The 54,832-nt window shown below is 72.4% G+C and carries 57 protein-coding genes and 2 pseudogenes (1 of these 59 cut by a window edge); 27 read left to right on the top strand and 32 right to left on the bottom strand.

Annotation, left to right across the window (positions count from 1 at the left end; translation table 11 throughout):
* Positions 1–527: DUF4142 domain-containing protein (locus ACFWBD_RS28835; protein ID WP_385673036.1), on the bottom strand; the 527-nt coding region annotated here is incomplete at its 3' end.
* Between the two features lie 291 nt (positions 528–818).
* Here ACFWBD_RS28835 and ACFWBD_RS28840 point away from each other — a divergent pair.
* Positions 819–1,652, top strand: a complete 834-nt coding sequence (locus tag ACFWBD_RS28840) for an MOSC domain-containing protein (protein ID WP_385672821.1) — start codon at positions 819–821, stop codon at positions 1,650–1,652.
* On the opposite strand, the gene ACFWBD_RS28845 is transcribed toward ACFWBD_RS28840, so the two are convergent.
* Together ACFWBD_RS28845 and ACFWBD_RS28850 are read right to left on the bottom strand one after the other, a co-directional pair.
* Positions 1,544–2,131 carry a carboxylesterase family protein gene (locus tag ACFWBD_RS28845; RefSeq protein ID WP_385672823.1) on the bottom strand — a complete coding sequence of 196 codons (588 nt, stop codon included), beginning with the start codon at positions 2,129–2,131 and terminating at the stop codon, positions 1,544–1,546. The genes ACFWBD_RS28840 and ACFWBD_RS28845 overlap by 109 nt on opposite strands.
* Before the next feature lie 256 nt (positions 2,132–2,387).
* Positions 2,388–3,203, bottom strand: coding sequence for an alpha/beta fold hydrolase (locus ACFWBD_RS28850; protein WP_385672826.1), 816 nt, complete (start codon positions 3,201–3,203; stop codon positions 2,388–2,390).
* Between the two features lie 72 nt (positions 3,204–3,275).
* On the opposite strand from ACFWBD_RS28850, the gene ACFWBD_RS28855 reads away from it, so the two are divergent.
* Positions 3,276–3,767, top strand: a complete 492-nt coding sequence (locus tag ACFWBD_RS28855) for a MarR family winged helix-turn-helix transcriptional regulator (protein WP_385672829.1) — start codon at positions 3,276–3,278, stop codon at positions 3,765–3,767.
* A gap of 47 nt (positions 3,768–3,814) precedes the next feature.
* On the opposite strand, the gene ACFWBD_RS28860 is transcribed toward ACFWBD_RS28855, so the two are convergent.
* The 3 genes from ACFWBD_RS28860 to ACFWBD_RS28870 are packed head-to-tail and all read right to left on the bottom strand — an operon-like array spanning position 3,815 to position 5,106.
* On the bottom strand, positions 3,815–4,060 hold the full coding sequence (locus ACFWBD_RS28860) for a hypothetical protein (protein WP_385672832.1): 246 nt from the start codon (positions 4,058–4,060) through the stop codon (positions 3,815–3,817).
* Between the two features lie 9 nt (positions 4,061–4,069).
* On the bottom strand, positions 4,070–4,300 hold the full coding sequence (locus ACFWBD_RS28865; protein ID WP_385672835.1) for a DUF397 domain-containing protein: 231 nt from the start codon (positions 4,298–4,300) through the stop codon (positions 4,070–4,072).
* Positions 4,301–4,308: 8 nt separating this feature from the next.
* Positions 4,309–5,106, bottom strand: coding sequence for a helix-turn-helix domain-containing protein (locus tag ACFWBD_RS28870; protein WP_385672838.1), 798 nt, complete (start codon positions 5,104–5,106; stop codon positions 4,309–4,311).
* Positions 5,107–5,344: 238 nt separating this feature from the next.
* Here ACFWBD_RS28870 and ACFWBD_RS28875 point away from each other — a divergent pair, with 238 nt between their 5' ends.
* From ACFWBD_RS28875 to ACFWBD_RS28885, 3 genes are all read left to right on the top strand, one after another.
* On the top strand, positions 5,345–5,746 hold the full coding sequence (locus tag ACFWBD_RS28875) for an ATP-binding protein (RefSeq protein WP_385672841.1): 402 nt from the start codon (positions 5,345–5,347) through the stop codon (positions 5,744–5,746).
* Between the two features lie 33 nt (positions 5,747–5,779).
* On the top strand, positions 5,780–6,694 hold the full coding sequence (locus ACFWBD_RS28880) for a hypothetical protein (protein WP_385672844.1): 915 nt from the start codon (positions 5,780–5,782) through the stop codon (positions 6,692–6,694).
* A gap of 121 nt (positions 6,695–6,815) precedes the next feature.
* Positions 6,816–7,520 carry a DUF6445 family protein gene (locus ACFWBD_RS28885; RefSeq protein WP_385672847.1) on the top strand — a complete coding sequence of 235 codons (705 nt, stop codon included), beginning with the start codon at positions 6,816–6,818 and terminating at the stop codon, positions 7,518–7,520.
* Between the two features lie 25 nt (positions 7,521–7,545).
* On the opposite strand, the gene ACFWBD_RS28890 is transcribed toward ACFWBD_RS28885, so the two are convergent.
* The gene (locus tag ACFWBD_RS28890; protein ID WP_385672850.1) at positions 7,546–8,088 is read right to left on the bottom strand and encodes an FxLYD domain-containing protein; all 543 of its coding nucleotides are present in this window, start codon (positions 8,086–8,088) and stop codon (positions 7,546–7,548) included.
* A 222-nt stretch (positions 8,089–8,310) separates the two neighbouring features.
* Between ACFWBD_RS28890 and ACFWBD_RS28895 the strand changes: the two genes are divergently transcribed.
* The gene (locus ACFWBD_RS28895) at positions 8,311–8,799 is read left to right on the top strand and encodes a hypothetical protein (RefSeq protein WP_385672853.1); all 489 of its coding nucleotides are present in this window, start codon (positions 8,311–8,313) and stop codon (positions 8,797–8,799) included.
* A gap of 34 nt (positions 8,800–8,833) precedes the next feature.
* Here ACFWBD_RS28895 and ACFWBD_RS28900 read toward each other — a convergent pair whose 3' ends face one another.
* The 3 genes and pseudogenes from ACFWBD_RS28900 to ACFWBD_RS28910 form a co-directional block, all read right to left on the bottom strand.
* The gene (locus tag ACFWBD_RS28900) at positions 8,834–9,676 is read right to left on the bottom strand and encodes a M23 family metallopeptidase (protein ID WP_385672856.1); all 843 of its coding nucleotides are present in this window, start codon (positions 9,674–9,676) and stop codon (positions 8,834–8,836) included.
* A gap of 62 nt (positions 9,677–9,738) precedes the next feature.
* Positions 9,739–10,731, bottom strand: coding sequence for a glycoside hydrolase family 26 protein (locus tag ACFWBD_RS28905; RefSeq protein ID WP_385672859.1), 993 nt, complete (start codon positions 10,729–10,731; stop codon positions 9,739–9,741).
* Between the two features lie 4 nt (positions 10,732–10,735).
* Positions 10,736–11,044, bottom strand: a pseudogene (locus tag ACFWBD_RS28910) (GNAT family N-acetyltransferase); the annotation flags it as partial.
* Positions 11,045–11,316: 272 nt separating this feature from the next.
* On the opposite strand from ACFWBD_RS28910, the gene ACFWBD_RS28915 reads away from it, so the two are divergent.
* The 3 genes from ACFWBD_RS28915 (at position 11,317) to ACFWBD_RS28925 (ending at position 15,052) form a co-directional block, all read left to right on the top strand.
* On the top strand, positions 11,317–13,041 hold the full coding sequence (locus ACFWBD_RS28915) for a lysyl oxidase family protein (RefSeq protein ID WP_385672862.1): 1,725 nt from the start codon (positions 11,317–11,319) through the stop codon (positions 13,039–13,041).
* Between the two features lie 148 nt (positions 13,042–13,189).
* Positions 13,190–13,474 (top strand): hypothetical protein, encoded by a 285-nt coding sequence (locus ACFWBD_RS28920; protein ID WP_385672865.1) that lies wholly within the window; start codon positions 13,190–13,192, stop codon positions 13,472–13,474.
* Between the two features lie 264 nt (positions 13,475–13,738).
* Positions 13,739–15,052 (top strand): LCP family protein, encoded by a 1,314-nt coding sequence (locus ACFWBD_RS28925; protein WP_385673039.1) that lies wholly within the window; start codon positions 13,739–13,741, stop codon positions 15,050–15,052.
* Positions 15,053–15,251: 199 nt separating this feature from the next.
* On the opposite strand, the gene ACFWBD_RS28930 is transcribed toward ACFWBD_RS28925, so the two are convergent.
* On the bottom strand, positions 15,252–15,782 hold the full coding sequence (locus ACFWBD_RS28930; RefSeq protein WP_385672869.1) for a sensor histidine kinase: 531 nt from the start codon (positions 15,780–15,782) through the stop codon (positions 15,252–15,254).
* Between the two features lie 197 nt (positions 15,783–15,979).
* On the opposite strand from ACFWBD_RS28930, the gene ACFWBD_RS28935 reads away from it, so the two are divergent.
* Together ACFWBD_RS28935 and ACFWBD_RS28940 are read left to right on the top strand one after the other, a co-directional pair.
* Positions 15,980–16,348, top strand: coding sequence for a DoxX family protein (locus tag ACFWBD_RS28935; protein ID WP_385672872.1), 369 nt, complete (start codon positions 15,980–15,982; stop codon positions 16,346–16,348).
* A gap of 30 nt (positions 16,349–16,378) precedes the next feature.
* Positions 16,379–17,302 (top strand): RNA polymerase sigma-70 factor, encoded by a 924-nt coding sequence (locus ACFWBD_RS28940; RefSeq protein WP_385672875.1) that lies wholly within the window; start codon positions 16,379–16,381, stop codon positions 17,300–17,302.
* Between the two features lie 41 nt (positions 17,303–17,343).
* Here the strand turns inward: ACFWBD_RS28940 and ACFWBD_RS28945 are convergent, their stop codons facing one another.
* The 9 genes from ACFWBD_RS28945 to ACFWBD_RS28985 all read right to left on the bottom strand — a co-directional run bounded on the left by ACFWBD_RS28945 (position 17,344) and on the right by ACFWBD_RS28985 (position 27,450).
* Complete coding sequence (locus ACFWBD_RS28945) at positions 17,344–17,925, bottom strand: GtrA family protein (protein ID WP_385672878.1); 582 nt, start codon at positions 17,923–17,925, stop codon at positions 17,344–17,346.
* 262 nt (positions 17,926–18,187) lie between these two features.
* Positions 18,188–19,351, bottom strand: coding sequence for an NADase-type glycan-binding domain-containing protein (locus ACFWBD_RS28950; RefSeq protein WP_385672880.1), 1,164 nt, complete (start codon positions 19,349–19,351; stop codon positions 18,188–18,190).
* Positions 19,352–20,061: 710 nt separating this feature from the next.
* Positions 20,062–20,619 carry a phage tail protein gene (locus tag ACFWBD_RS28955; protein WP_385672883.1) on the bottom strand — a complete coding sequence of 186 codons (558 nt, stop codon included), beginning with the start codon at positions 20,617–20,619 and terminating at the stop codon, positions 20,062–20,064.
* A gap of 31 nt (positions 20,620–20,650) precedes the next feature.
* Positions 20,651–22,609, bottom strand: a complete 1,959-nt coding sequence (locus ACFWBD_RS28960; RefSeq protein WP_385672886.1) for a putative baseplate assembly protein — start codon at positions 22,607–22,609, stop codon at positions 20,651–20,653.
* Entirely contained in the window at positions 22,609–23,052 is a 444-nt protein-coding gene (locus tag ACFWBD_RS28965) for a GPW/gp25 family protein (protein ID WP_020132881.1), read from the bottom strand. Before ACFWBD_RS28965 ends, ACFWBD_RS28960 begins: the two co-directional genes overlap by 1 nt.
* Positions 23,053–23,098: 46 nt before the next feature.
* A complete protein-coding gene (locus ACFWBD_RS28970; RefSeq protein ID WP_385672889.1) occupies positions 23,099–25,003 on the bottom strand; it encodes a VgrG-related protein in 1,905 nt (634 codons plus the stop codon).
* Entirely contained in the window at positions 25,003–25,728 is a 726-nt protein-coding gene (locus ACFWBD_RS28975) for a peptidase M23 (RefSeq protein ID WP_385672892.1), read from the bottom strand. Before ACFWBD_RS28975 ends, ACFWBD_RS28970 begins: the two co-directional genes overlap by 1 nt.
* Before the next feature lie 35 nt (positions 25,729–25,763).
* Positions 25,764–26,189, bottom strand: coding sequence for a phage tail protein (locus tag ACFWBD_RS28980; RefSeq protein WP_020132884.1), 426 nt, complete (start codon positions 26,187–26,189; stop codon positions 25,764–25,766).
* 76 nt (positions 26,190–26,265) lie between these two features.
* Complete coding sequence (locus ACFWBD_RS28985) at positions 26,266–27,450, bottom strand: hypothetical protein (protein ID WP_385672895.1); 1,185 nt, start codon at positions 27,448–27,450, stop codon at positions 26,266–26,268.
* A 1,867-nt stretch (positions 27,451–29,317) separates the two neighbouring features.
* On the opposite strand from ACFWBD_RS28985, the gene ACFWBD_RS28990 reads away from it, so the two are divergent.
* Complete coding sequence (locus ACFWBD_RS28990) at positions 29,318–29,815, top strand: hypothetical protein (RefSeq protein WP_385672898.1); 498 nt, start codon at positions 29,318–29,320, stop codon at positions 29,813–29,815.
* A gap of 395 nt (positions 29,816–30,210) precedes the next feature.
* Here ACFWBD_RS28990 and ACFWBD_RS28995 read toward each other — a convergent pair whose 3' ends face one another.
* The 4 genes from ACFWBD_RS28995 to ACFWBD_RS29010 form a co-directional block, all read right to left on the bottom strand.
* Positions 30,211–30,369, bottom strand: a complete 159-nt coding sequence (locus ACFWBD_RS28995) for a DUF6760 family protein (RefSeq protein WP_020132885.1) — start codon at positions 30,367–30,369, stop codon at positions 30,211–30,213.
* Positions 30,366–30,890: a hypothetical protein gene (locus ACFWBD_RS29000; protein WP_351766563.1), complete on the bottom strand. Its 525-nt coding sequence runs from the start codon at positions 30,888–30,890 to the stop codon at positions 30,366–30,368. The genes ACFWBD_RS28995 and ACFWBD_RS29000 overlap by 4 nt, the downstream gene beginning before the upstream one ends.
* On the bottom strand, positions 30,890–31,333 hold the full coding sequence (locus ACFWBD_RS29005; protein ID WP_020132887.1) for a phage tail protein: 444 nt from the start codon (positions 31,331–31,333) through the stop codon (positions 30,890–30,892). The genes ACFWBD_RS29000 and ACFWBD_RS29005 overlap by 1 nt, the downstream gene beginning before the upstream one ends.
* A 62-nt stretch (positions 31,334–31,395) precedes the next feature.
* Positions 31,396–32,988, bottom strand: coding sequence for a phage tail sheath family protein (locus ACFWBD_RS29010; RefSeq protein WP_385672901.1), 1,593 nt, complete (start codon positions 32,986–32,988; stop codon positions 31,396–31,398).
* 324 nt (positions 32,989–33,312) lie between these two features.
* On the opposite strand from ACFWBD_RS29010, the gene ACFWBD_RS29015 reads away from it, so the two are divergent.
* Both ACFWBD_RS29015 and ACFWBD_RS29020 read left to right on the top strand, forming a co-directional pair.
* A complete protein-coding gene (locus ACFWBD_RS29015; protein WP_385672904.1) occupies positions 33,313–34,737 on the top strand; it encodes a hydrolase in 1,425 nt (474 codons plus the stop codon).
* 109 nt (positions 34,738–34,846) lie between these two features.
* On the top strand, positions 34,847–36,226 hold the full coding sequence (locus ACFWBD_RS29020) for a ricin-type beta-trefoil lectin domain protein (protein WP_385672907.1): 1,380 nt from the start codon (positions 34,847–34,849) through the stop codon (positions 36,224–36,226).
* Positions 36,227–36,256: 30 nt separating this feature from the next.
* Here ACFWBD_RS29020 and ACFWBD_RS29025 read toward each other — a convergent pair whose 3' ends face one another.
* From ACFWBD_RS29025 to ACFWBD_RS29035, 3 genes are all read right to left on the bottom strand, one after another.
* Entirely contained in the window at positions 36,257–38,650 is a 2,394-nt protein-coding gene (locus ACFWBD_RS29025; RefSeq protein ID WP_385672910.1) for an ATP-binding protein, read from the bottom strand.
* Positions 38,647–39,321, bottom strand: a complete 675-nt coding sequence (locus ACFWBD_RS29030) for a DUF4255 domain-containing protein (protein WP_385672913.1) — start codon at positions 39,319–39,321, stop codon at positions 38,647–38,649. Before ACFWBD_RS29030 ends, ACFWBD_RS29025 begins: the two co-directional genes overlap by 4 nt.
* A gap of 138 nt (positions 39,322–39,459) precedes the next feature.
* Positions 39,460–40,170: a LuxR C-terminal-related transcriptional regulator gene (locus ACFWBD_RS29035; protein ID WP_385672916.1), complete on the bottom strand. Its 711-nt coding sequence runs from the start codon at positions 40,168–40,170 to the stop codon at positions 39,460–39,462.
* A 297-nt stretch (positions 40,171–40,467) separates the two neighbouring features.
* Between ACFWBD_RS29035 and ACFWBD_RS29040 the strand changes: the two genes are divergently transcribed.
* The 4 genes from ACFWBD_RS29040 (at position 40,468) to ACFWBD_RS29055 (ending at position 44,701) form a co-directional block, all read left to right on the top strand.
* Positions 40,468–43,488, top strand: coding sequence for an AAA family ATPase (locus ACFWBD_RS29040; RefSeq protein WP_385672919.1), 3,021 nt, complete (start codon positions 40,468–40,470; stop codon positions 43,486–43,488).
* Between the two features lie 52 nt (positions 43,489–43,540).
* Entirely contained in the window at positions 43,541–43,921 is a 381-nt protein-coding gene (locus ACFWBD_RS29045; RefSeq protein ID WP_385672922.1) for a VOC family protein, read from the top strand.
* Between the two features lie 106 nt (positions 43,922–44,027).
* Complete coding sequence (locus ACFWBD_RS29050) at positions 44,028–44,390, top strand: hypothetical protein (RefSeq protein ID WP_385672925.1); 363 nt, start codon at positions 44,028–44,030, stop codon at positions 44,388–44,390.
* A 98-nt stretch (positions 44,391–44,488) separates the two neighbouring features.
* Entirely contained in the window at positions 44,489–44,701 is a 213-nt protein-coding gene (locus ACFWBD_RS29055; RefSeq protein WP_081552666.1) for a DUF4287 domain-containing protein, read from the top strand.
* 25 nt (positions 44,702–44,726) lie between these two features.
* Here ACFWBD_RS29055 and ACFWBD_RS29060 read toward each other — a convergent pair whose 3' ends face one another.
* Positions 44,727–46,238: a DEAD/DEAH box helicase gene (locus ACFWBD_RS29060; protein ID WP_385672928.1), complete on the bottom strand. Its 1,512-nt coding sequence runs from the start codon at positions 46,236–46,238 to the stop codon at positions 44,727–44,729.
* Positions 46,239–46,368: 130 nt separating this feature from the next.
* Positions 46,369–46,572, bottom strand: a complete 204-nt coding sequence (locus ACFWBD_RS29065; protein ID WP_385271712.1) for a cold-shock protein — start codon at positions 46,570–46,572, stop codon at positions 46,369–46,371.
* A 347-nt stretch (positions 46,573–46,919) separates the two neighbouring features.
* On the opposite strand from ACFWBD_RS29065, the gene ACFWBD_RS29070 reads away from it, so the two are divergent.
* Positions 46,920–47,234, top strand: a complete 315-nt coding sequence (locus ACFWBD_RS29070; RefSeq protein ID WP_385672932.1) for an SCO0607 family lipoprotein — start codon at positions 46,920–46,922, stop codon at positions 47,232–47,234.
* 40 nt (positions 47,235–47,274) lie between these two features.
* Positions 47,275–47,646 (top strand): DUF952 domain-containing protein, encoded by a 372-nt coding sequence (locus ACFWBD_RS29075; RefSeq protein WP_385672935.1) that lies wholly within the window; start codon positions 47,275–47,277, stop codon positions 47,644–47,646.
* Positions 47,647–47,709: 63 nt separating this feature from the next.
* Here the strand turns inward: ACFWBD_RS29075 and ACFWBD_RS29080 are convergent, their stop codons facing one another.
* Positions 47,710–48,165 carry a tellurite resistance TerB family protein gene (locus ACFWBD_RS29080; RefSeq protein WP_385672938.1) on the bottom strand — a complete coding sequence of 152 codons (456 nt, stop codon included), beginning with the start codon at positions 48,163–48,165 and terminating at the stop codon, positions 47,710–47,712.
* A 216-nt stretch (positions 48,166–48,381) separates the two neighbouring features.
* Here ACFWBD_RS29080 and ACFWBD_RS29085 point away from each other — a divergent pair, with 216 nt between their 5' ends.
* From ACFWBD_RS29085 to ACFWBD_RS29095, 3 genes are all read left to right on the top strand, one after another.
* Positions 48,382–48,615 carry a hypothetical protein gene (locus ACFWBD_RS29085; protein ID WP_385672941.1) on the top strand — a complete coding sequence of 78 codons (234 nt, stop codon included), beginning with the start codon at positions 48,382–48,384 and terminating at the stop codon, positions 48,613–48,615.
* Positions 48,616–48,654: 39 nt separating this feature from the next.
* Positions 48,655–49,185 carry a hypothetical protein gene (locus tag ACFWBD_RS29090; protein WP_385672944.1) on the top strand — a complete coding sequence of 177 codons (531 nt, stop codon included), beginning with the start codon at positions 48,655–48,657 and terminating at the stop codon, positions 49,183–49,185.
* 327 nt (positions 49,186–49,512) lie between these two features.
* Positions 49,513–51,096, top strand: coding sequence for a carbohydrate-binding protein (locus ACFWBD_RS29095; RefSeq protein WP_385672947.1), 1,584 nt, complete (start codon positions 49,513–49,515; stop codon positions 51,094–51,096).
* Between the two features lie 53 nt (positions 51,097–51,149).
* Here ACFWBD_RS29095 and ACFWBD_RS29100 read toward each other — a convergent pair whose 3' ends face one another.
* Both ACFWBD_RS29100 and ACFWBD_RS29105 read right to left on the bottom strand, forming a co-directional pair.
* A complete protein-coding gene (locus ACFWBD_RS29100; protein ID WP_385672950.1) occupies positions 51,150–51,608 on the bottom strand; it encodes a pyridoxamine 5'-phosphate oxidase family protein in 459 nt (152 codons plus the stop codon).
* A gap of 62 nt (positions 51,609–51,670) precedes the next feature.
* Positions 51,671–52,330, bottom strand: a complete 660-nt coding sequence (locus tag ACFWBD_RS29105) for a TetR/AcrR family transcriptional regulator (RefSeq protein ID WP_385672953.1) — start codon at positions 52,328–52,330, stop codon at positions 51,671–51,673.
* Between the two features lie 151 nt (positions 52,331–52,481).
* On the opposite strand from ACFWBD_RS29105, the gene ACFWBD_RS29110 reads away from it, so the two are divergent.
* From ACFWBD_RS29110 to ACFWBD_RS29125, 4 genes and pseudogenes are all read left to right on the top strand, one after another.
* Positions 52,482–53,513 carry a medium chain dehydrogenase/reductase family protein gene (locus ACFWBD_RS29110; RefSeq protein WP_385672956.1) on the top strand — a complete coding sequence of 344 codons (1,032 nt, stop codon included), beginning with the start codon at positions 52,482–52,484 and terminating at the stop codon, positions 53,511–53,513.
* 35 nt (positions 53,514–53,548) lie between these two features.
* Positions 53,549–53,872, top strand: a pseudogene (locus ACFWBD_RS29115) (hypothetical protein); the annotation flags it as partial.
* Between the two features lie 181 nt (positions 53,873–54,053).
* A complete protein-coding gene (locus ACFWBD_RS29120; RefSeq protein ID WP_385672959.1) occupies positions 54,054–54,797 on the top strand; it encodes an RNA polymerase sigma factor in 744 nt (247 codons plus the stop codon).
* Positions 54,794–54,832 carry the start of a CU044_5270 family protein gene (locus ACFWBD_RS29125; RefSeq protein WP_385672962.1) on the top strand. It continues 1,059 nt past the right edge of the window, so only the first 39 of its 1,098 coding nucleotides appear in the window; it begins with the start codon at positions 54,794–54,796; the stop codon falls past the right edge of the window. The genes ACFWBD_RS29120 and ACFWBD_RS29125 overlap by 4 nt, the downstream gene beginning before the upstream one ends.

The following is a 54,832-nucleotide window of genomic DNA, read 5'->3' on the forward strand; positions in this document are numbered from 1 at the left end:
ATGTGGTCCAGGACGGTGTCGTTGGCCTGGTCGGCCAGCGCGCGCACCAGCGTGTTCTTCGTCGTCGAGCGGACCTTCGCCACCGTGTTGAAGATAGAACCGTGCGTCATGCGCAGGATGTTGGCGAAGTCGACGTCGAACTGCTTGCCCTGGTCGGCCTTGAGGGTGTTGACGAACCCTTCCTGCTGTGGACTGGCCACGTTGGGAAGGGTGACGTTCAGCATCGGCGCGATCTTGAGGCAGGTGGTGTCCAGCGCCGCGTGGCCGTCGATGAGGTGCTGGCTGGCGGTGATGACGCCCTTGCTCTGCCCCTTCTGGAGCCCGATCTGCCCGACCGGGTACTCCCACAGACCTGCCGCGCGCACCGCCACGACGAAGGCGCGGTCGCTTTCCGTCAGCGGACCCCACTGGGTGTTGGCGATGATCCGGTCGCCCGAAGCCGACACGGTGTCAAGTCCGAGCATCGATGGGTAGGCCAGCGCGCTGAGTGTCAGCGTCAGCGCACCGCCGACGAACAGGGTTCCCATCATGTTTCGCGAAATTGGCACCGTGCCTCCTGCCCGGTCGGGGGTACCGCCGATATGTCGATGTGCCGTGCCCGTGGAGGACGGCACACAGGAGTACGGACGCGGGGCCGAACGTACTCACCGTCCTGAGCGAAAAGTTGATGGACGGGGCAGCCGGGCAGGGATAAGTTCCCATAAGGAACCCGGTGAAGCCCGTGCAGATCGTGGGCGTCCAAGGCTTCGACGGTTTCGTACCGGCGCTGGTGACGGACTGACGAGGGGGCGTGGGGCGTGGGGATGACGGTCGGGCGATTGGCCGGGATCACGTACTACCCGGTGAAGGGATGCGCGGGCACGGAGCTCTCGGCGGCGGAGCTGACGAGCACCGGTCTGCCGCACGACCGCACGTACGCGATCGCCGACGAGAAGGGCGAGCTGCGCTGGCAGTGGGGCGACCCCGGCCTTGCCCTGATCACACCGGAACTGACGGGGGGCGAGCTGACGTTGCGGGCACCCGGCCGCGACCCGGTGCGGGCGGACGGCACGGACGTGCACGACTGGCTCACGGACGTACTGGGCACCCCGAGCACCCTGGTCCGGCCCCCGGCCGGCAACAATGGCCGTCTGCACCTCGTCTCCCGGGCCAGCCTGGACGCCCTGAACCACCGGATCACCGAACGCGGAGCCACCCCCCTCCCGATGAACCGCTTCCGGCCCAACCTGGTGGTGGACGGCTGGGACACCCCCCACACGGAGGACGGCGCCGCCCGCCTCACCATCGCCGGCGCGGAGCTGGCCTTCACCGAGGACACGATCCGCTGCGCCATCACGATGGTCGACCAGCGCACCGGCCGCCGCTCGGGCCCGGAACCGCTGCGCACCCTCGCGGACTACCGCCGGGCGGACAGGGGCGGAGTCGCCTTCGGCGCCTACTTCGAGGTACGGCGAGAGGGGAAGGTGTCGGTCGGCGACGAGGTGGTGGTGGTGACCTCGGGCACGAGTGCGGATGCGAGTCAGGGTGCGGGTCCGGATGCGGGTCAGGGTGCGAGTCCGGGTGAGGGTGACGGTGGCGGTGCGGGATCGGCTTCGAGAGGGACGCCCCGCCACAGCGCGCGTACGGCGGAGGCGCCGTCGTCGGACAGGTGATCCTCCGGCACGGCCCAGACCCGCACCGTCGTGCCGTCGGCGGTGACCGTGGGCCACCCCGGGTCACCGCGGGCGGCGAAGTCGGCCCAGGCGCGGAGCATGCGCCGGGACAGTGCCCGGTCCTGTGCGTCGGGGGCGCCGCCGATGAGGAAGTCGGCGCCCGCCGCGTCCAGATTGCCGAACGCGAAGGGGATGTCGGCGGTGTGCCAGGGCCGGGTCCCGCCACCGGGACGCGCGCGCCTGCGGGCGAACCGCGACAGATACGCCCTGCCGCCGGCCCGCGCGTGCTGCTCGGCGAGCCGGCTGCTGTACTCGCCGAACACCGCGTCGCCGAAGAGCGCCAGGTAGCGGTCCAGCACGGGAGCGTCCGGCATCAGCGCGCGGTATCCGGCGACCATCCGGGCGGGCAGGGCGAGGGCTTCGGCGAAGTCCGCGAGGTCCGGCTCCGAGGAGACCTCCCGCACCGCGCCGACATCCACCGGATGTCCGCCGCCCCCGAGCCGTTCCCGAGCCCGCCCCCGAGCCGTCCCCGAGCCGTTCCCGAGCCCGCCCCCGAGCCGTCCCCGACCCCGTTCCCGAGGCCGCCCCCGAGCCGTTCCCGAGCCCGCCCCCGAGCCGTCCCCGAGCCGTCCCCGAGCCGTCCCCGACCCCGTCCCCGAGGCCGCCCCCGAGCCGTCCCCGAGCCCGGCTTCGAGCCGTCCCCGAGCCCGCCGCCGAGGCCGGTCTCGCGGCTGGTCAGAGGGTGCGCAGGAAGTCCGTGACGACGGCGGTGAACTCCTCGGGCTTCTCCATGTTGGGGTAGTGCCCGGTGCCCTCGATGAGCACGGACCGGCCGTCGCGGACGCTGTCGGCCAGGCGCTGCGCCGCGGCGATCACGTCGGGGGTGTCCAGGGCGCCGTTCACGGTGAGCACGGGGACGTCGATCCCGGGCAGCCGCGACCAGGTGTCGGTGACCGGGACGTGCCAGTCCTTCTCTCCGGGCGTGTGCTTGGAGACGGTGTTCAGGGCCATCTCGCTCAGTCGGCGCGTGATGTCCGGGTCCACCTCGTCGAGGGTGCGGTGCGGGCCGGGCACATAGTTCAGGAACGCCTTCAGCCAGCCCTCGATGTCACCGGCGGCCAGGGCACGGGCCGTCTCGGCCTGCATCGCCCGGTGCCAGGGGTCGGTGTCCTGGAACTCGCCGGTCGAGGCGCCGCACACGACGGCCGCGCGGGCCAGCTCCGGACGTTCGAGCAGGGTGTCGCTGACGATCAGGCCTCCCATCGAGACGCCGACCAGCACCGCGGGGCCCGCGTCGAGGTGGTGCAGCAGCGCGGCGAGGTCGTCGGTCCAGCGGAAGGGCCGGGTCGCGTTGGCGGAGGCGCCGTGGCCCCGTACGTCCGCCGCGATCACCCGGTGCGTGGAGGCGAGCGCCGGGATCACCGCGTCGAAGACACGGTGATCGACGTATCCCGAGTGGAGCAGGACCACGAGTTCTCCGGCGCCGGCCTCGCGGTAGGCGAGGTCCCCGTCGGCGGAGGCGAAGTACTTCATGTCCGAAGCAGCAGTCATGACAACCAAGGTGTCATCCTGAGCGATTTTTGGCAACCAAGGTGTCATGTTTTCCGGGTGCATCATGTGGGAGTGAACGACAAACCGTCTTTCCCCGCCGACGCCCCCCTCCCGCCCGACGAGCTCGGCCACCGGCTCACCGAGGTCTTCGACCTGGTCGGCCCCCTCTACCGCCGCGCCCTGCGCAAGGTCGAACAGGGCGAGGCAGTCGAGGGCGCCTCCGTCGGGGTGCGCTCCGTGCTCGATCTGCTGCGCCGCAAAGGAGACCTGACGGTCCCGCAGCTGAGCCGGATCCAGGCGCTGAGCCGGCAGTTCGTGCAGCGCATGGTGAACGACGCGGTGGCGCACGGGTGGGTGGAGACCCTGCCCAACCCAGCGCACCAGCGCTCGTCCCTGATCCGGATCACCGAGGAGGGCCGGAGCCTGATCACCACTGTCCTGGGCCGCGAACACATGCTCAACCGCCAGGTCGGGGGCGATCTGAGCGACGCCGAGGTGCGGGCCTGTGTGCGGGTGCTGACGGAGATGCTGAGGACGTTCGACCACGTCGACGACGACGACTGAGAGGCCTCGGCGCGCCCCTGACCGCCCCTGCTCGCTCCTGACGGCCCCTAGATGCCCTCGATGCGCTTCATGCCCTCCATGGCCTTCAGCTGGCGGCGGGTCTGGAGGGCGCGCCTGATCATGTGGATACGGACGGCGGTGAACACGGCGACGGCGAGGCCGAGAGCGGCCCCGATCCACTCGTGGTCCCGGATGGCCGCGTAGAAGAGGAGGCCGCTGAAAGGCACGCCGACGACGACGAGCAGGGGCTCGCGCACCCAGAAGGGGAGAACGCGGAGTACGAGACCGATCATCGGGTCACTTCAGCAGGCGCGGCCTCTGCGTGCTGTGGTGGAGGCCACAATTCCGGGGGTCCCTGTGCGTATGGCGTGCAGAAACTGAGCGAGCGGGGCCGGGGCGGTGGTGAGGACGGCGCCGGGGGCGTCCGACTCACGGAGGTGGAGCGTGGCGGGGGTGGAGGCCAGCTCGACGCAGTCGTTGCCGTCGCCCTCACCGGAGTAGGACGACTTCTGCCAGTGGCCGGGGGCGTTCATGGGGCGCTTCAAAGCTCCTTCGCCAGCTTGTGGATGAAGTCGCGTGACTGTTCGGGTTCCAGCGACACAGCTTCAACCTTACGGAAGCGTGTTCGATAGGCGCTGAGCTGAGCATCGGAATCGATGAAAACGGATCCATGGGGCAGGTCACGAACCACCGTGTCGAGTTTGGGCAGCGGGCCGCCCACGTACGTCATGGTGCTCGAAGCTCTGGAGAAGCCGTCCAGGTCGAAGGGGATGACGCGCAGGGTGATGTGGTCCTTTTGGGAAAGCTCGCCGAGACGCGCGAGTTGAGCCCGTGAGTTGCTGCGGTCGCCGACCCTGATGCGTAGTGCCGCTTCGTGGATCACCACCTCGTAGGGGATGGTCATCCTTTGTCGATTCAGGCGGTGCCGGACGCGCAGCTCGATCTCTTCGGGGGTGAGTTCAGGCACCCGTGATGAGAACACGGCTCGAGCGTAGCCCTCTGTCTGCAGTAGGCCGGGCACGAAAAGGATGGCCACCTCGCGCCGGAACAAGGCGTGGTGGTCCAGCTCGGACAGGTCCAGGAACGGAGTGGGCAGCAGGCCCCGGTACTCCTCCCACCAGCCGCGTGTCCGGTCCGTGGCCATGGCCACCAGGGCGTCGATGAACTCGTCGTCTGTGCAGGAGTAGTGGGACGCGAGACGCCGGAGCCGCTTCTCGCTCACACCCGCGAGTCCGGACTCGATATGAGTGATCTGGGCGGGGCTCACCCCGAGCAGCGCCGCAGCCTGGCGTGCATTGAGATCCGCCGCCTCTCGAAGCCTGCGCAGTTCGGTTGCCACACGCGTCTGACGTGCCGTTGGTTCGCGCCTCAAGGCTGGGCCGCTCCTAGGTTCAACGCGCCTGCATGCGCGACTCGTTCGGCGTCAGATTACGCGATCGGCTTGCAGCGTCTCTAGATTTAGATCTACCGTCGGTGACGTACCGCACACGCTGCGGAAGTGCACCGCTTCGTCCTGCCATGACGGCTGCGGCAATGCCACCGCGCGTAAATCCCCTCACGTCACTCGGAGTTGACGCATGTCCGATCCCTGGGAGTACTCCCTCTACATCCCCAGCGACCCCCGCGCCGTCACGGTCTGCCGTCGCACCCTGCGTCTGATCCTCACCCTGCACGGTCTGATCCACCTGGTCGACGCAGCGGAGCTGCTCGCCTCGGAGCTGGTCTCCAACGCCGTACTGCACACCAAGGGCCCGGCCTGCCTTCGTCTCCGCTTCCGGGACGGCGTCCTCCAGATCGGTGCCTGGGACGCGGACCCCGAGCCGCCCGAGCCGCCGGGACCGCTGGAGGACCTCGCCGACGCCGAGAACGGGCGCGGGATGGCCCTCGTCCGGGCCTGCTCGGACCTCTGGCACTGGCAGCCGCTGTCCCGGATGGGCCACCGGGGCAAGTTGGTGTGGTGCGAACTAAACGCGGCGTAGCTCGTTGATCACGTCGGACAGAAAGGAGAGCCGATGGTCGGCTCGTCGCACGAGGCACTGCACCGGATCTTCCAGAAGGATCCGGCACTCCTGACCCGTGCTCTGCAAGAGGTATTGCACGTGCCCTTCCCGGAGCCACGTGAGTTCGCAGCCATGAACATCGACCTGACCGAGATCGAGCCCATCGAGCGGCGTGTGGACACGCTGCTGCGGGCCGAGACCGACGAGGGAAGCTACCTGCTGGTCGTCGAGTCGCAGGGCCAGCCGGACGAGAGGAAGCGTGGCAGTTGGCCGTACTACCTCGCCTTTCTCCGCGAGAAGTTCCGCTGTGAGCCGGTGTTGATCGTCGTCACGCAGAACAGTGCGACCGCCCGGTGGGCGGCGGAGCCCATCTATCTCGGGGTGCCCGGACGGCCGTCCATGGCGGTGTGGCCGTTCGTGCTTGGCCCCGACAACGTGCCAGTGATCGCAGACGTGCGCGAGGCCGCGCGGAACGTCACTCTTGCGGTGTTTTCTGCGATGACACACGGTCGCGGCCCGATGGCCGCGGGCATACTGGAATCGCTGGCAGCAGCCCTGCGGACCATCGACGAGGACAGCGCCGCGGTGCTCGTGCAGTTCGTCGACTCATGCCTGACCGACCCCCAGGCACAGCAGATGTGGAGGGACCTGATGACGACGATGCAGTACTTCTGGCGGCACCCGCTCGCCGAGCAGGTACGCGGGCAGGGCCTCGAGCAGGGCCTCGAGCAGGGCCTCGAGCAGGGCCGGATTCGGGATCGGGCCGAGATGACCCTGAACATCCTGCGCTGGCGTGGCATCGACGTCCCCGACCACATCCGCGAGCGGGTCGAATCGTGCACCGACTTCGACCAACTGACTGTCTGGTCCGAGCGCGCCGTCCACGCCACCACCGCCGACGACCTCTTCGCGGATCCGAACGGATGACACCGGGGCTTCCTCGGTTGGTGAACCGTTGACCGGCTCGACGAAACGTTGACCACTTCGCGGAGGAGTGCGGACGAACGGAAGGGCGAGTCATGGCGAACCCCCGACCTAGATTCGCCGCATGTCCATGCCACAGCGGCCCCACCAGCCCGTCAGGGCTGCCGCCACGCTCCCCGTGCTTCCCTACCGCAAGCCCGCCAAGGGCCGCGACTACTGGGTCATCGACGACGTCTTCCCCGAGGCCGACATCACCGCGATCCGTGAGCGCTGTCTCGCCAAGGACGACTGGGTCAAGGGCTACCCGTACACCTCGCAGAGCTGGCCCGGACTGCGCGCCATGCCCGGTCTCGAACCCGGTGAACTCGGGCGGGTGGAGCGGCTGGTGAGGAAGGCGACGGGGGCCGGGAAGCTGTGGGTGCAGCGGGCGCCCGGCGGCGGGACCCTCAACCACAACTGCATCCAGGTGGTGGGGGAGGGCGAGAGCACTCCCCGGCCGCACTCCGACTCGCGGGCACTGTGCCGGTACGCGGCCGTGCTGTATCTCAACCCGGCCGTCCCCAAGGACTGCGGCACCAGCTTCTACCGGCAGTCCCTGCCCGGCGGGCGGCTCGGCGGCAACGTCGTCCAGGCCCCGCACAACAACCTCGTCGAGGCGCTCGGCACCCGGTTCGTCGCACCGGACGCCTTCGAGGAGGACGTACGGGTCCCCCACAAGCACAACCGGCTGCTCCTCTACAACGCCAACCTCGTGCACAGCGCGACCGGTTACTCCGGTACGACGCTGGAGGAGAAGCGGATGACGGCCGTCTTCTTCTGGATGGCGTGAGCCCCGGAGGTTCCGCACACCGCGGTCAGTACCGCACCGCCCGGGCCACCTCCGCCTTCACCTCGCCGGACAGCGTGCGGTTGCTGCGGGCCGTCTGCTTGCCGGTCTTGCCCGCGGCCACGTCGGAGATGGTGGTGACGACCGTGTCGAGCCGGTTGCCGGAGGAGTCGGTGAAGTCGACCTGGACGGCGAAGGACTTCGACGCGTCGGTGGTGTTGGAGACGGTGACCTCGACGGTCGCCCGGCCGTCCTGGCCGGTGTCCGGGGTGCCGAGTCCGACGTCGGACTTCACGTCGACGCCGTCCTTGATCTCGCCCAGCCGCTCGCTCGCCTTCGCCGACGCCGACGCGAGCGCCGACGCTCCCCCGGAAGCGAGGTCGGAGGCGAAGCCGGAGGCGAGGGAGGACGCGGCCGCGGTGGCTTCCCTGCCCAGCGACTCGGCCGCCGAGGCGGCCTTGCTGGCGGCGGACGACACCGACGAGGGGGTGTCTTCGTCCGAGCAGCCGGTGAGCACGGTGGCGCAGCAGATCGCCGCCGTCGTCAGCAGCACGCCCTTGGTGCGTCGCATCTTGTCTCCTCCTGAGGGGTCCGCGGGCCTTCCTCCAGTGAAGGGGTGGTCCCGCCCGTCCGCATGCCGGGTCACCCGTACGGCGCACCCCCGTGGTGGCGGCCCTCGTCCGGACGGAGGGTCGGTGCTGAACACCGACGAACACCGACCTCCCGACGAACACCGACGACCCGACGAACACCGACGACCCGACGAACACCGACACACAGACGGGACAGCGCCATGAGTGATCAGCCGCACTCCAAGCCGTCGCAGGGGCCCCGGGTGTGGGACCCGTCCCACCAGGGCACCGGTACGCCGGGCCGGACCCCACCCCCGTCGGAGTGGAACGGACTGGCCGCCGGAGGGGTCGTGTTCGGGGGCGTGCTCATGTTCGTGAGCGGTGTCCTCGCCGTCTTCCAGGGCATCGCCGCGATCGCCAACGACGACGTCTACTCCCGCGTCGGCAGCTACGTCTACGAGATGAACCTCACCGGCTGGGGCTGGGTCCTGCTGATCGTGGGCATCGTGGCCGCGGTGACCGGCTATGGGCTGCTCAGCGGGAGCGAGTGGGCCGGATGGGCCCGGATCAGCGGCATCGCGCTGGCCTCGCTGAGCCTGATCCTCCAGTTCCTGTTCCTGCCGTACGCGCCGTTCTGGGCGGTCATCCAGATCGCCATCGACGTGTTCGTGATCTGGGCGCTGGCCGCCTACCACCCCCGCCAGGCGTAGTACGTCCCCGGCCACCCGGCGCCACCGCCCGCGATCAGGGCATCGCGGACGCCCCGGCGACCTGGACGGCCTTCCGGCGCAGCCAGGGCAGGGGCGCTACCGCGGATCCGACGTACGGGGTGATCCGCACCTCGAAGTGCAGGTGCGGGCCGGTGACGTTGCCGGTCGCGCCGGACAGGCCGATGCGCTGGCCGGCCCTCACATGCCCGCCCTTGCGCACGTCGATGCGCGACAGATGGGCGTACTGCGTGAAGTAGCCGTCGCGGTGGCGGATCACGACCTGGTTGCCGAAACCGTCGCCGCAGGTCGTGGCGCGGACGGTGCCGGAGCCGACGGCGTACACGGGGGTGCCGGAGTCCACGGCGAAGTCCTGGCCGGTGTGCCGGTGGGCCCAGCGGGAGCCCTTGGCGGCGTAGCCCGCGGAGAGCCAGTAGCGGCGGGCCGGGGCCGTCCAGGGTCGGGCGCGCCGCTCCGGCGGGCGGCTCCGGTCGCCGAACGGACAGCGGCTGTCCCGTCCGGACGGATCGACGGCGACCGGGTCGCCGGAGCTTCTCCCGGTGGTCCACAGCAGGTCCCACAGTCCGGCGCGGACGGCCCTACGACGGCGTTCGGCGTCCTTGACCTCGGTGGGAGACGCGTCGGACTCGCGCAGCCGGTCCACCTGCGCGCGAGCGCGTTCGTGCGCGCGGACGGCACGGGAGGCCTCCTTGCGGAACCCGTCTCCGCCGGCTCTCGCGGGCACGGCTGCGAGCGCGAGCAGGAGGAATGCGAGCAGCAGGAGCGCGAGCGGCGCGGCCCCGGTCGTGCCCCCGGTCGCGGTACGGAGGCGCGCCCGCGTTCGCGTTCGCGGGAGACGCGCGTGGTGTTCTCGTCCCATAGTGTGATCATCGGACCGGTGGGGCGGCCGGGAACGGCACGCGGCCCGCGTGGCGGCCGGGTTCAGCCGAACGGCCCCCCGACCAGGGACCGGTACACGGCCGACGACCGTGGATTGCCGGAGCACCGCCACACACCGTGCGGGCAGTAGTCGCTGATGGTCTGGTACAGCGGCCGGTGCTCGGCGAACCAGGTGAGCATGCCCCGCACGTACTCCGGGTTGTCGCCGTTGCGGTACAGCCCCCACTCGGGATACGAGACCGGCTTGCCGTGCGCCCGCGCGAACCGCACGTGCGCGGCGAGCCCGTACGGCTCGGCGACCTGTTCCTCGAAGGACACACCGTGCGGCTGGTCGTAGGCGTCCATGCCGATGACGTCGACGTACCGGTCGCCGGGATAGCACTCGGACCAGGGGACTGCGTCCAGCCCGCGACTGGGCGTGAACTCGAACCGGAACCGCTGCCCGCCGTCCACGGACCGCATGGCGTCGACGATCCGCGCCCAGTACCGCTTCCAGGCCTGTGGGTCGGGCCCGCACCGATGGGTGTAGGTGATCCCGTTCATCTCCCACCCCACCACCAGCACGGCATCGGGCACCCCGAGCGCGACGAGCCGCCGGGCCAGCACCCGGAAGTGCCCGTCGTACTCCCCGCGCGCCCCTCTGCGCAGCTCGTCCCGCACGACCTGGTCGGACACATGCTCCTCGGTGCCCTCCAGCATCGGCACGTTGAGCACGAACATCCGGTCGGCGCGCTCCTGCCGCCACCGCGCCCAGTACTCCAGATACCCGGGCGCCCCCTCGATGTTGCTCCACCGGTCGCCCGGCAGATACGCGTGCCCGACCCGGGGCGTGGCCGCCCCGAGCCACCCGTCGAGCGCCGCGATCCGCCGCACACCGGCGGCGTCGTACCCCACATACGCCCCGAAGGCCCCGGGCGGCGCACCGACTCCCCGCCCGACGGGGACGGAGGCCGGCCCGGCGAGCAGGGCACAGGCGACGAGGAGGGAGGTCAGCGGAGCCCGCAGGGCGCGAAGGGAGCGAAGGAAGCGAAACACCGGCTCATGATGGAGCCGCCGCCTCCGCCCCCACCCCGAACCCGCCACGGAACCACCCGGACCGGGGACGGGAAAGGGGTCGGCGACGGGGCTCGCGCACCAGGAACACGTCCACGGCGTCCTCGTGTTCGAACGTGAAGCCGTGCCGCTCGTAGAGGCGGCGGGCCGGACTGCCCCGAAGGACGTCGAGGCGCAGCCGGAGTGCCGAGCGATCGGCCGTCTCGACCAGCTCCCGCAGGGCGGCGGTCCCGATCCCGCGCCCCTGGGCGCGCGGCGCGAGGCAGAAGCGCTCCAGCCAGTGCGCGTCCTCAGCGCTGCTTCCTGATGAACGCGGGCAGCGCCACCCAGATCACCGACTTCGGCAAGCGGATGCTCCGAGACTGCTGGCGCCACCTGAGGCCCCCTTGCAACCTCTGACGCTCATCGGCCGGTTTCTCGCCCAACAGGCAACCCCGACACGCCATTTACCTCTCTCACAGGTTGCTCAAAGCTCCGGCCGGAGTACGAGGGGTGTGTCTGACCCGGCCGGGCCGTGGGCTGTCCAGTCCGATGCCACTGACCATGGCACTCGCAGACGAGGAACCGATGACCAGATCGCAACACCACAAGGGCCTCAAGCGCGCGGCGTTCGCCGCGGGGGCCGCGCTCACCGTCGTGGCCGCCGTCACCGGGTCCGCTCCCGGTGCCGGGGCCGCGCCCGCGAGCCCGGCCGGGACGCCGAAGCTCAAGCTCGTCGCCGCGTCGAAGGCCGTGACCGCCGACCGGTACGAGGGGAGCGCCGGGGTCTACCTCGACCTCGGTACGTACGTCACCGTCGACAACGCTCCGCTGGAGCTGAAGGTGACCCGTAAGTCGTACAAGGACCCGATCGTCGCCCAGCAGATCCTGCGCAACGGGACGAAGGTGACGACGAAGACGCTGCCCGCCGGGCTCGTCAAGGACTTCAGCGGCCTCCCGGACTTCCTGGAGGTCTCCATCAAGAACGCGGCCGGGGCGGAGGTGCAGAAGAGCAAGAGCAACTTCTGCCCGAACAACGCCTCCGGCCGGCTGCGTCCGGACGCCCCGGCCACCTCGCACTATCCGCAGAGCTGCTCCACCAACCCCTTCACGCTCGGCTCGGTCTGGGGTGTGGAGAAGGGCTGGGCGGCCAACACCTCCGCCTTCGACTACGACAGGCCGGTCGACCTGGCCGCGGGTGAGTACACCGTCAAGGTGGCGGTGGCGAAGAAGTACCGCGACCTGTTCGGCATCCCCGACGACCGGCCGACGATCGCGCTGACCGTCCGGGAGATCAGCGACGGTGGGGAAGGCGGAGGCGGCGGCGGAGGTGGGGCCGGTCTTACCGCCCACAGCGCCACCGGCGGCGGCCACGGCGCCTCGCACGACATGGCGGGCATGGAAGGTATGGAAGGCATGGCCGGCATGGGGGGTCATCACTACGGGCCCCGTGGCGCCGACGCCCCCACGCCCGCCGCGCTCTCGCACGCCCTGGAGGCGCGTGGTCTCGCCCACCACCTGGGCGACGGCGCCGGTCACACCGACGGCTCCCGGATCGCTCCCGCGCTGAAGGCAGCCACCAAGCGGCCCACCGGCCGGGCCGGCGTACCGGCGGACGTGCCCAAGCCGGACCTGCGTTCGCTGCCCGCCTGGGACATCGCGGTCACCGACGGCGAGGACGGCGACGTGGCCGGCAAGGACTACCTCGCCTTCAGCGCCAACGTCTGGAACGCCGGCCCCGCGCCGCTCGTCGTGGACGGCTTCCGCAAGCCGGGCGCGGACCTGATGGACTCGTACCAGTACTTCTACGACGCCAAGGGCAAGCAGGTCGGCTACGCGCCCGCCGGCACCATGGAGTGGGACCCGCGCATCGGCCACGAGCACTGGCACTTCACCGACTTCGCCAGCTACCGGCTGCTCGCCGCCGACCAGAAGGAGATCGTCAAGAGCGGCAAGGAGGCGTTCTGCCTCGCCAACACCGACGCCATCGACTACACGGTGAAGAACGCCAACTGGCACCCGTACAACACCGATCTGTCGACCGCCTGCGGCCAGCAGAACTCGATCTCCGTACGGGAGGTCCTCGACGTCGGCTCCGGTGACACGTACACCCAGTACCGTCCCGGCCAGTCCTTCGACATCACCGGCCTGGCGAACGGCACCTACTACATCCAGGTCATCGCCAACCCGGCGAACCGCCTCCAGGAGACCGACACCAAGAACAACGTCTCCCTGCGCAAGGTCGTCCTGGGCGGCACCGAGGGTGCCCGCACGGTCTCGGTCCCGCCGGTCGGCCTGATCAACGCCCCTTAATCCAAGGGAGCGTTGGCGGTGCACATGCCAGGATGAGGGGCGTCATGCGCCCCTCCGCCGCACCCCCGGGTGCCGCCGCCGACGCCTACGACCGGCCGCCGTACCGCGTCCCCCTGCCCCGGCCCGCCTGAGCGGGCCGGGTGCTTGGGTGATCGACGTGCTGCTGCCCTGGCGGCTCGCCCGCCGGATCCACGGCCCGTTCGCGATGTTCCGGTTCAGCGCGACCGACGCGGTCGGGCTCGGGGGATTCGGCGGGCCGCCGGTGGCGGCCGCCCTCGTCGAGCCGGCCGCCGACCCGCTCATCGAAACCGGCCCCGCCGAGGCCGGAGGTCGAACGGACGGCGGGACCACCGCGCCCCCGGTGACCGTGCGACGGTCGGGAACGCCCCGCTTTCACCTGCCCTTTCGGGGCAACCCTGGGGTGGCTCTGTGAGTCTCCTGAGTCATCTGTGCTTTTCAGACGTATTCCTGCACGCGTGTAGGGTTCCGACGTTCGGCGGTGACCAGCGCCGACGATCCGAGCACGGTGTACGGGGTGAAGACAGCCGAGGCGGAGGAGCGAGCGCCGGTGAGCGGGACGAGGAGGCGTGGGCGTACTCCGGTGGAGGCGGCCGGCCGAAGCGGCAGGGGCAGGACCGGCGGGCCCGGTGGCAGGACGGGTGGGCCCGGCGGGACGCGGCTCACGAGGCGGGGGCGGATCCTCGCGTGGGGCGCGGGCGTCACGTCCGTCGTCGTCCTCGGGGTGGGCGGGGTCGGGGCCTGGGTCTACAACGACCTGAACAACAACATCAACTCAGCTGACGTCGACGACAAGCTGGGCGAGAACCGGCCCGAGAACCTCAGTCCCGGCTCGAAGAACATCATGATCGTCGGATCCGACAGCCGTGACGGCGCCAACGCCAAGTACGGCAAGGACCTGACCACCATGCAGTCCGACACGCTGATGGTGCTGCACATCCCGGCCGACCGTAAGTGGGCCTCGGTCGTCTCCTTCCCGCGCGACTCGTGGGTGGAGATACCCAGTTGCGAGAAGGGCGACGGCAGTTCGTCCTCCCCGCACCACTTCAAGATCAACGAGGCGTTCGCGCTCGGCGGCAGCAACGGCAAGGTCGCCGAGGCCGCCGCGTGCAGCATCAAGACCGTCGAGTCCAACACGGGCCTGCGCATCGACCACTTCATGACGGTCGACTTCTCCGGCTTCAAGGGCATGGTCGACGCGCTGGGGGGCATCGAGGTCTGCCCGAAGCAGGCCATCCACGACGAGAAGGCCCACCTGGACCTGGAGGCGGGCTGCCAGACCGTCAAGGGCGAGAAGGCGCTCGGATACGTCCGCACCCGCTACAGCGTGGGCGACGGCTCCGACATCGGACGCATCGGGCGCCAGCAGGAGTTCATGGACGCGCTGGCCAAGAAGGCCAAGTCCAAGCTCACGAGCCCCGACGCCATGTACGGCTTCCTCCAGTCGATCACCAAGTCCCTCACCACCGACCCCGACATGGCCGGCATCCAGCCGCTGTACGGGCTGGCCAACGAGCTCAAGGGGATACCGAGCGACCGCCTGAGCTTCCTCACCGTGCCCAACTACGGGCGCGAGGCCGACCAGCCCACCGACAAGGCCAACATCGTCTGGCAGTACCCGCAGGCCGCCGACCTGTTCACCTCCCTGGCCAAGGACAAGGAGGTCACCAAGCCGCAGTTGGAGGCGGCGAAGAAGAGCGTGGTGTACGCCTCCAGCGTGCGGGTCCAGGTCCTCAACGGCACCGGGGTCTCCGGGCGCGCCGCCGCCGTCGCGGAGAAGCTGAAGGACGCCGGATACACCGTCACCGGCACGGGCAACGCCCCTGCGACGGTGGCCAAAACGACCGTCACCTATCCGGCGGGCCTCGACAGCCAGGCCGCCGTCCTCGCCTCCCGGCTGCCCGGCCGGACGGCCACCGCCGACGCTTCGGCCGCCCCGGGCGTCGTCACCCTGGTCGTCGGACCCGAGTTGAAGGTCGGCGACGTCGCCTGACGGGGTCTCCGGCCTGACGATGTACATGGTCAAGAGCGCCCCGGAGATGCGGTAACCTTGATCTTGAGCCGGTCACCGGAAAGAAAAACGGTGAACGACCTCTGCGTTGGTGGTCCAAGGAAAGACGCCCCGCTTCCTGCGGGGAAATGCAGGTGCAAGGCCTGCCCGGCGCTCCATTTCGAACGAGTCCCATCCCGTGTCAGACGGGGTGGGACTCGTTCGTTCTCCGTGTGTGCAGGGGGAGTTCGGCGACGACCTCGAAGCCGCCGCCGGGCCGATGCCCCGTACGGACCCGGCCGTCCGCCGAGCGGGCCCGCTCCCGCATGCCGATGAGGCCGTATCCGCCGCCGCCCACGGAGGCGGGGACCTTCGGATGCGCGCCGCCGTCGTCCGTGACCGCGACCGTCAGCAGATCCTCCGCGTAGACGAGCCGTATCGCCGCCGTACGGGCACCCGCGTGCTTGGTGACGTTGGTGAGGGCCTCCTGCACGATCCGGTACGCCGTGAGCTCCGCGCCGGCGGTGACCGGACCGGGCTCGCCCTCGGTGTGCGGCGTGACCTCGAGGCCCGCGCCCGCGTCCAGCTCACCGATGCGGGCCGGGTCGCGATCGGCCGCGTACGGGACGTCGGCCGCCGGGGCATGAGCCCCGCCCTGGCCGACCGGGCGCCGGACGACCTGCGGCAGCCCGCCACCCTCTTCCACCGCCTCGTCGACGACTTCGTCGCCCACGCGGAGACAGCGCTGGACGCGCCGGGGGATCCGGCGGGGGGCGCGGCCGTGGACGTGCCGGGAGACGTGGGGGCGGAGGGCGGTCCGCCCGGCGCGTGAGGTCTCTATACGTTCGCCGATGCGGATGTCACAGGCGGAGGCCGCTGTCTCGTCCTAGGAGGTGCGGAAGGAACAAGCCTTCGATCAAGGAGTGGACGATGGACCTCGCACTGTGGATCGCCGCCGGACTGCTGGCCGCCGTAGCCCTGGCCGGTGGCGTCACCAAGACGTTCGTGCCCAAGGAGACGCTGGCCGCCGCCCACGGCGGGGGATGGACCGCCGACGTCGGCGCCCCCTTCGTCAAGACCCTCGGCATCCTGGAGCTGCTGGCCGCGGCAGGCCTGATCCTGCCTGCCGCGCTCGGTATCGCGCCGATTCTGGTGCCGGTGACCGCACTCTGCTGGATCTTGCTGATGGTCGGCGCGATGATGACCCACGGCCGCCTCGGCGAGTCCAGGTTGGTGGTGCTGAACCTGGTCTATCTCGCCTGCGCGGCATTCATCGCCTGGGGCCGCTTCGGCCTCTGACGGCGTGGGTGAATTCACGGAGGAGCCGGCATGGGCAGGACCGAGGAGTTCCAGGAGCTGCGACCGCTGCTGTTCTCGATCGCCTACCGGATCCTCGGCAGTGTCGGTGAGGCCGAGGACGCCGTCCAGGAGACCTGGCTGCGCTTCGAGGCCTCCCCGGCCGCGCCCGCGTCCACCAAGGCCTTCCTCTCGGCCGTGGTGACCCGGCTCTCGATCGATGTGCTGCGCTCGGCCCGCGTCCGGCGGGAGGAGTACGTCGGGCAGTGGCTCCCCGAGCCGCTGCTCAGCGACCCCTACGAGGATCCGGCGCGGTCGGCGGAGCTGGCGGACTCGGTGTCGGTGGCGGCCCTGTTGCTGCTCGAGCGGCTCAGCCCGCTCGAGCGGGCGGTGTTCGTGCTGCGGGAGGTGTTCGCGTTCGGTTTCCCCGAGGTCGCGGCGGCCGTGGGGCGTTCGGAGGCGGCGTGCCGCCAGCTCGTGGTGCGGGCCCGGCGTCACATGGCCGAGGGCCGGCCCCGCTTCGCGGCGGACCGCAGAGAGCGGGAGGAACTGGCGTCCGGGTTCTTCGACGCCCTCCGCGAAGGCGATGTCGCCGGCCTTCAGAAACTGCTCGCCGCCGACGTGGCGATGGTCGGCGACGGCGGCGGCCGGGCCCCGCAGCTGGCCAGAGCCGTCGTCGGCGCCGAGAACGTGGCCCGGCTGCTCGCCACCGCCTTCGTCCTGGTGGCCCGGATCGACGTGACGTTCGAGCCGCACGAGATCAACGGCCAGCCCGGCGCGGTCTTCCGCGACCGGGACGGCAGGGTGCTCCACACCTTGGCGCTCGACGTGCTCGACGGGCGGATCCGGGCGATCCGCCTGGTGATCAACCCCGACAAGCTCGGGCACCTGGGCCCGGTGGCGGACGCCTGGGCGGTCGACCGCGAAGCGCGGAAGGCGCGCCGGCCCGCGGGGTGAGGGCGCACGGGCCGGCGCGGCCCGCACGGCCCGCGCCTCGGTCAGCTCGGGCTGAGGGCCGCCGTCAGTCCGACGGCGGGGGCGGGCATCCGCCGGGGGCGGGTGATCGTCGTGACCCTGGCCGGCCTGGCCGGCCTGGCCGCGTCGGTCGGCTCGTTCGCGCGGGTCGTCCTCGCCGTCTCGCCTTCGGTGCCTGTCACCTCGGCGCCTGTCACCTCGGCGCCTGTGGCGTCGGTGCCTGTCGCGAAGACGAACAGGCGCAGGATCAGGAAGCGGCCGATGCCCGCGAGGCCCGAGGCCGAGAGGTAGACGAGCTGCTCGGTGAGCATGCCGGGGGTGGGCTGGATCGCGTGGAGGGCGAGCACGGCCACGGAGGTCGCCGCGTAGGCGGCGGCCGCCGAGCCCGCCGACTGCCAGTGCCGGCGCAGGCCCGCGCGGCGGCCGGTGCGGAAGGTGTGACGGGCGTGCAGCTCGGTGCACAGGACGGTCGAGGCGATGGTGATCAGCGCGTTCGACAGGGTCCACGGCATCAGCGCCGCCAGCAGCGGTACGGCCAGGCTGGAGAGGACTCCGGTACCGCCGCCGAAGGCCACGAAGCGGGCGAAGGAGGTCAGCGACTTCACGGCGGTTCCTTCCGCAACGGGTGAACTAGCTTGCTTAACTCAGGCAACTATAAATAGCTTGCTTGACTTACGCAAGTAGCGCAATGAGGAAGGGCCCCAGGTGATCGGGGAGGCTTCCCTCCCGGTCACCCAGGGCCCTGAACCGCCAGGTCAGGCCATCGGAGCGTCAGACCGTCAAGCTGTCAGGCCGTCAGATCGTGGGGCCGTGGGGCCGTCGGACCGTCAGATCGTGGGGCCGTCAGGCCGTCGGACCGTCGGGCCGTCACGTCGAGTTCGCGCTCGACCGGCCGAAGAACTCGATCTCGGCTATCGACACCTGCTTGCTCCCGGAGGCCATGTACGACGACTCGATCGTGAAGCGGACCTTGGTGACCTCACCCACCCGGAAGGCGCGGCGCTGGCCCCCCGAACTCTGGTCCAGAGTGATCTCCCGGGTCGTCGTCTTGCCGTCCTTCAGGGTGATCGTCGCCTTGATGCGGTGAGGGAGGGCCGACTGGCTGAGCTGGTCGGGGCGGACCGACGTGCCCGAAGTGATGATCAGGTCCAGCAGGCGGGTCGGCTGGTCGAAGCGGGCCTCGATCCACTCGCCCTCGCCCGACTGCGAGACACCCGGACCCCACCAGCTGTTGTTGATCTTGTCGAAGGCCAGCTCCGGCTTGTGCCCCGGGTAGGAGCGCGAGGCCGCGAACGAGTCCGGGGCGACCGGGGCGCGCTTGGCGAAGTGGTCGCGGGTGGCCTGGATCGCGGTCGGCGTGTTCACCCCCGCGATGATCACGAGGGTGATGACGACCGCCGCGACCACCCAGCTGAGGATGCGGTCGAACGTACGGCGCAGACGCGGGCGGTCGCCGGCCCAGGGGGTCGCGCCGTTGCGGTTGAACAGGCGGCGCCACCAGGGGAGGCGGATCGAGGAGCGGTCCTCCAGCGTCATGGGCATCGCGCAGCGGACGCAGAAGTGCCGGTCGGGGTTGTTGGGAGTGGCACACCAGGGGCACGCGACGCCGTACGGCTCGCCCTGGACGGGGCCGGGCGCGCGTACCTGCGGCCGGTCCGCGATCGGCCTGCCCGGCAGGACCGGGGCCACGGACGGAGGTGCGGCGGGTCGGGGCTCCGCGTCGGCCACGGGGACCAGGAGGGAGCGGGCCCGGGCGGCCATCGTGTCGCCGAGGACGGGGGCGGGGGCGGGGGCGGCCGCCGCCGGTACGGGCGTGGTGGGGGCGGTCTGGTCGGGGGCGGGAGTGTGCGCGGGGGCCGGTGCTGTGCCTGACGGAGCGGCGGTGCCGTCCTCCGGCGGGATGACCGGCAGGGGAGTTTCCGTGGTGTCCTCGTCGTCCGGGTCGTAGTCGTCGTCGGCGGCCGGGGCGGCGGCCTGGGTAGGGGGCTCGGGCGCGGCGTGCGCAGGGGCGGGGGCCGGCGCGTTCGCCACCGCCGTACCGGAGACGGCGGCGGCGGGGGCGGGAGCGGTGGTGGGGGAGGCGATGGTGGAAGCGGAGGCGGTGGTGGAAGCCGTACGGGAGACCGGGCCGGCCTCCGGCCCCGCGGCGCGCGAGGGCTCCCGCGTGCCCTCCGCGGCGCGGTACGCGGCCCCGGAGTCGGCACCGGCCGCCGCCCCGGCCCCGTACGCCGAGCCGGGTCCGGAGGCCGAGCCCGAGCCGGAGCCGTACGTGGACCCGGAACCTGACCCTGACCCTGACCCTGACCCTGACCCTGACCCCGTCCCGGACCCGGACCCGGACCCGTGAGCGGACCCTGTTCCTGTCCCGGAGCCGGAGCCGGAGCCGTAGGACCCGGCTCCCGCCCCGGACCCGTAGGCCGAGCCCGTCCCGGACCCCTCACCCGGCGCGGACCCGGCACCCGAACCTGTCCCTGCACCCGAACCTGTCCCGAAGCCGGAGCCCGTTCCCGCGCCGGGGCCCGTGCCGGGCCCGGCATCCGACCCGGACCCGGTCGCGGGGGGCGAGAACGACCCGGAGCCGGAGCCGGAGCCGGACCCCGGACCCGATCCGGAGCCCGACCCGGTGGCCGCGCCGGGGCGGGACGTGGGGCGGTCCGTCCAGCTCAGTACGGCGCCGCAGGCGTCGCAGAACGACTGGCCGGGCTCGGCCCGCGTGCCGCACTCGGCGCAGTTCTGGGTGGTCATCTCTCCGGGGTCCTTTCGGCGGCGGTCACCTTGACCGTGTACGGCATGTGGGCGGGGCGGGCGGCGGCCACGAGGGTGTCCAGGCGGTGCTCGTCCGCCGGGCCGGGGTCGGGCAGGCGGACCGTGACGTGCAGGTGCGGCCGGGGTTCGCCGGGGACCGGGCCGAGCGGCCGGGCGCTCCAGTCGGCGCCACCGCTCTCGGAGATCTCCGGCTCCACGCCGAAGGCCAGCCGGACCGTCTCCGACAGGCCGCGCCGGGTGCCGCGCACCCGGTGCAGGTACGCGGCCGCCGCGACCGCGGCCCGCAGCCTCGGTTCCGGTTCCGTGCCGTCGGTCTCCGCGCCGACCCAGGTCGCCAGCCAGCGGGTGAAGTCGACCGGGGCGAGCGCGGGGTCGAAGTAGGCGGGCAGACAGTCGAGGACGTTGAGGATGGGGGCCATCACCTCGTCCAGGCCCCCGACGAAACGCTGTGCCAGGTCGTCGTCGGCGAAGACGGCCGGCAGCATCCCGCCGATCGGGACGGAGGAGCTGAGGCCGTCCACCGAGCCCCTCAACGCCCCGTCCCCTTACGTGAGTTCGCGCCGCTCATGCGCCGTCCCCGATCACTCGCACCCGGTGGTCGTAGGAGAACACCAGGGCCGGTGCGGCCAGGTCGATGCGGTCGGTCGCCTCGCCGCGCTTGCCCGTCAGCGGGTCGGCGGGGTGCAGCATGACCTGGTCGACCAGCTCCACTCCCGGGACGCGTTGGAGGACGGCGAAGACCTCGCCCGACTGCACCGGGCGGCCGAAGGGCCAGCCCTTGCCGTCCGCGCCGCCGATCAGCGGGTCGAGGTGGCGGTAGAGGGCGTCGTGGGCCTGGCGGCGGACGCGGTCCGTGTCGACGCCCCGGAAGGCGTGGACCGTCGCCACCACCGTCACGCCCTGGTAGTACGGCGGGCCGACGGCCAGCCTGGTGCCGATCAGACGGCGTTCGTCGAGGTGCCGGGTGATGCGGTCCAGCAGGGAGTCGCCGGGCACCAGTTGCTCGAAACGGAGGCGTCCGCCGGGGTCCGGCACCGCCTGCGGGACCACCAGCACCCGTACCGCGTAGGAGCCGTGTTCGTCGGGCTGGCCCTCCAGGCAGGTGATGCGGGCGGTCTCGGGCGCGGCGCGGCGGGCGAGTTCCTCGTAGTCGCGCAGGGTCACGGCCCGCTCCTGGGCGCGCAGGGTGATCGGCGCGCGGAGCTTCGCCTCCTCCACCGTCTCGCCGTCGACCCCGCCGCGCGCGGCCTCCCGGTTGACGACCTCCGAGACGTACGGGACGGAGGTGCGGAGCACCTGGACCGCGCCCCGGGCCACGTTGCCCGCGCGGCCGCCGCCGGTGCGGTAGAGGCGGGCGCGGATGACCGAGCCCTTGGGGGCGACGGCCCCGTACTGGCGGAGTCTGCCGTCGGGTTCGCGGACGGACGGTCCGAAGGCGATCTCGCCGGTGGCCGCGTCGAGGGTGACATGGCGGTCGTCGGGGCCGGAGGCGGCGAAGTGCGGGACGACCTGCCAGTCGGACCAGCCCTCGTGCTCGGCGGTCTGCAGCAGGAGCGGCGGGTCGTCGCCGACCACGGGCGCGTGCGCGAGGCCGACGTGCTGGCCGGGCAGGCCGGTGGACTCGCCGAGGGCCTCGTCGTAGACGGTCTCGGCGTGCACGGCGGGGGCGGTGCCGCCGACCGTGAAGACCTCGGCGGAGCGCACGGTAGGGGAGGTCGTGTAGAAGGGCTGGCCGGGGAGGGGCTCGGTGACACGGCAGCGCAGCCAGCCGGCCTCCTGGCCGCCGGAGCGGGACAGCACGTGGCCGCCTCCGATGTGCAGGACGACCTCACCGGGGCGGTTGAGGCCGCCGGTGCCGTCGCGGTCGATCTCGCACTCCTGCCAGCCGTCCTCCGTCCAGGCCTCCCAGACGAGCGGGGGCTGGCGCGGGTCGACGCCGACGCCGTCGACGCGGCTGTCCAGTTCCAGGACCACCGCGCAGTGCGGGACGGCCGCGCTCAGCCCGAACAGCATGCAGTCGCCGGGCTGCGGCGCCTCGGCGAAGCAGAGCAGGTCCTTGCCCTCGGCGAGGTCGCTGGTCCGGTCGGTGACCGGCTCGCCCCGGTGCTGCACGACGAGGTGGCTCAACCGGCTCGGTACGACGGTGAGTTCGCGTTCCGTCGCGAAGACGACCGCTTCCTCGCTCTCCGTGCGGACCGTCGCCACCTCGGTGCCCACCGGCAGCAGGACCGGCTCGTCCTGCGGCGCGGACAGCCAGAAGGTGACCTCCGTGCGGGCGGCCGACGGCGGGAAGAGCCGGATGCCGACCAGGTCCAGGAAGGCCAGGTGGTTCTTGTCGGGGACGCGGTTGAGGCGGTAGACGATCTGGTCGGCCATGTGGGCGACCGTCTCGACGAGCGTCACGCCCGGGTCGGAGACGTTGTGGTCGGTCCACTCCGGTGCGCGCTGCTGGATGTAGCGCTTGGCGTCGTCGACGAACTGCTGGAAGCGGCGGTCGTCCAGGTTCGGGGAGGGCAGGGCCATCAGCGGTCGCTTTCGGAAGCCGTACCGGACGGACCGGGGAGACCCGGCTCGTCGTGGGACGGAATGACGTAGAAGGGGAAGACGAGACTGCGCGGATTGTTGGTGCCGCGGATCGCGTACTGGACGTCGATGAAGAGCACGCCCTGTTCGGCGCCGGCGGTGACCTCGACGTCGGTGACCTCGATGCGCGGCTCCCAGCGGTCCAGGCTGGTGTACACCTCGTGCTGGATGCGCCCGGCGGTCGCCTCGTTGACCGGCGCGAAGACCAGGTCGTGGATGGCGCAGCCGTACTCCGGGCGCATGGGACGTTCGCCCGGCGCGGTGGCGAGGATCAGCCGGATGGCCTCCTCGATCTCGCGCTCCCCGCTTACCAGGGCGATGCCCCCGGTGGGGCCGATGCGGAGCGGGAACGCCCAGCCCGATCCGACGAATTGCTCGGCCATCAGAGGGCCACCTGCCTTTTCCTTCTCCGGTACCGGTCGGCTGTCGTCACGGCAGCGGATACGGCTTGGCATTGACGAGTACGGCGCCCTGGAGCATGAGGGTCGCGGCCCGGATGCCCACGTTGGCGGTGGCGTTGACCTGCATGGTGGCGCCCGCGCTGAAGACCGCGGCGCCGCCCGACTTGAGGCTGAGCAGACCCGCCGCGTCCACCGACGTCACACCCGTCATGGACTTGACGTGGACCGTACTGCCCCGGATGGAGAGGAGGGCGCCGCTCTTGATGGTGAGGTTGCGGCGCGCGCTGAGCGTGAGGTCGGTACCCGCCTCGACGGACACCGCCCTGCTGCCCTTGATGCTGACCGTGCCCTTGCTGTCGACGGTGATCTCGGTCTTCGTGCGGTCCAGGTTGATGACGAGCTTGTCGTCGCCGGACGTCACCCGCACGCCCTGCTTGCGGCCGCCGGTCGTCTGGCTGAGCAGGTCGACGCGGTTGCCGTCCCGGTCGGAGAGGGTGTGGCGGACGGCACGGTGGCGCGCCCCGTCGTGCAGGGGCACGTCCTTGACCGGGGTCGGCTTGTCCTTGCCGTTGTAGAGGCCGCCGATGACGTACGGGTGGTCGAGGGCGCCCCGGTCGAAGGCGACCAGCACCTCGTCGCCGACGTCGAGGGGGAAGATCGAGCCGCCGCGGTTGCCACCCCACTGCACGACCCGTGTCCAGTCGCTGATGTAGGCGTCGTCGAGCCAGGGGAACTGGAGCTTCACCCGGCCCTGCTTGAGCGGGTCGCCGACGTCGGTGACCAGGGCGTTGGCGGTGCCCGGGAGGTTCAGGCCGTTGCCGGCGTTGCCGCCGCCCGAGGCGAGCCCGTACAGGGACCGCCACTGCCGCCCGCTGACCGTGACCCAGGCCTCGTAGTGCTTGCCGTCGCCGAAGACGTGCCGTACGGAGGTGGCGGTGTACTTGCCCTCGAAGGGGGCGCCGACGTCGGCGAGGGTGACGGGCAGCCCGGGGCGGAGTTTCGGGGTGCCGCGCGCGATGACCTCCAGCTCGGCGAAGGAGCCGGTGACGTCGTCGGCGAGGGCCTCGGCGGCGAACTTCACCTCCGACTGCCGGTCGTACGGTGTCTGCGCGTCGACCAGCTTGGCCGGCTTGAACTTGGCGGCGGCCTCACCGGGGGTCGTGCCGATGCTGATGCCGGGGTTGGTCTTGGCGGGCGCGGTCGCGGTGAGCTTCTTCTTCGTCGTCACGTCCCAGCCGCGCGCCTCGACGGATCCGACCTGCTCGGCGGCGGTGACGGCGGCCCGCAGACGGAGGATGTCGGTGCCGGCCTCGAGGACGAACGGGCTCTTGTCGCCGGGGGTGGAGGTGGGCGGCGCACCGGACGCCGGGTCGGGCTTGACGAACTGGAACTTGCCCTGGGAGTCCACCGACATGACCATCTCGTTCTCGTCGGCCAGCCGGGCGAGGAAGTCCCAGTCGGTGACGTTGGCCTGGCTGATGAACTCGTAGACGGTCTTGGTGGACTGGATCTTCCCGACGGGGACGCCGTCCTGGGCGGCCAGCTTGCGGGCGATGTCTGAGGCGCTCTGGTTGCGGTAGGCGGCGACCCGGCGCTGGCGCATGAGCCGGTGGCCGAAGTCGTAGCCGCGGATGACGGTGAAGGTGCCGGTGCCGTCGTAGTCCGCCTCCAGGCCGCACACCTCGCCGGTGAGGAGCGGGTCGGAGGCGCCCTTGCCGTCGGCGATCGGGGCGAGGACGACGGGGGTGCCGAACTTGACCTTCAGCTTGCCCAGGACCTGACGGCCGGGGTCGCGGAAGGTGAGCCGGAAGGCGGCCGGCACACCGAGCCCCTGGTCGACCCAGCCATCGACGAGGAGCGGCGCGATGTCGACGGGGAGGGGATCGCCGCCGAGGGTGACCTGGATGACGCTGGAGAACGCGGACTGGACCATCAGTGCCGCACCTCCTCGGCGGCCGGCAGGACGAGTTCGATGCCGGTCGGCAGCCGGGAGGGGTCGTCGATGCCGTTGACCTCGGCGATGGACCGCCAGGCGGAGGCGTCGCCGTACTCGCGCCAGGCCAGGGACTGGAGGGAGTCACCGGCGACGACCCGGTGCACCCGCTGTGCGGTGAGGGCGCCGGAGGTCGGGTTCTGGCCCTTCGTCTTGCTGGGGATCTCGTGCAGGCGCACCTGGCAGGTGGCGCGGATCGGGACGCCGGTCGTGCCGAAGAGCGAGTACGTGACGTCGATGCTGCTGACGTAGGCGGTGAAGCGGGCCGTGGAGAACGAGCCCCACTGGAACACCACCCACGGCGGCGAGGGCTGCTTGGCGGCGATGCTCTTGGTGGTGACCTCGCAGCACTCCAGCAGCGACTCCACCTTCTTCAGTACGGTGTTGCTGCCGGGCTGGTCCGAGGTGTCGAGGAAGATCTCGACGGTCATCTCGCGGGGCTCCGGGCCCATGAACTCCGGTACGGAGCCGTCCCGGACGGCCGCCGTGGGGGTGACCTTCCACTGGGCCCGGCGGCCGAGCTGGAGCTGTGACGGGTTGAAGTCGAACGCGAAGGATTTGATCAGCCCGCCGGGGGTCGTGCTCGTGCCCACCGGCGGTTCGTGGATCGCGAGGGTGGCACGGACCAGGCTCTTGCCGGCGCCGCCTTTGCTTCCCTTGGCCATGGCTTGTACTCCCTGCCTAGTCCTGGTCCTGCTGCTCAGTCCGTGAAGCCGTGGTGGGTGATCTCCAGGACCTCCGTGGCCACCCCCGGGCTGTCCGGGCTGAGGGACGGCCCCTGCCAGCTGACCGGCAGTACGTCGATGAGCCCCCACCGGGCGACCTCCGAACCGTCCGCGCGCAGCGCCGCGATCTGCGCGGTCGGCCGGGTCACCCCCGTGGTGACCGACGAGATCCACTTGGCGACCTTGGTGGTGTCCGGGGTGAGCGGACGGGTCAGCCGGATCGTGGAGAACGTGACCCGGGAGGGCAGCTGCCAGACGAAGCCGTTGTTGCCGCCCTCCTGGCGGTGCTCGATCTCCACCTGCGACGAGAGCCCCTCACACCCGTTGAAGAAACCGAGGCTCTCGCCGTCGATGGTCAGGGTGAAGAAGATGGTGGAGCCCGGGTCGAGATCGGAGGGCATCGGGGCCTGGCCTTTCTGGGAGAGGGGGGCGTCGGGGGTGGTGACGGGGTGCGTCAGTGGGTGGTGACGGGGTGCGTCAGTGGCGGGGGTCGCGGAGTCTGCCGACGCGTTCGCGGTCGAGCCGCAGTTCGGTGCGGAGCAGACGGGTGATGCGGCCGGTCAGCCGGTGCGTCAGCTCGTCGAGCTGGAAGTCGGTGAGCGCGCGGGGATCGAAACCGGGATGCGCCTTCGCGGGAGCGGCGGCCGGGTCCGTCGCACCCGGCTCGGCGCGCGGCGGCTTCGGCGACGCGGGAGGCGGTGGGCCGGCGCGCCGCTGGACCACCGGGGCGGGTGGCGTCGGAGGTGCGGGCAACGGCCGGGGGGCGGGCGCCGGCATCGGCACAGGGGCCGTCGGCGTCGGGACGGGCGACACCGGAACCGGTGGCGCGGGCGGTGCGGGTGGTGTGGCGGGGCGTACGGGCGCGGTGGCCGCCGATACCGGGGCGGGCAGCGGCCGGCGCTGTACGACCGGGGTCGGCGGGGTCGGCTGGGCCGACTGGGTCGCGGGGATGGGCGGAAGGCTGGAGGTGGGGTACGGGTGCGCCACGGGCCGGCTCGCGGCCGCACCGGGCGCGGTCCGGCGCAACGGCACGGGCGCCTTGACGGCGCTGCGCTGCACGGGCGCCGGGGACGCCGGGGGCCTGCCGGTGAGGGAGACGGGGTGGACGGGGTGGTGCCGTCCGGTCGCTGTCGTGGGACGAACCGTGCGTGGGGCGGCGCCCATGGGGGCGTTGCGGGCGACGGCGGCGGTGGTGGTGTCCTGGGGCAGCGGGGCCGGACGATGCGTCGGCGTGCCCGTGCTGTGGGCGGACATGGGCGTGGACGCGGACGTGGGTGTGGGCAGCGGGAGTTCGGGGGCGCCGGGCGCCGCGGTGCTGCGCTGCACGAAGGGCGGTGTGAGCGGGGGGCGCGCCGAGGAGGCGACTCCGGGACCGGTCACCGTGCCGGGGGCGCCGACCTGCGGCGCGATCGGGATGCCGCTCGGCGCGTTCAGTGGTGCGGCGTCGGCCGGGCGGGTGGAGAGGGGGGCGCCCAGCGCGGGGCGCGCGGTCGCGGGGCGCGAGGGCTGCGCGGCGGTGACCGGCAGGGCGGCGCGCTGCACGGGTGCGCCGAGAGGGGTGGAGCGCCGAGGCGGGGGAAGCGGTTCGGTCCGCGCGCCCGGGGTGCCATGGCTGTGGGCGGACGCGGCGGCGGGGAGCGTCCCGACGGGGGCTGGAGTCACGGGAGGCGTCGATGACGCCGCGGTCGTGTGGGTCGTGTGGGGCGGGTGAGGCGTGTCGGGCAGGTTCGCCGGGCCGGGTCGGCCCGAGGAAGGGCTCGTGGGGGCACCGAGGCCCGCGCGACGCCGGGGGGCGGCCGCACCGGAGGCGGCCCGCTGGACACTCGTCGCGGACTGGGACGCGGGCGCGGGTGCGGACACGGGTACGGGGGCGGGCGCGGGTGCGGACACGGGTACGGAACCTGCGGCGCGCGCCGGGGAGTTGACGGCAGGGTGAGACGGAAGCGCCGGGCCGGTGGGTGCCGGCGCCGAACCGCTCACGTCGCCCACGGGCCGAGCGGAGCCGATTGCGGCGGGCGTGACGGGTCGCGCGGGCGGCGTGACCGGGACGGGAGCCGATACGGGAGCCGATACGGCACGTTGCACATCGGTGGGTGCCGTACGACGACCGGCGGGCGTGGGTGTGGTCGTCGGCGCGGACGGCGTGGAGGCCGGTGCCGGTGTCTCCGCGGCGCGTTGCGCACTCGGGGTCGATGCGCGGCCACCAGCACTGGAACCCGAGGTGGGACCGGGCGTTGCGGCGGGGCTTGAGCCGGGGCGGCCGGAAGTCGAGGTCGGTGCCGTCGGGGCACGTTGCACGCTCGGGGTCGGGGTCGGGGTCGGCGTACGGCCATCGTCGATCGAGGACGCGGCGGGGCCTGGCGCCGAGGCAGGGCCCGCACCGGAGGCCGCGCCTGACCCGCGAACGTGACCGGCACTGTGACCGGGGCCGGGGCCGGGGCCGGGGTGGGAGGCCGAGGTCGAGGCCGGTGTCGTCGTGGCGCGCTGCACGCTCGGGGTCGATGTGCGGCCACCGTCACCCGAGGAGGCCGTGACACTGGAGGCCGAGTCCGGTGTCGTCGCCGCCCGTTGCACGCTGGGGGACGACGTAAGGCCACCGCCACCGGGAGCCGAGCCGGGACGCGTGGGCGAACCGGTGCCGGTGCCGGGGCCGGCACCCAGCGCCGGACCGGAGCCTCGGGCAGGGCCGGAAGCGGAGGTCGAAGAGGAACCGGAGCCGGAGCCGGAAGCCGAACCGGAGCCCGAACTGCGGGCTGCCGACGACCCGGTGGGGGCGTCGGCGGTGGGAGTGGAGCTCGCGTGGGTGGCGAGGCGTCTGCTCACGGAAACCGGCGCGATCGCGCCTGGACGTGGAGGGGTCGGGAAGGTCGCGGCGGTCGCTGAGGGCGGACCCGGGGTGGACGTAGGCGACGGGCCACCACGTTCCGTTCCGCCCGGCCGAAGTGCGGCGGGCCGGCTGCCCGCGGAGCGTGTGCCGGTGCCCCCGGGTGTCCCACCGGGGGAGGAGGACGGCGCCGTACGCGGGGGAACGGCACGCTGCACGCTGTGACCGGCGCTCGCCGAAGGGGACCCGGCGGACCCGGCCGACGGAGCCGCCGCTGCCCCCGACGCACCTGCGGAGGCCGAACCGGTCGACGCGACGGGCGACTTCGCCGACGACGGCAGGGCCGAGCCGGTCCGCACGGCGGGCCGGGCACCGCCCACCACCGACGCACCGGCGTCACCCGCACCGGAGACAGCCGCACCGGCGTCGCCCGCGCCGGAGACAGCCGCACCGGCGTCGCCCGCGCCGGAGACAGCCGCGCCGGCGTCGCCCGCACCGGAGACAGCCGCGCCGGCGTCGCCCGCGCCCGGTACCGCTCGCTGTACGCGCACCGGGGCGCCGCTGGGAGCGGAGCCCTCGTGGAGGGGCACCGCCCGCTGGAGCCCGACGGGCGGGAGAGCTGCCGTACGGGCCTCCCCGGAACCGGAGTTGCCCGCCGCCGGTGAACTCGGGCCGGCGGCTCGTCGGGGGCCTGGAGCGGGTTCCTTGCCGGTCGCCGGGCCCGCGCCGTCGGTGCCCGCACCCCGGCCGGACGCCTGGGCGGATCCGCTGCCGGCCGCCGAGGCCGAGGCAGGGGCCGCCGGCGCCGGGGAGGCGGACGGGGACGCCGGTCGGGCGGGCAGGCTGCGCCGCTGTACCGGCGCCGACATGGACCTCGTCAACGGGGCCGGGCCCGTCGCGGGGACCGGGCTCGCCGGGGACACCCGGATGCCCCGCGCCGGGAAGGCGGCGGGAGCGGACGGCTCCGTAGGCCGCGACGGCACCACAGGCACCGCCGGGGGAGCCGGAGCCGCGGGCAGCGCGGAAGCCGTCGGGTACGCGGGAGCGGCCGACCCGGACGGGCGCGTCGCCGCACCGGAAGCCGTGGCACCCGCCGTAGCCCTGGCGCCCGTGACACCCGAAGTACCCGGGCCGGCCACCGAGCCCGGGCCGGCCGCGGCCGGACGGGGCGCGAGCGCCGGGGAAGCGGGAACGGCCCGCTGAAGGGGCGTCGGCCGGGGCGGCGCGGCCACCCGCTCGGGTTCGGGGACCGGCGGAGCCGCCCGCAGGCTGCTCATCAGGCCGCCCGGCGCCGCGTCCAGCACCGCGTGGAAGCCGGTGCCGGTGAAGGAGGGGTTCTGCCAGGTGGCCAGCCGGCCGCCGAACCCGGCGTCGGCGACCCCCGACGCGCCGCCGGTCGCCGCCCGCTGGATGGGCGGAAGCGTCGGCCAGGCGGCCGCGACGACGCGTGGCGCCGCACCGGCGTCGTCCGTCGGAGCGGGGCCGCCGCTGCTCGGCGCCGGCGTCGGCGCACCGCTCCCGGCGGCCGGCGACGTGCCCGGGGCGCCCCCGCGCCCGCTCCCGCGGCCACCCCGGAAACGTTCCAGGAACCCCATGCCTCAGCCCTCCGCCCCGCCCCGGGTCACCAGGGACGCGATCTGGTCGGCGTAGCGGCGCCGGTCGTGGTGTTCCAGGTCCAGGATCTCGTCCTGGCCCCAGTGGAAGTGGTAGGCGACGTACGCGATCTCCTCGTGCAGCCGGTCGGTCGCGTACGTCACGATTCCCCCAGGCGGCTCCCGCCGAGTTCCACCTCGAAGGGCTCCGAGCAGTGGGGGCACTGCACCGAGGCGCGGGTGTGCCCCTCGGCGTTGACCTGGCGGTAGAAGTCCTGGAGGAACGCCAGGTCGGAGGCGAACATGTTCTCCACGACACCGTCGTGGACCAGCGGGAGGCTGCCGAGCCGGGTGATGACCCGGCCCAGCAGCACCACCGACAGGTACGCCGGGTTCTCCTGGACGCGGATGTCGCGGAGCGGGACCAGTTCGTCCCGCGCCGTCGCCAGCCGCATCACGCCGTCGCGGTGGACCGTGCCCGCGTCGTCGACGTAGCCGCGCGGCAGCTCGAAGGGGAACTCCGTCTGGAGCCGGTACGGCGCCGGGGCCGGGGTGGCGGCCGCGCCCGGCGCGGAGAACGCGGACGCGGCGCCGGACAGGGATTCGGACTCGGGCACGGCGGTGGCCGGGAGCGCCTCCTGCGGCTCCCCGCTCGCCGCCGCCGCCCGGACAGCCGTGCGCCGCATTACTCGATGACCAGTTCTTCGAACGTGATCGTCACGGTCTCGGTCAGCGCGGAGGCCTCGCCGGCCTTGACCGAGCTGGTGTCGATCTTGCTGCACCAGGCGTTGCGCATGTTGTACCGCTTGACCGGGTTGTTCTGGTAGTCCATCACCATGATCGTGGCGTTCTTGCGGGCGGTGCCCATCACGCCGTTGATCGACTCGGTGATCCACTGGTTGAACGCCGCGGACTGGGTCATACCGCGCACGACCGTGCAGGTGCCCGCCTTCTTCACGCCGGGCAGCTTCTTGGTGACGGGCTTGCCCTGCGCGGAGACCTGCTGGTACTCGATGACGTCCTGTTCGAGGCTGAGGCCGCTGACCTCGGCGAGGTACTCGACCATCACGCCGTCGATCTGGAGACCGAAATTATGTGAAGTTAGGGCGTCACCCGGCTGGAGACTCATCTGGCTTTCCTTCTAAGTGTGGTGAGGAGGGCGGTACGACGTCGGAGCGGCCTGCTGCGGCCCTACTCCTCCAACTCGCCGTTGCCGCTGGAGAACTGGGCCAGCCGGAAGATCACGAACTCGGCGGGCTTGACCGGCGCGATGCCGATCTCGCAGATCACGCGGCCGAGGTCGACCGACTCCGGCGGGTTGGACTCCTCGTCACACTTGACGTAGAACGCCTCCTCGGGGCGGCCGCCGAACAGCGCGCCCCCGCGCCACTCGTTCACGAGGAACGCCGAGACGTTGCGCCGGATCCGGGCCCACAGGGCGTGGTCGTTCGGCTCGAACACCACCCACTGGGTGCCGATCAGGATCGACTCCTCCAGGTAGTTGAAGTACCGGCGGACGTTCAGGTAGCGCCAGGCCGGGTCGGAGGAGAGGGTGCGGGCGCCCCAGATGCGGATGCCCCGGCCCGGGAACGCCCGGATGCAGTTCACGCCGATCGGGTTCAGCAGGTCCTGCTCGCCGCGGGTGATCTGGATCTCCAGGTCCACCGCGCCGCGCACGACCTCGTTCGCGGGGGCCTTGTGGACGCCGCGCTCGGAGTCGTTGCGGGCCCACACGCCGGCCACGTGGCCGCTCGGCGGGATCAGCCGGGCCTTGCCGGCGGACGGGTCGAAGGACTTGATCCACGGGTAGTACAGGGCCGCGTACTTGGAGTCGTAACCGGCCGTCTCCTGGCGCCACACCCGGATCTGACGGGCGTTCAGGCCGGGCGGCGGGTCGATGATGGCGACGCGGTCGCCCATCAGCTCGCAGTGCGCGATCAGGCCCAGCTGGACGGCCTTGACCGACTCCAGGTCGATCGCGCCGCGCTGGTAGGCGGCCATCAGGTCGGGCACCGCGACCATGGACACCTCGTCGACGGCCTCCAGGCCGCCGAAGCCGGTGCGGTCGGAGCTGTCGCCCAGGTACTGCGCGGGGCCGACGGGCTGCGCGGCCTCGACCGCACCGGCCGGGGAACCGGCGGGCGGTGCGACCAGCGCGACCGTCTGGTTGTCCGGGCGGGCCAGCTGCGCGGCGGGCGCGGCCTCGGCCACGGTGATGAGCTTGGAGCGCTCCTTGACCTGGGTGACGACGTAGGAGCGGTTGCCCTTCTTCGCCGACACGTCGAACGTCTCGACGGCCTTGTCGCCGTCCTTGACGATCAGCTTGAAGCGCTCGGCGGGGCCTTCGCCCTCCGCGTCCGCGACCTCCACGCTCAGCGGGCCGCCGTACTCGCCCGGCGCCACCGCCGTCACCGTGAACGTGCCGAGCTGCTTCGGCTCACCGGCCGGCAGGGCGGCCGGCGCGGGGCCGGAACCGGCGACCGCGGCGGGCGACTTGGCGTCTCCGGCGGCACCCGCCGAGGTCCCGCCGACGCGGACGACGTACGCCGCCGAGCCACCGTTGTTGAAGAACCCGTAGACGGAGTGCGCCAGGTAGTAGCCGTCGGTGAAGTCACCGAACGCGGCCACGTACTGGGTCCAGTTGGTCACCAGGGTCGGCTCGTTGAGGGGGCCGGTCGGGGCGAGCCCGACGAAGGCCGCCACCGAGGTGCCCACCCCTTCGATCGGGCGGGAGCCGCTGGCCACCTCCTCGACGTATACGCCGGGCGACAGGTAGGACGGCATGCTGTGCTCTCCTCGGGGTACGCGTCAGGACGTCTTTCACCGTCACGCGCGAAGCGCGTCCGTCGAAACGGCTTCCGGTGCACGGTCCGGGGCACAGCTGTTGCCCTCGGGGGCAGTACGGGCCTCCGGGACCCTTGCGCACCGCCCCCGTCGCCCCCGGTGCGACGGGGGCCCCGGCGGGAGCACGGCGCGGGCACGGGGGCGGATCCGGGGGCGCTGCCGGGCCGTGAGGTCCCCTCGGGCAGCCGGTCGCGGCCCGGCAGGGCACGCACCCTGCCCCCTCGCCTCTGACCCCGCCCGTCGCCCTCCCCGTAGCGTCGGCGCGTGAGCCTGTGGACTTCCCTCGAACCCGCCTCCGTCACCGTCGACCCCGGCAGCCGCGCGACCGTCCGGCTGCGGGTGCGCAACACCGGTGACGTCGTCGACGAGTACCGCTTCGAGCCGGTGGGCGCGGTGGCGCCCTGGACGGCGGTGGAGCCGCAGACGCTGCGTCTCTATCCCGGCACGACGGGCACGGTCGAGCTGACCTTCGCCCCGCCGCGCACCTCGGACGCGGCGGCCGGCCCGAATCCCTTCGCGGTGCGCATCACGCCGACCGAGCATCCGCAGGCGGTGACGGTCCCCGAGGGGAACCTGACGATCACGCCGTTCACGGAGGTGCGGGCGGAGCTGGTGCCGCCGACCGTGAAGGGACGGTTCCGGGGCCGGCCGCGGCTCGCGATCGACAACATCGGCAACACCAAGGTCACCGCCTCGCTGAGCGGCAGCGACAACGGTGACCGGCTCTCGTACGAGCTCCAGCCGGCCAATGTGCAGATCGAGCCGGGGCGGGCGGTGTTCGTGAACACGACGCTGCGCCCGCGCCAGATCATCTGGTTCGGCTCGAAGGAGGAGCAGCGCTACAGCCTGGCGGTGCGCCGCTCGGGCGCGCAGGCGCTGGAGGTGGAGGGCACCTTCGTGCAGCGCGGGTTCCTGCCGCGCTGGCTGGCGACGGCGCTCAGCCTGACGGTGGCCCTGGCGATCGCGTTCGTGATGATCTGGCTGGCCTACAAACCGCAGGTCAACACGAGTGCCAACGAGAAGCTCGCGGAGGCCGGTGTCAGCACCCTGGCGCCCAGCCCGTCGGCGACGCCCAGCGCCCCGCCCCTGGTGCCCACCCCGACGGCCGCCGTCGTACCCGACGCCCCGGCCACCAGTGCGGCCCCCGCGGCCGGTGGCGGCGGCAGCGGGAGCGGGGGCGGGGGCGGCGGGAGCGAGTCGAAGGCGCCCGCGAAGCCCAAGCCGGAGACCGCGGCCGTCGCCGTGGCGAAGCTGGCGACGCGCAGCGACGGGCGGCACATCTGCTACCGCGCCTATGTGGCGGACCAGGGCTGGCAGGACCCGGTGTGCGACGGCGCGATCGCGGGCACGACCGGCAAGGGCATCCCCATCAAGGCGCTCAACATCGCCGTGTCCGGCACGAAGGGCGTCTCGGGCAACGGCGCGCACGTGGTCGAGGGCTGGCCCACGGGGTCCAAGTGGTCGCATGCGGCCGACGGCGTCGACATGTACATCGGCAGCACCAAGGAGGCGCTCTCGCCGATGCAGGGCTTCACCATCGCGGTGACGGACGGCTCCGTCTGCCAGAGCGCGCACATCAAGGACAAGGGGTGGCTGAACATGGGCTGCACTCCGGCGGGCAAGTGGATGTACGGCGGCAGCCCCATGGAGCAGAAGCTCCAACTGGAAGCCGTCCGCTTCACCGTCTGACGCATGGTCCGAAACCGCGTGCACGGGCACGACCGCTCGTCCCTTTCGGGCAGCGGTCGTGCCCCACGGCTTCCTGACGGGCCGCCGTCCCGCGGCATAGCGTCGACAGGTGACTCTGTGGACTTCTCTGGAACCGGCCGCGGCGACCGTCGACCCCGGCGGCACTACGACCGTCCGGCTGCGGGTGCGCAACACCGGTGACGTCGTCGACGAGTACCGCTTCGAGCCGGTGGGCGCGGTGGCGCCCTGGACGGCGGTGGAGCCGCAGACGCTGCGTCTCTATCCCGGCACGACGGGCACGGTCGAGCTGACCTTCGCCCCGCCGCGCACCTCGGACGCGGCGGCCGGCCCGAATCCCTTCGCGGTGCGCATCACGCCGACCGAGCATCCGCAGGCGGTGACGGTCCCCGAGGGGAACCTGACGATCACGCCGTTCACGGAGGTGCGGGCGGAGCTGGTGCCGCCGACCGTGAAGGGACGGTTCCGGGGCCGGCCGCGGCTCGCGATCGACAACATCGGCAACACCCGCCTGACGGCGTCCGTCGCGGGCACCGACATGGGTGACCACCTCGGGTACGAGTTCCGGCCGGGCAGTGTGCAGATCGAGCCGGGGCGGGCGGTGTTCGTCGACATGACGCTGCGCCCCCGTCAGATCATCTGGTTCGGCTCGAAGGAGCAGCGGCCGTACGCGCTGAGCGTCCAGCGGTCGGGAGCGGTGCCGCTCTCGGTGGAGGGCACCTTCGTGCAGCGCGGGTTCCTGCCGCGCTGGCTGGCGACGGCGCTCAGCCTGACGGTGGCCCTGGCGATCGCGTTCGTGATGATCTGGCTGGCCTACAAACCGCAGGTCAACACCAGCGCCAGCGAGAAGCTCGCGGAGGCCGGCAGCACCGCGCTGCCCAGCCCCTCCGTCTCCGCGCCGTCCGCGCCCAAGGCGGACGCCTCCGCCGCACCGCTGCCCGAGCAGCAGACGTCCTCCGCCCCCGCAGCGGAGCAGGACGGCAGCGGTGGTTCCGGGTCCGGCGGTTCCTCGGGGTCGGGCAGTGGCAGCGCAAGCGGATCCAGCGGTTCGGGCGACACGAAGACGACGGCCCCGGTACCCGGCGCCGTGATCATCGGCCAGGCCTCGGACCGGTGCATCGACATCACCGGCGCCCAGAACGGCAAGGGCAAGGACGGCACCCCGCTCCAGCTGTGGGACTGCGCAGGGTCGGCCAACCAGAAGTGGGTGTTCAAGAGCGACGGCACCGTGCGCGCGCTCGGCCTGTGCATGGACGTCGCCTGGGGGTCGAAGGACGATGGCGCGGTCATCCAGGTGGCCAACTGCTCCGGCAACCCCGCCCAGCAGTGGGTGCTGAGCCAGGCCGGTGACCTGGTCAACCCGCAGGCCGACAAGTGCGTCGACGCCAAGGACAACGGCACCGGCAACGGCACCAAGCTCCAGCTGTGGACGTGCTCGGGGACGCCCAACCAGAAGTGGCGCGCGGAGTAGACCCGGCGGGTGGGTGAGCCCGCGCGGGGCTCACCAGTTGGCTTCGCCCGGCACCAGACGGCCCGCCTTGCGGTACTCGCGGCGGGCCCCCTCCAGCAGGTCGCCGTCGTCGACCGGCTCGTCGCGTCCGGCGGCGAGGTAGGCGGCGGTGACGACCGCGCTGCGGATCGAACCGCCGGCCAGCTCGAAGTCCTTGGCCGGCGAAGAGGGATCGATGCCGGCGACGCACGGCACATGGCGCAGCCCGTGCCACCACAGCGCGAGCCGTTGCCCGGCGTCGGGGAACGGGAAGTCGACCACGAGGTCCAGGCGCCGGGTGAACGCCTCGTCGATGTTGGCGCGCAGGTTGGTGGTGAGCAGCGCGATGCCGTCGAAGGACTCCAGCCGCTGCAGCAGGTAGGCGCTCTCCATGTTGGCGTACTTGTCGTGCGCGTCCTTGACCTCCGACCGCTTGCCGAAGACGGCGTCGGCCTCGTCGAAGAGCAGCACGGCGTCGGTGCGGTCGGCCTCGGAGAAGATGCGCTCCAGGTTCTTCTCGGTCTCGCCGACGTACTTGTCGACGACCGAGGACAGCTGGACGACGTACATGTCGAGGCCGAGTTCGGCGGCGACGACCTCGGCGGAGAGCGTCTTGCCGGTGCCGGACTCGCCCGCGAACAGTCCGAGGACCCCTCGGCCGCGCCCGCCGCCCGCGCTGAGCCGCCAGTCGCCCAGCACCCGGTCGCGGTGCCTGGCGCGCAGGGCGAGTTCGCGCAGCTGGGTCAACGGCCGCTCGGGCAGCACGAGGTCCTCCCAGCCGACGTCCGGCCGGATCCGCCGCGCGTGCCGCTCCAGCCCGGACGCCGACTGCTGGCGCGCGGCCAGCCGCAGATGGTCGGCGGTGAGCGGCCCGCCCTCGAAGGCCGCCAGGACGGAGGCGGCCCGCGCGGCCCGGGCGACCCGCTCGCCGCCGAGGCGGTAGGGGGCGACGGTGGCGGCGAGGTCGAAGCCGAGGGCGGTGGCGGGGGTGTCGGCGGAGTCCAGCGCGGCCGCCCAGGCGGCCGTCCCGCCGGCCCGGCGGCGCGGTGCGTCGAGGACCAGCGGATCGTGGGTGGACCAGTGCGGGTCGTAGGGGCGCGGGTCCGTGAGGAGGACGGTGACGTCCGGTGCGTCGGCCAGCGCGCCGATCAGCGGCCCCGGCTGCTCCGGCAGCCCGGACAGCACGACCGCCCGGCCGCCGAGCCGTGCCTCGCGCAGCAGGCCGGGCAGGCGGTCGTCGGGCCCGGTGAAGCGCAGGGCGTCGAATCCGGCGGTGCGCAGGGCGGAGGTGATCGCGGCGAGGCCGTCGCCCTCGCGGTGTTCGCGCAGATAGGCGATGAGCGGGCCGCCCCGGATCCGGTGCGCCAGCCGCCGGTCGAATGCCTCGTCGTCGGCGGGCAGCGGCGGGGGCAGCGGGTGCAGATGTCCCTGCAGGGCGGCGTCCGGGGTGTCGTCGCCGAGCAGATGGGCGAGCAGCCGGTCCGGTACGCGCAACGAGCGGGACAGGAAGGGCCGTTCGGGGTCCTCGACGTCCAGCAGCCCGTACGCGCGCAGCGGCGCCGAGGAGTGGAAGCGGGCGCGGGCCGCGGCCCGGTGGGCGGGCGCCCCGCACAGTTCGAGGGCGAGGCCCACGGTGGCCCGCCGCCTGCTCACGTCGTCGTTGAGGTAGCCGTAGAGCGGCTCGAAGGCACGGTCCAGATCGGGCGCGAGGGCGATGAGGAGGATCGCGGCGTCGAGTTCGGTGAGCCGGAGCCGGGCGGCGAGGGCGCTGAGCGAGTCGGCCGGGGCCGAGGCCGGGTCCGGCCCGGGGTTCGGTGGCGCGGCGGGGGCGACGGCCGGACCACCGCCGAGCAGGTGCCGCACCGCCTCCTCGGAGAGGTACAGGCCGCGCAGCGGATCGGCGGCCGTCGGATCGACGGCGGCCCGCCGGTCGACCAGAGCGGCGACCCGGTCCCGCAGAGCACCGAGCCGAACAAGCAACGCACCGGCCCCGTCCCGGGAACTGGACCCACCACGCCCCCCGCGCCCCACAGCGCCACCCACGGCCGGATCGGTGTCGAACCCGTCCGGGGCGGCGTCGGCTGCGGACGTGGCAGTGTCGGGCACGGCCTGTTCGATGTCGCCCACGGCCGGGTCGGCGTCGCCCACGGCCGGGTCGGCGTCGCCCACGGCCGGGTCGGCGTCGGCCGCGACCGGGTCGGGGACATCGGTGTCGGGCGCGGGTGCCTCGGCTGCGGCTGCGGCTGCGGAAGCCTCGGAGCCTCGATGTGCGCAGTGCATCACACGGCCACCCACGGCTGCGTCGGTGCCGGCGGCGGCCGGTCCGGTGTCGGCCGCGAACGTGTCGGGGGCGAGGGCGGATGCCTCGACGTCGGCTGCGGACGACCCGGTGTTCGCGCCGGTCACCGCTGGTCCGGGCGGCGGGTGCCGGCCTCGCGGGCGGCGCGGGCCGCGGCCACCTGGTGCGGGCGGTGGGCGCGTTCGCCGGACTCCGGGGGGTCGCCGTCCATCCCGCGCAGGCGGACCGCCGCGCCCTCCGTGACCGGCGGCCCGGCGTCGTACTCGGGGTACGCCGGGAAGGGCGCCGTGACCACCAGGTCGAGCGACGGCTTGAGCTCACCGCCCAGGGCGGACCAGATCTCGGCGAGGGAACGCGACTCGGTCTGGATGCCGGCCACCGTGACCGGCATCGCCAGCCCCAACGCGCGCAGGGAGCCCGGAAGCTCGTCGGCCGCCAGTATCTCGCGCGGCAGCAGGGTCGCCAACACGGCCGACAGCAGGCGGTGTTCGTCCTGCGGGGTCCGCGTCCAGGCGGTCACCAGGTACGACAGCCGGAACCAGCGCGGCGGTTGACGGCGCTTCACGACGATGTCCCGCTCGTCCCGCACCGCCATCTGGCCGCGCTGCCGACGGGTCACGTCCTCACGGATGTCGTACAAGTAGGTGTTGATCACAGGGGCGTTGCGCCGGGCCGCCCAGTCCCGGGTCGGAGCCTCGAAGGAGACGTCGATGCCGGAGCCCGCGAGCGCGCCGCCTCCGAGCAGCTCTTTGAGGACCTCGTCCACCTCGTGGATCACCGTCGTGCTCCTCAACTTGCCTGCCGCACCCACTGTCCGACGATCGTGCCCCGGACGGCCCCGGATCCGCAGGCACGACAGGGTCGGCGGCCGGGCAGGGCATCGTGCCCGCGTGTCCGCCTTCGATTGCCCGTTCGGTCAGATGTAGCCTTCCCGCAGGGCATATGCCACCGCGTGCGCCCGGTTGCGCAGATGCAACCGCGTCGTGAGTCCGTGCATGACGTTCTTGACGGTTCGTTCGGAGTAGGACAGCTTGCTGGCGATCTCTCCGGTGTCCAGGCCCTCGGCGACCAGCCGCAGGACGTCCACCTCCCGTGGCGCGAGTCCCAGGGAGGGGGCGCCGGGCCGGCCCGCCGCACCGCGGTGCAGCGTGCCCACCTGGCTGATGAGCCGGCCGAGCAGGTCGGCGGGCAGGTCGCCGTCACCGCGGTGGGCGGCCACCACCGCCTGCACCAGCCGGTGCGCGGTGGCCTCGCGGCGCCAGACGATGGCCCCGACCCCGCACTCGATGACGTCCAGGAGTTCCGTCTCGCGGATCGTGCCGACGACCAGCACCGCCCGCGCCCCCTCGCTGCGCACGATCCGCCGCAGCCGGCCCAGCGCACCCTCGTCGAGGGTGTCCTCGATCAGCAGCGCCACCGTGCCGGCGGCGGCCGAGATCTCCTCGCGGACCTCGACCTCGGGGCGCCCGCGCAACTGGCTGACGGCGCCCTCGCGGGAGATCGGGTCCGGTGCCTGGACGGCCACGGGAATCCGCCGCCGGGTGCCGATGGCGGCGCCTGGAACGGCGGTGCCCGACGCGGCGATACCCGCGACGCCGGTCTCTGGTGTCCGTGGTGAGCTGAGCAACCGTTTCCCCCAAGTTCACGGGCCCGCCGTCCGGAGGGGACCGGCGACGGGTGGGTCCGGTCCAGACTTCTGGGACCTCCGGGGCACGCGCAATCGTGGAGCACCACGAGGCGGACCACGAGAGCAAGCCCTCCAGTACCACGGTTCGCCTGCATCATCGCAGGTCAGAGCGATTTCGGCCGTAGCGCTCCACGTCATCGTGAGCCTCGCCACAACGGCCGCGCGGACCCGTACCGAACCGCACGACCTCTACGTGTACATGGACAAGTCCGACGTGCCCGACAGCAGGAGGCAGGGATGACCGGACCGTTGCGGGAACGCGAGGACGCGCACGCGCTGCTCACGGCGGAGGCGGAGCGGGCACGGGCCGGCGGGGGCCGTCTCGTCCTGCTGCGCGGGGCCACGGGCACCGGCCGGTCCGCCGTCCTGGAAGCCGCCGCCGCGCACGCCACCCACCTGGGCCTGCGGGTGCTGCGCGCCCGCTGCTCGCCCGACGACATCGCGCTGCCGTTCTCCTCGGTGCTCCATCTCCTCGGCTCGGTACCCGAGTTCGCGGACGTCGGGCCGGGCGACGACGACCGGGGCAGCGCGGCGCGGCTGTGGCGGCTGCTGCGTTCCTACGCGGACGAGACGCCGCTCATGGTGGCCGTGGACGACGTCCACCTCGCCGACGAGGCCTCGCGCCGCTGGTTCGTGGAGGCGGCCCGCCGTATCGACCGATTACCGGTACTCCTGGTGGCCACCGAGCGCAGTCAGTACGACATCGACCCGCGGCCCGCCGGTCTCACCCACGCCCTGTCCCCGTCCGTGGTCCGCACCCACACCCTCGCCCCGCTCACCGACAACGCCTCGGCCGATCTGGTCCGGGCGGCCTTCCCGGCTGCCTCCGACCGGTGGACGGCGGACTGCGTCCGGGCCGGCGCGGGCAGTCCGCTGCTCCTGCGCGCCCTCCTCGACGACCTCGACGGGGCCCCGCCTCCGACGGCCGTCCCGAGGACGTGCGCCGCGCTGTACCCGGGTTCCTACCCGGCGGCCGTCTCCTGGTGGCTGGACAGTGCGGGCCCGGCGACGGCGGAGGTCGCCCGGACCCTCGCGGCACTGGAACAGGCGGAACGAACGGAACGAACGAAGCGGAAGGAAGAGGCCGAGCGCAAGGAACAGGCCGGGCGGAAGGAACAGGCCGGGCGGAAGGAACAGGCCGGGCGAACGGAACAGGCCGGGCGAACGGAACAGGCCGGGCGGGCGGAGGGTGCCGTCGGCCGGAACGTCGACCCCGCTTCCGCTCCCGCCCCCGGCTCCACCCACGAAGCCCTGCCCGCCACCGAAACCGCGACCGCCACCGGAACCGCGACCGAAACCGCCGCCACGACCGAAGCCGCATCCGAAGCCGCATCCGAAGCCGCCACCGACACCCTCGCCGTCCTCGTCGCCGACGCCTCCGGCGCCGACCCGGCCCGGGTCTCCGGGTGGTTCACCGCGATGACGCGGCTCGGCGTGCTGCGCCCGGACCGGGCCGGCCGCCCCCGCTACGCGCACCCGCTCCTGCGGGACGCCGTCCTCGGCGGCTGGTCCACCGCCCGCCGTCAGGACGCGCACCGGGCGGTGGCCCAGGCGATGCTGCGCCGGGGCGACCATCTCGACGCCGTGGCCCGGCAGTTGCTGGGCAGCGCGCCCACCGGTCTGCCCTGGGCGCTGCGCGTGCTGCGCGACGCCGCCACCGTGGCCGCGCGCCATGACCGCCCCGGCGACGCCGTCCGTTACCTGCGCCGAGCCCTCCAGGAACCGCTGCCCGACGACCTGCGCCAGCGGCTGCTCACCGAACTCGGCTCCCTGGAGTACGCCTCCGCGGACACCCCGGCGGGCATCCCACGGCTGGCCGAGGCGCTCGACCTGCCCGCCGAACCGCGTGACCAGGTCCGTACGGCCATCGCGCTGGGCACCGCGCTCGTGGGCCGCGGGGAGGTCCGTACGGCGGTGGAGGTGCTGCGCCGGCTGGAGGGCCGGCTGGCCGGCCACCCCGACCTGGCGCGTGCCCTTCAGACCGCGTCCGCGCTGCTCTCGGACCAGGACCAGACGGTCCGCCGGGAGGCCTACCGCTGGCTCACCGACACCGCCGAACGCTCCCCGGAACTCGTCGGCGCCTCCGGCCAGGCCCTGCTCGTGCGGTACGCGGCGACCGCGGGCGACCTCCCGGCGCAGGAGGCGATGCGACGGCTGCGCACCCTCCTGACGGAACCCGCCGATCCGCTCGCCGAGCCGTTCCTGCTGGGCACGGCCGCCGCGGTGGCTCAGTGGGCCGACGAACTCGACGAGGCGGAACGCCTGGTGGAACGCGGCCTGGCCGGCCAGCACCCGTCCCTCCTGCACCCGATGGAGCAGGCCCTGCTGGACACCAGGTGGGACATCGCGGCGGCGCGGGGCGCGTACGGCGCCCTGCTAGCCGCGCTCCCCGAGGCGTCCCGTGCCCGGCGCGCCGGCGGCGGCCCGGTCAACGCCGACGCGCACACCCTGCTCGCGCTGGTCGAGACGGGCCGTACGCCGCAGGCCCGCCGGCTGGCCGACACCTTCGACCTCCGCGACACCGCCGACTCCTGGGAGCTGAACCGTTTCCTGTACGCCCGGGGCGTGCTGCGGTTCACCGAGGGGGATGTCGCGGGCGCTCTGCACGACTTCCTGGAGTGCGGCCGCCGGCAGTCCGCCCGTGCCGTCCTCAGCCCGGTCGTCACGCCGTGGCGGACGGCGGCCGCGGAGTGCCGGCTGGAGCTGGGCAACCCCGAGGAGGCGCTGGCCCTGGCGGCGGAGGAACTGCGACTGGCCCGGGTGTGGAACACCCCGCGAACGACGGGCCGGGCGTTGCGTGTCCTGGGCCGGGCGACCCGGGGCCGCCGGGGCCTGGAACTGGGCGCGGAGGCGGTGGCCGTGCTCCGGGACTCCCCGGCCGAGGCGGAACTCGTGGCCTCCCTCCTCGCCCACGGATGGCAGCTGACCGCCGCCGGTGAACGCGGGCGGGGCCGCGACCTTCTGCGGGAGGGCGCCGAACGCGCCGAACGGCTGGGCAGCGTCCGCCTTCTGACCCATGCCGAACAGGCACTCCGCACCGCGGGCGGCCGCCGCACCACGCCCGCCCACACCGGCTCCGGGGCCCTCACCGGCAGCGAACGCCGCATCGCGGAGCTCGCGGCGGAAGGCCGCACCAACACCGAGATAGCGGAACTCCTGCACGTGGCGCGCCGCACCGTGGAAACCCACCTGACCAGCACCTACCGGAAGTTGGGGATCCGGCGCAGGGGCGAGTTGCGGGGCGTCCTGGACGACTGAGGCGGCTGCGCGGCACCGGGTCGCCGCGCGCCGCCGGACCTACGATGAGGGCATGGCCGTCGACCTCTTCGCAGGCATCCCCGTCAACGACTACGCAGCGGCCCTCGCCTGGTACGAGCGGCTGCTCGGCGATCCGCCGGCGTTCCTCCCGAACGACACGGAGGCCGTGTGGGAGCTCGCCGAACACCGCTACCTGTACATCGAGCACCGCCCGGGCCGCGCGGGCCACGCCCTGCACACCCTCTTCGTCGACGACCTCGACACCCGGGTCGCCGCCATCACCGATCGCGGTCTGACCGCGACCCGGCGCGAGACCTACTCCAACGGCGTGCGCAAGGTCACCTACCACGACCCGGACGGCAATGAGATCGGCTTCGGCGGCGCCCCTCCGACAGCCCCCTCTGACCGCCCGCCGCTGACCGGCCGGGGGTGAGAGGTCAGGGTCCGGTTCCCGGCGCGATGGCCGCTGTGACAGGCCTGTGACCGGAGGAGTGGCTTCCGCCACAGCCCGCCCGGCCCCGCCCTGGTGTGGTGACCGGATGCGTACCGCACTCTCCGTACTGCGCGGCTGTCTGCCGCCGCTCCTGGTGCACCTGCTGATCGGGCTCCCGACGGCCGTCGTCGTGGTGTGCGCGCGCTGGTACCTCAGCTACGGGCACTGCACCTACGAGGACCTCGACCGCCCCGACCTGGACCACTGCACGTACGACCAGATCGAGGGCAGCGGCTTCGTGCTGATCATGCTCGTCTGGTTCGCCGTGTTCGTCGCGCTGCTGCTCGTCCTCTTCGACGTCCTGCGCCCCTTGCGGACGGGCCGCTCGCTCGGACCCCGGCTGCTGACCCTCCCGGCGATCCTGCTGCCGTACGCCGTGTACGCCACGTACGCCGCGAACCCGGGGTGAGCCGCGGGCCGGTCCCCACGCCGGCCCGAGACAGGCCGGTGACGCGGATCACTTTCCCGGCACCGATCACTTCTCCCGCCGGCGCCGGTCATAACGACATGACCGAACCTGTGAAGGGCCCCGCGAGTTACTTCCCGTCGATCGAGAAGAAGTACGGACGTCCGATCGCCGAGTGGAAGACCCTGATCCGGGCCTCACCGCTCACCCGGCACATGGAGCTCGTCTCCTGGCTGAAGACCGAGCACGGGCTGGGGCACGGCCACGCCAACGCGCTGGTCGCGCACACGCTGGCGGAGGACGCCGGCGCGTGAGCCCCCGTCGGCCCCCGGCCCGCCCTCAGCGGCCGTTCGCGGTGTTGCCGTTGCCCTTGGCGGGGGCGCGGCGACGGCCCTGGGAGGAGGTGGGTCGTCCGCCCTGGGAGGTGGGACGGCCGCCGCCCTGGGCCGCGGGACGGCCACGGCGCGAGCGCGCGCCGGACGCCGAGCGCGCGGGACGCTCCTCGGCGGGCGGCGGAGTGAGGACCACAGGCACGCCGGAGGGCGCCTGAGCACCGGTGATACGGCTCAGCTCGGTCTCGCCGGACCGGACCCGGGTGGTCTGCGGGGTGATGCCGGCGTCGGCCATCAGCCGCGTCATTTCCCGGCGCTGATGGGGCAGGACCAGCGTGACGACGGTGCCGGACTCGCCGGCGCGTGCGGTGCGGCCGCCGCGGTGCAGGTAGTCCTTGTGGTCGGCGGGCGGGTCGACGTTGACGACCAGGTCGAGGTTGTCGACGTGGATGCCGCGGGCCGCGACGTTGGTCGCCACCAGCACCGTGACGTGGCCGTCCTTGAACTGGGCCAGCGTCCGGGTCCGCTGGTTCTGGGACTTGCCGCCGTGCAGGGACGCGGCGCGCACCCCGACCGCCAGCAGCTTCTTCGCCAGCCGGTCCGCCGCGTGCTTGGTGTCCAGGAACATGATCACGCGTCCGTCGCGGGCGGCGATCTCCGTCGTCGTGGCGTGCTTGTCCTCGTCCTCCACGTGCAGCACGTGGTGCTCCATCGTGGTGACGGCGCCCGCCGACGGGTCGACCGAGTGGACGACGGGGTCGTGCAGGTAGTTCCGCACCAGCCGGTCGACGTTACGGTCCAGGGTCGCCGAGAACAGCATGCGCTGGCCGTCGGGAAGCACTTGGTCCAGCAGCTGCGTCACCTGCGGCATGAAGCCCATGTCGGCCATCTGGTCGGCCTCGTCGAGGACGGTGATGGCGACCCGGTCCAGCCGGCAGTCGGCCCGGTCGATGAGGTCCTTGAGGCGGCCGGGCGTGGCCACGACGACCTCGGCTCCGCCACGCAGGGCGCTCGCCTGGCGGCCGATCGACAGACCGCCGACCACCGTGGCGATCCGCAGCCGCAGCGCGCGGGCGTAGGGGGTGAGGGCATCGGTGACCTGCTGGGCCAGTTCCCGGGTGGGGACGAGGACCAGGGCCAGCGGCTGCCTGGGCTCGGCCCGCTGCCCGGCCGTACGGGCCAGCAGCGCGAGGCCGAAGGCGAGGGTCTTGCCGGAACCCGTGCGGCCACGGCCCAGGACGTCCCGGCCGGCCAGCGAGTTCGGCAGCGTCGCGGCCTGGATCGGGAACGGGGTGGTCACGCCCTCGGCGCCGAGGGCGGTCAGCAGCTGCTCGGGCATGTCGAGTTCGGCGAACGACTCGACCGCCGGCAGCCCCGGGGTGAGGGTGACGGGCAGCGCGAATTCACCGCCGGACGCGGCGGGACGACTCCCGCGTCCACTCCGCCCGGGCTTGGCCGAACGGGAGGGGGCGCCTTGGCGCCGGTCCGTACGGGAGCGGACGGAGCTGTTGCGGTTCATCCGATACCTTCCTCGAAAGGGCAAAATGCCATGGGCCGGGGCCCGCACTCATGAGTGCGGGCCCCGGCCACTAGTCCGCGTGATGCGCAGCCGATCGCGTCAGCGTCAGCGTCAGGCGGCGTCAGGCGGTTCAGGCGGGCTGGATGTTCTCCGCCTGCGGGCCCTTCTGGCCCTGAGTGACGTCGAAGGTAACCTTCTGGCCTTCCTGAAGCTCACGGAAGCCGGACGAGGCGATGTTCGAGTAGTGGGCGAACACGTCAGCGCCGCCACCATCCTGCTCGATGAAGCCGAAGCCCTTTTCCGAGTTGAACCACTTCACGGTGCCAGATGCCATGTTGAATCTCCCTACGGGGCAATGCCCGGACTCCGCACCTTGCGGACCCGGGTGCGGCAGGATCGGGAAAGCCCCAGAAACAAAAAAAGCGCCCGTCGACGGAAGGTCGAAGAGCACTCAAAAGTCTCTGGTAACCGAAACTGCCACTTTTATCACGGTAGCACAGGTCCGGATGCGGGGCCGAGGAGCGAGCGGGCACGACTCATACGTGTCGAGGACGCCGTCCCAGGCATATGAGTACCCGTACTCAAGAGGATCACTCCCACCGCTCGGCAGGCTGGTCGCACAACCGGTGCAGCCGTCGAGCTGGCCGGCCGTCGAGCCGTGCAGAGGAGCCGATCGTGCGTATGACCAGGAGCCGAGTGGGAGTGGGCCGCGCTCTGGCCGGTGTGGCCGTGGCGGCCGCCGTGGCCGTCGCGACACTGACCGGCTGCTCCCTCCAGATCGAGGAGGCGAGCTGCGGCGGCGGCGAGTACCCGGTGCTGGCGGTGAACAGCGGCGGCAGCGACTGTGTGCCGGACGACGAGGAGCCGGCGCGGGGCTGGGCCCGCTACCCGGAGGGCAAGGTCCCCGAGAAGGTCGGCGACGAGTGGGACACCTACTGGAGCACCCACACCCTCGACGAGAAGGGCGAGATCATCGAGCTCCCCGAGGGCCAGTGAGCACCCTGAACTCCCGGAACTCCCGTTGTATAACGGGATCATGATGTATCACGTCGTACCGCTCGACGACTGGAACACCACCCCCGGGCGCCCCTACGCGCCCGCCTCGCTCGCGCAGGACGGGTACGTGCACTGCTCGCCCGACGAGGACACCACGCTCGCCGTCGTCAACGCGTTCTACCGGGCCGGCCCCCGGCCGCTGCTGGCTCTCGTGCTCGACGAGGAGCGGCTCACCGCGACCTGCGTGTGGGAGGCGGCCGCGCCCGCTCCGCCGCCCGGGGTCGCCGAAGGCACCCTGTTCCCGCATGTGTTCGGGCCGATCGACCGGGACGCCGTGACCCGCGTCCTGGAGGTCCGCTGGGACGAGAACGGCACGGCGACGGGCCTGACGGACTTCCGGGCTCGTCCTTGAAGCGGGTGGTGGCACGGCGGGAGCCCTCGGGTCCTCCGCGCCACCACCCGAGTGGTCACACGCTCAGAGGTCGAACTCGTGCGGCGGCAGGTCGAGGGTGAAGCACGCCTCCCGCACGACGGCCTGCTCGGTCTTGTCGAAGTCGCCGTCGGCGCCGCCGATGACGATGCCGATCTGGATGACGGCCCGTGCCTCGGCCGGCTTCTTCTTCGCCTTGGCGATCTCCTGGAGAACGCTGACCTTGCCGAAGTCGAAGTCGGTCGTCAGCTTGTTCAGGTTGTCGTCGAAGCGCCGCTGGAGATCCGTGGCGTCGAAGTTCCGCAGCACCTCGTTGCTCGCGATCAGCTGCGCCACCCGGCGCCGCTCGGCGGGGTCGATGGTGCCGTCCGCCGCCGCGACCAGGGCACACATCGCCATGCTCGCGTCGCGGAATGCGCCGCTCTTGAGGTCGTTCTTCTTCGACTCGAGCTGGGTCTGCATCGTCGACGCGGACTCCTTGATGCGGTCCCACAGGGCCATGAGAACTCCAGAAGGTCGGGGCGTGGTAAGTGACTGCACAAGATCTACAGCACCGTAGAAACTAACGGCCGCCCCGATAAGTTCCCCCGGTCTTCCCGGTCCCCTTCGCCTCCCCGGCGCACGTCAGTGAGCTGGGGTCGAGCACGCCCGGCCCCTCAGCTGAGGCAGATCAGGCCCAGCAGGCAGATGTCCGAGGGCGAGGTCCCCGCGGGCGCGGTGCTCGTCGAGGAGGACGACGAGGACGACGAAGACGAAGAGGACGACGAGGATGACGAATTCGACGAATTCGACGAATCCGAGGCGGAGTTCGAGCCCGAGGCCGACGACTCCGTGCCGTCGTCGGCGGTGGGAGCGGATGACGGCTGCTCGCTCGTGCCCGTCCCGCCGGAGGTGACCGTCCTACCGGAGGTGCCCGTCGTGCCGTCGGGTGCGGTGGCCGTTCCCTCGTAGGAGGAGGTTCCGTTCCGCTGCCGGGGGACCGACGGCGGAATGGCGGGGGATGAGGCCAGCGAGTCCGGGTGGGTGTTCGCCGACGACCCCGACGGGGCGCTGGGCGACGGCGAGGTGCGGTGCGCGCCGGAGCGGGTCACCGTCGGGCGGGTGTGCTCAAGAGTCGGTTCCTCGCCGCCCGCCGTGGTCGGGGTCTCCGGCCCCGTGGCGGCCTGGGCCTGGTCGCCGGTCTGCCGGTCCAGCGCGGCGAAGGTCAGCCCGCCGCCGACGAGGGCGACGGCCGTAGCGACCACGGCTCGGCGCTGGCTCTTCTTCCAGCGGGCCAGCTGCCGTCGCCGGGCCGCCCGCCCCTGCGGCGCGTACGGAACGGACGGCGCGGACGCCACGCTCGCGGAGTCGGGCGACGGGGCGGCCGGCGGTGCGGCCGACCGCTCCGGGTCCGCGTACACCGTCGTCGGAAACGCGCTTGTCGCAGGCGTCGGCATCCAAGGCGGTATCCGCGTCGGCCTCGTGACCTGGGCGGGAGCGAGGCCGCGGTCGACCGTGACCGGCGCGATGTCCGGAGCGTAGGCGCCGCATCCAGGGCACACCAGGGCGCCGTTGAGATGCCGGCGACACGTGGAGCAGTAGTCCATCTGCGGTCTTCCTACGCGGTGGTCCGATGGCCGGCAACGCTAACGAGTCGTTCGAAAGACTGTGTGCAGTCTGTGTGACGCTCCTGCACGGATCCTTTGAGGGGATGGAGTGCACCCGGGCACACACAAGGTCTACGTCCATGAATGTGAACGGTGAACAGGTACGCGTCTCTTGACGCGCTCACGCCACGCCCCTAACTTCCGGGAGAAAGCGCTTTCTGGTCCGGCCGACCCGCACTCGTTCCGTTCCTGGAGATGAATCATGCAGCTGAGATCCGTCATGGCCTGCGTCAGCCTGGTGGCGGGAGCGCTCGTCGCGCTGTCCGGCACCACGGCCCAGGCGGCCACCACGACCCGCTACGAGGCCGAGACCTCCCCGGCGGTCTGCACCGGCACCATCGACTCCGACTGGACCGGCTACTCCGGCAGCGGATTCTGCAACGGCACCAACGCGACCAGCGGCTACGCCCAGTTCACCGTGAACGCGGCCACGGCAGGCACGGCGACGCTGAACGTCCGCTTCGCCAACGGCACCACCACGGCCCGCCCGGCCTCCCTGGCCGTCAACGGCACCACCGTGCAGACGCCGTCCTTCGAGGCCACCGGCGCCTGGTCCACCTGGGTCACCAAGACGCTCACCGTGTCCCTCAACGCGGGCAGCAACACCGTCCGGCTCACCCCCACCGCCGCGGCCGGTCTGCCCAACGTCGACTACCTGGAGGTGACGACCGCCGACAGCACCACACCCCCGGCCGGCGGCGCGCTCTACGTCTCGCCGAGCGGCACGGACGGCGCGGCCGGCACCCAGTCGGCCCCGACCACCCTCACCTCGGCGATCAGCCGCGTCACCGCGGGCGGCACGATCTACCTGCGCGGCGGGACCTACGCCCAGGCGTCGACGGTCACCGTCCCGGCGACCACCAGCGGCACGGCGGGCGCGCTCACCACCCTGTCCGCCTACCCGGGGGAGACGCCGGTCCTCAACTTCTCCGCGCAGAGCGAGAGTTCGTCGAACCGCGGGCTCCAGCTGTTCGGCTCGTACTGGCATGTCTACGGCATCGTCGTCGAACACGCCGGTGACAACGGGATCTACGTCGGCGGCAGCGACAACGTCATCGAGCGCACCATCACCCGCTACAACCACGACACCGGGCTGCAGCTCGGCCGGATCGCCTCCACCACGCCCACCGCGCAGTGGCCGTCGGACAACCTGATCCTCTCCGCCGAGTCGCACGACAACGCCGACTCCGACGGGGAGGACGCCGACGGCTTCGCCGCGAAGCTCACCACCGGAACCGGCAACGTCTTCCGGTACGCCGTCTCGCACAACAACATCGACGACGGCTGGGACCTCTACACCAAGACGGACACCGGAGCCATCGGCCCGGTGACCATCGAGGACTCCCTCTCCTACGACAACGGCACGCTCTCCGACGGCACCGTGAACTCCAACGGCGACCGCAACGGCTACAAACTCGGCGGCGACGACATCGCCGTCAACCACGTCGTACGGCGCAGCATCGCCTACCACAACGGCAAACACGGGTTCACGTACAACAGCAACCCGGGCTCCATGGCGGTGTCGAACAACCTCAGCATCGACAACGCCACGCGTAACTACTCGTGGGACGCGGGGACCTCGGTGTTCCGTACCAACACGTCCTGCCGTTACAACGTGAGCGGCTCCAACGACAAGACCATCGGTGACGCCGACAGCACCAACCAGTTCTGGACCGGCACCAACGGCTCCCGGTGCGCCTCCTCCTACGGCGGCGCGCTCGCCTGGTCCTTCGCCTCGAACGGCCAGCTGGTGGTGACCCTGGGCGGTACCAAGGTGACGCTGTAACGAGCGGCCGGCACGGGTGCGGGGGCCCTCCCTCGCACCCGTACCGGCGGTGTCTAGCCGTCGATGTCGAGCGCCGTCCCGTACAGCCGGTCCACCTTCAGCCGGACGACCACCCGGCGTTCGGCGACCAGCTGCTCCAGGAACGCCTCCTCGTCCTGCGGCCGCGCGTCCGCCGGGATCATCCCGAGCAGTTCCCGTCCGACCGCGTCACCGGGGACGGTCGTGACCCCGGAGACCTCGGCCTCGCCCTCGGCGACGGCGAACGACCACACGTCGTCGCCCGGTACGTGCAGGGCGGCATGCGGGTCGCGCCGCAGGTGCTGGACCTTGACACGGTCGGCCGTCGTCGAGAACCGCACGATCCGGGCGTCGGCGTCCCAGCTGTAGACCATGGTGGTCAGGTGCGGGTGACCGGTACGCCGGACGCTGGCGAGCGTGCCGAACCGCTGCCGGCCGAGCAGCTCGGAGAGCGCTTCGTCGGACAACGTGCGAGGTGCGGGACCTTGAGTCATGCCATGACCAACTCCCTTGAGACCACAGGTATTTCGTTCCGCAGGTCGGCGAACCGCGCCGCTCAGTTCGGCGGGGGGCCGGTCAGGGCGTCGAGTTCGGCTGTGAAGAGCAGGGTGGGGTCGAAGCCCATTCCGGTGAAGTGGCCCGCCAGTTCGAGGGACAGGACGCCGTGCAGGCGGGTCCAGCAGGTCAGGGCTCGCTGGAGGGCGGCGGGTGGGGCGGGGTGGCCGTTCGCCCACCGGTCGCCGAGGCCTGTGAGGTGTGCGGCGAGCGGGGTCGCCGGACCGTCGGCGGGCAGGTCGGCACAGGCGTCCAGCAGGGCCGTCATGATCTCGGACGCGATCATGGTGACGTCGTCGGGCGCGTGGTAGCCCGGGACGGGGGTGCCGTAGACCAGGAAGTACCGCTGGGGATCGGCCAGGGCCCAGTCGCGCAGCGTGCGCGCCAGTCCGGGCAGGCCGGTGCCGGCGGCCGAGGCGGCGCGGAAGGCGTCGGCGAGGCTCCGGTACGCGTCCCGGACGAGCTCGGTGATCAGCTCGTCGCGGCCGGCGAAGTACCGGTACAGCGCGGGCCCGCTCATCCCCATCTGCTTGGCGATCGCGTTGAGGGAGAGCGCGGACGCTCCCGCCGAGGCGATCTGCTCCCACGCGTGCTCCTTGACCTCCGCTCGCACCTGGGCGCGATAGCGCTCGCGCGGGGTCGTCGTGCCTGTCTCCGCCATGGCCTGCCGCCACCTCTCCGCTCTCACGCGCCCATGTCTACATCCTCAAGATTTAGTTAGAGGCTATCACGAAGGTTATTGACACCCCACTTCCGTCTGCGTTACAACTTCTAACGGACGCAAGCATAAGTAACGCTCATGGGAGGTCATCATGAACGCCGAAGGACTCGTCGAGGTCGTCCTGCCGGGCAAGGTCGAGCCGGAAGGGCTGCGGATCCGGCACGGAGCCGTCCCCACGCCGGGCGCCGGGCAGGTGCTGATCCGGATGGAGGCGACCGGGGTCTCCTTCGCCGAGCAGCAGATGCGCCGCGGTCGCTACTATGACCAGCCGCCGTTCCCCTTCGTCCCCGGCTACGACCTGGTCGGCACGGTGCTGACGACCGGCGAGGGCGTCGAGCCCGGCCTGGCCGGCACCCGGGTGGCCGCTCTGCTCAAGGTCGGCGGCTGGGCCAGCCATGTCCTGGTCGACGCCGCCGACGTGGTGCCGGTGCCCGCCGGGATCGACGCGGCGGAGGCGGAGACCCTGGTGGTCAACGGCATCACCGCCTGGCAGATGCTGCACCGCAGGGCACGGATCAGCGCGGGCGGGACCATCGTCGTGCACGGCGCCAACGGCGGCGTCGGCTCGGTCCTGGTCCAGCTGGCCCGCGCCGCCGGAGTCCAGGTGATCGGCACGGCGTCCACCCGCCACCACGACGCCCTGCGCCAACAGGGAGTCACCCCCGTCGACTACCGCACCGGCGACCTGGCCGCGCGGGTCCGCGAACTCGCCCCCGGCGGCGTCGACGCCGTCTTCGACCACGTCGGAGGCCGGGGCATCGTCGACTCCTGGCGCCTCCTCGCCCCCGGCGGCACGCTCGTCTCGTACGGCACCGCCTCCACGCGGGACGACGAGGGATCCAAGCAGTGGCCCGTGCTGAAGCTGCTCGGCCGGCTGTGGCTGTGGAACGCGCTGCCCAACCGCCGCCGCGCCTACTTCTTCAACGTCTGGGCCGGCCGCGCCCTGGCCAGGAACCGCTTCCGGGCCCGCCTGCGGACCGACCTCACCGAGCTCTTCGCCGCCCTCCAGCGCGGTGACGTGACGCCCCGGATCGCCGCCCGGCTCCCGCTCGCCGACGTCGCCGACGCCCTCCGCCTGGCCGAGTCCGGAACGGTCGCGGGCAAGGTCGTCCTGCACCCGTAGGCGTCCTCCGCCCGTGATGGGCGGGGTGCTCGCACCCTGCGCCCCGTACGCCCCACGCACTCGCCGTCGTCGGCGCCCTCGCCACCACCCTCGAGATCACCTCCACCGTCCGGCAGCTTCAGCGCGAGGCCTGCGTCCTGTGGAGCGGACCCGCGATCGGCGAGGGACTGCGTGTCGACGAGGGCGTCCACCTGTGGACCTTCACCGAGCTCAAGGGCGGCGTCCGGGTCCACACCGAGGAGACCCGGTCCGGCGCCCAGGCCGAAGCCGACGTCCCCACCGCGACCCCGGCGCTCGGCGCGGGCCTCGAAGCCTGGCTCCACGACCTGAAGACCACCGCCGAACACCGCCGGAGGTGACGGCGGCCCCGTGCGAACCTCTACGCCGGGACCCGGCACGAACCGGTGGGGTGAGTGGAGCGGCGCGAGGGGCGAGTGGAGCGGCGCGAGGGGCGAGTGGAGCGGCGCGAGGGGCGAGTGTGGCGCAGGTCACGGGAAGTCGGTGTCGAGTGCCGGACAGCTCATTGAGGTGAGCACTCATATGCGTACCCGGGTACGGGCCGGGGAGTCGAGCGCGTTCGCGGAGTTGTTCGACGACTACGCCCGCGCCGTCTACAACCACGCCTTCCGGCTGACCGCGGACTGGTCGACGGCCGAGGACGTGATGGCCGCGACCTTCATGGAGGCGTGGCGGCTGCGCGACCGGGTCGACCCCGAGGGCGGCTCCCTGCGGCCCTGGCTGCTGGGCATCGCCACCAACACCGCCCGCAACCAGCACCGCAGCAACCGGCGGTACCGGGCGGCGGCCGGCGCCGCCGCGGCGGCCGAACTGTCCGTGCCCGACCACGCCGACGAGGTCGCCGACCGGATCGACGACCGGCGGCGGCTCGCGACGGCCCTCACCGCCCTGGCCACCCTGCGCAGACCGGAGCGCGAGGTCGTGGCGCTCTGCCTGGGGGAGGGGCTGGACTACGAATCCGCGGCCGAAGCCCTGGGCATCCCGGTCGGCACCGTCGCCTCCCGCCTCTCCCGGGCCCGCAAGAAACTGCGGGCGCTCGCCGAGGACGAACCGGCCCGCCGCCCGGCGGCCGACCGGACGCTCGACCGGATGTCCGACCGGACGCCCGATCCGATGTCCGAGCGGATGTCCGACCCGATGTCCGAGCGGAATGCCGACGGGCCGCCTGAGAAAGTCCGCGGAAATCGGGAAGGCGGCCGCACCGGCCGACAGGTAAGAGGCGATCACGCAAACGTGGTCCGGCCCGCGCAGGGAGGAAACCGATGAACGCGAACACGTCCCGGCAGAGTCCGGCCGAGGGG

Origin of the sequence: Streptomyces sp. NPDC060002 (assembly GCF_042737245.1) — a bacterium.
Taxonomy (GTDB): domain Bacteria; phylum Actinomycetota; class Actinomycetes; order Streptomycetales; family Streptomycetaceae; genus Streptomyces.

Bases quoted from the DNA above. Each gene is read 5' to 3' on its own strand.
- ACFWBD_RS28885 (WP_385672847.1), top strand. From the start codon at position 6,816: ATGTCCATGCCACAGCGGCCCCACCAGCCCGTCAGGGCTGCCGCCACG.
- ACFWBD_RS28975 (WP_385672892.1), bottom strand. From the start codon at position 25,728: ATGGCCAAGGGAAGCAAAGGCGGCGCCGGCAAGAGCCTGGTCCGTGCC.
- ACFWBD_RS29070 (WP_385672932.1), top strand. From the start codon at position 46,920: ATGACCAGGAGCCGAGTGGGAGTGGGCCGCGCTCTGGCCGGTGTGGCC.
- ACFWBD_RS28900 (WP_385672856.1), bottom strand. From the start codon at position 9,676: ATGGGACGAGAACACCACGCGCGTCTCCCGCGAACGCGAACGCGGGCG.
- ACFWBD_RS28895 (WP_385672853.1), top strand. From the start codon at position 8,311: ATGAGTGATCAGCCGCACTCCAAGCCGTCGCAGGGGCCCCGGGTGTGG.
- ACFWBD_RS29060 (WP_385672928.1), bottom strand. From the start codon at position 46,238: ATGAACCGCAACAGCTCCGTCCGCTCCCGTACGGACCGGCGCCAAGGC.
- ACFWBD_RS28915 (WP_385672862.1), top strand. From the start codon at position 11,317: ATGACCAGATCGCAACACCACAAGGGCCTCAAGCGCGCGGCGTTCGCC.
- ACFWBD_RS28940 (WP_385672875.1), top strand. From the start codon at position 16,379: ATGGGCAGGACCGAGGAGTTCCAGGAGCTGCGACCGCTGCTGTTCTCG.
- ACFWBD_RS29010 (WP_385672901.1), bottom strand. From the start codon at position 32,988: ATGCCGTCCTACCTGTCGCCCGGCGTATACGTCGAGGAGGTGGCCAGC.
- ACFWBD_RS29090 (WP_385672944.1), top strand. From the start codon at position 48,655: ATGGCGGGGGATGAGGCCAGCGAGTCCGGGTGGGTGTTCGCCGACGAC.
- ACFWBD_RS29050 (WP_385672925.1), top strand. From the start codon at position 44,028: ATGCGTACCGCACTCTCCGTACTGCGCGGCTGTCTGCCGCCGCTCCTG.
- ACFWBD_RS29065 (WP_385271712.1), bottom strand. From the start codon at position 46,572: ATGGCATCTGGCACCGTGAAGTGGTTCAACTCGGAAAAGGGCTTCGGC.
- ACFWBD_RS28875 (WP_385672841.1), top strand. From the start codon at position 5,345: ATGTCCGATCCCTGGGAGTACTCCCTCTACATCCCCAGCGACCCCCGC.
- ACFWBD_RS28880 (WP_385672844.1), top strand. From the start codon at position 5,780: ATGGTCGGCTCGTCGCACGAGGCACTGCACCGGATCTTCCAGAAGGAT.
- ACFWBD_RS28970 (WP_385672889.1), bottom strand. From the start codon at position 25,003: ATGGTCCAGTCCGCGTTCTCCAGCGTCATCCAGGTCACCCTCGGCGGC.
- ACFWBD_RS28890 (WP_385672850.1), bottom strand. From the start codon at position 8,088: ATGCGACGCACCAAGGGCGTGCTGCTGACGACGGCGGCGATCTGCTGC.
- ACFWBD_RS28860 (WP_385672832.1), bottom strand. From the start codon at position 4,060: ATGATCGGTCTCGTACTCCGCGTTCTCCCCTTCTGGGTGCGCGAGCCC.
- ACFWBD_RS29100 (WP_385672950.1), bottom strand. From the start codon at position 51,608: ATGACTCAAGGTCCCGCACCTCGCACGTTGTCCGACGAAGCGCTCTCC.
- ACFWBD_RS29120 (WP_385672959.1), top strand. From the start codon at position 54,054: ATGCGTACCCGGGTACGGGCCGGGGAGTCGAGCGCGTTCGCGGAGTTG.
- ACFWBD_RS29110 (WP_385672956.1), top strand. From the start codon at position 52,482: ATGAACGCCGAAGGACTCGTCGAGGTCGTCCTGCCGGGCAAGGTCGAG.
- ACFWBD_RS29095 (WP_385672947.1), top strand. From the start codon at position 49,513: ATGCAGCTGAGATCCGTCATGGCCTGCGTCAGCCTGGTGGCGGGAGCG.
- ACFWBD_RS29080 (WP_385672938.1), bottom strand. From the start codon at position 48,165: ATGGCCCTGTGGGACCGCATCAAGGAGTCCGCGTCGACGATGCAGACC.
- ACFWBD_RS29075 (WP_385672935.1), top strand. From the start codon at position 47,275: ATGATGTATCACGTCGTACCGCTCGACGACTGGAACACCACCCCCGGG.
- ACFWBD_RS28935 (WP_385672872.1), top strand. From the start codon at position 15,980: ATGGACCTCGCACTGTGGATCGCCGCCGGACTGCTGGCCGCCGTAGCC.
- ACFWBD_RS28960 (WP_385672886.1), bottom strand. From the start codon at position 22,609: ATGGCCCTGCCCTCCCCGAACCTGGACGACCGCCGCTTCCAGCAGTTC.
- ACFWBD_RS28965 (WP_020132881.1), bottom strand. From the start codon at position 23,052: ATGGCCGAGCAATTCGTCGGATCGGGCTGGGCGTTCCCGCTCCGCATC.
- ACFWBD_RS28850 (WP_385672826.1), bottom strand. From the start codon at position 3,203: ATGACTGCTGCTTCGGACATGAAGTACTTCGCCTCCGCCGACGGGGAC.
- ACFWBD_RS29000 (WP_351766563.1), bottom strand. From the start codon at position 30,890: ATGCGGCGCACGGCTGTCCGGGCGGCGGCGGCGAGCGGGGAGCCGCAG.
- ACFWBD_RS29040 (WP_385672919.1), top strand. From the start codon at position 40,468: ATGACCGGACCGTTGCGGGAACGCGAGGACGCGCACGCGCTGCTCACG.
- ACFWBD_RS29105 (WP_385672953.1), bottom strand. From the start codon at position 52,330: ATGGCGGAGACAGGCACGACGACCCCGCGCGAGCGCTATCGCGCCCAG.
- ACFWBD_RS29045 (WP_385672922.1), top strand. From the start codon at position 43,541: ATGGCCGTCGACCTCTTCGCAGGCATCCCCGTCAACGACTACGCAGCG.
- ACFWBD_RS28980 (WP_020132884.1), bottom strand. From the start codon at position 26,189: ATGCCCTCCGATCTCGACCCGGGCTCCACCATCTTCTTCACCCTGACC.
- ACFWBD_RS29005 (WP_020132887.1), bottom strand. From the start codon at position 31,333: ATGAGTCTCCAGCCGGGTGACGCCCTAACTTCACATAATTTCGGTCTC.
- ACFWBD_RS29055 (WP_081552666.1), top strand. From the start codon at position 44,489: ATGACCGAACCTGTGAAGGGCCCCGCGAGTTACTTCCCGTCGATCGAG.
- ACFWBD_RS28865 (WP_385672835.1), bottom strand. From the start codon at position 4,300: ATGAACGCCCCCGGCCACTGGCAGAAGTCGTCCTACTCCGGTGAGGGC.